The 57671-nt window shown below is 48.9% G+C and carries 48 protein-coding genes (1 of these 48 only partly in view); 8 read left to right on the forward strand and 40 right to left on the reverse strand.

All coding sequences use genetic code 11. The features are described from left to right. Positions 1-379: 379 nt before the first annotated feature. From OCV62_RS09005 to OCV62_RS09025, 5 genes are all read right to left on the reverse strand, one after another. The gene (locus tag OCV62_RS09005; RefSeq protein ID WP_262586145.1) at positions 380-622 is read right to left on the reverse strand and encodes a hypothetical protein; all 243 of its coding nucleotides are present in this window, start codon (positions 620-622) and stop codon (positions 380-382) included. 45 nt (positions 623-667) lie between these two features. Continuing rightward, positions 668-2197, reverse strand: coding sequence for an ABC transporter transmembrane domain-containing protein (locus tag OCV62_RS09010; RefSeq protein WP_262586164.1), 1530 nt, complete (start codon positions 2195-2197; stop codon positions 668-670). A gap of 19 nt (positions 2198-2216) precedes the next feature. Further along, positions 2217-3866: an ABC transporter ATP-binding protein gene (locus OCV62_RS09015; protein WP_021916160.1), complete on the reverse strand. Its 1650-nt coding sequence runs from the start codon at positions 3864-3866 to the stop codon at positions 2217-2219. Positions 3867-4338: 472 nt separating this feature from the next. Beyond that, a complete protein-coding gene (locus OCV62_RS09020) occupies positions 4339-5172 on the reverse strand; it encodes a PD-(D/E)XK nuclease family transposase (RefSeq protein ID WP_262586167.1) in 834 nt (277 codons plus the stop codon). A gap of 274 nt (positions 5173-5446) precedes the next feature. Beyond that, the gene (locus tag OCV62_RS09025; protein WP_118496951.1) at positions 5447-5770 is read right to left on the reverse strand and encodes a helix-turn-helix domain-containing protein; all 324 of its coding nucleotides are present in this window, start codon (positions 5768-5770) and stop codon (positions 5447-5449) included. Between the two features lie 250 nt (positions 5771-6020). Between OCV62_RS09025 and OCV62_RS09030 the strand changes: the two genes are divergently transcribed. Together OCV62_RS09030 and OCV62_RS09035 are read left to right on the forward strand one after the other, a co-directional pair. Further along, on the forward strand, positions 6021-6500 hold the full coding sequence (locus tag OCV62_RS09030) for an RNA polymerase sigma factor (protein WP_262586169.1): 480 nt from the start codon (positions 6021-6023) through the stop codon (positions 6498-6500). 110 nt (positions 6501-6610) lie between these two features. Next, the gene (locus OCV62_RS09035) at positions 6611-7555 is read left to right on the forward strand and encodes an RsiV family protein (protein WP_262586171.1); all 945 of its coding nucleotides are present in this window, start codon (positions 6611-6613) and stop codon (positions 7553-7555) included. A 107-nt stretch (positions 7556-7662) separates the two neighbouring features. Here OCV62_RS09035 and OCV62_RS09040 read toward each other — a convergent pair whose 3' ends face one another. Then, positions 7663-8589 (reverse strand): AraC family transcriptional regulator, encoded by a 927-nt coding sequence (locus OCV62_RS09040; protein WP_262586173.1) that lies wholly within the window; start codon positions 8587-8589, stop codon positions 7663-7665. 99 nt (positions 8590-8688) lie between these two features. After that, positions 8689-10209, reverse strand: coding sequence for an NAD(P)-dependent oxidoreductase (locus OCV62_RS18165; RefSeq protein WP_317258845.1), 1521 nt, complete (start codon positions 10207-10209; stop codon positions 8689-8691). 316 nt (positions 10210-10525) lie between these two features. On the opposite strand from OCV62_RS18165, the gene OCV62_RS09055 reads away from it, so the two are divergent. Then, the gene (locus tag OCV62_RS09055; RefSeq protein ID WP_262586175.1) at positions 10526-12550 is read left to right on the forward strand and encodes an oleate hydratase; all 2025 of its coding nucleotides are present in this window, start codon (positions 10526-10528) and stop codon (positions 12548-12550) included. Positions 12551-12651: 101 nt separating this feature from the next. Here OCV62_RS09055 and OCV62_RS09060 read toward each other — a convergent pair whose 3' ends face one another. From OCV62_RS09060 to OCV62_RS09075, 4 genes are all read right to left on the reverse strand, one after another. Continuing rightward, positions 12652-15390 (reverse strand): transglutaminase domain-containing protein, encoded by a 2739-nt coding sequence (locus OCV62_RS09060; RefSeq protein WP_262586177.1) that lies wholly within the window; start codon positions 15388-15390, stop codon positions 12652-12654. A gap of 210 nt (positions 15391-15600) precedes the next feature. Continuing rightward, on the reverse strand, positions 15601-16260 hold the full coding sequence (rpe, locus tag OCV62_RS09065) for a ribulose-phosphate 3-epimerase (RefSeq protein WP_262586179.1): 660 nt from the start codon (positions 16258-16260) through the stop codon (positions 15601-15603). Between the two features lie 12 nt (positions 16261-16272). Next, positions 16273-17217 (reverse strand): transketolase family protein, encoded by a 945-nt coding sequence (locus OCV62_RS09070; protein ID WP_118763325.1) that lies wholly within the window; start codon positions 17215-17217, stop codon positions 16273-16275. Continuing rightward, positions 17205-18044, reverse strand: coding sequence for a transketolase (locus OCV62_RS09075; protein ID WP_021916149.1), 840 nt, complete (start codon positions 18042-18044; stop codon positions 17205-17207). The genes OCV62_RS09070 and OCV62_RS09075 overlap by 13 nt, the downstream gene beginning before the upstream one ends. A 288-nt stretch (positions 18045-18332) precedes the next feature. Between OCV62_RS09075 and OCV62_RS09080 the strand changes: the two genes are divergently transcribed. After that, positions 18333-20051, forward strand: coding sequence for a DUF885 domain-containing protein (locus OCV62_RS09080; RefSeq protein ID WP_262586183.1), 1719 nt, complete (start codon positions 18333-18335; stop codon positions 20049-20051). A gap of 62 nt (positions 20052-20113) precedes the next feature. Here OCV62_RS09080 and OCV62_RS09085 read toward each other — a convergent pair whose 3' ends face one another. The 3 genes from OCV62_RS09085 to OCV62_RS09095 form a co-directional block, all read right to left on the reverse strand. Continuing rightward, on the reverse strand, positions 20114-23215 hold the full coding sequence (locus OCV62_RS09085) for an FtsX-like permease family protein (protein WP_262586185.1): 3102 nt from the start codon (positions 23213-23215) through the stop codon (positions 20114-20116). A gap of 103 nt (positions 23216-23318) precedes the next feature. Beyond that, complete coding sequence (locus OCV62_RS09090) at positions 23319-24020, reverse strand: ABC transporter ATP-binding protein (protein ID WP_021916146.1); 702 nt, start codon at positions 24018-24020, stop codon at positions 23319-23321. 135 nt (positions 24021-24155) lie between these two features. Continuing rightward, positions 24156-24620: a restriction endonuclease gene (locus tag OCV62_RS09095; protein WP_021916145.1), complete on the reverse strand. Its 465-nt coding sequence runs from the start codon at positions 24618-24620 to the stop codon at positions 24156-24158. Between the two features lie 236 nt (positions 24621-24856). Between OCV62_RS09095 and OCV62_RS09100 the strand changes: the two genes are divergently transcribed. The 3 genes from OCV62_RS09100 (at position 24857) to OCV62_RS09110 (ending at position 28435) form a co-directional block, all read left to right on the forward strand. Then, positions 24857-26227 carry a sodium-dependent transporter gene (locus OCV62_RS09100; RefSeq protein WP_262586188.1) on the forward strand — a complete coding sequence of 457 codons (1371 nt, stop codon included), beginning with the start codon at positions 24857-24859 and terminating at the stop codon, positions 26225-26227. A gap of 13 nt (positions 26228-26240) precedes the next feature. Continuing rightward, positions 26241-26822 (forward strand): xanthine phosphoribosyltransferase, encoded by a 582-nt coding sequence (locus tag OCV62_RS09105; protein ID WP_021916143.1) that lies wholly within the window; start codon positions 26241-26243, stop codon positions 26820-26822. 62 nt (positions 26823-26884) lie between these two features. Further along, on the forward strand, positions 26885-28435 hold the full coding sequence (locus tag OCV62_RS09110; protein WP_262586190.1) for a catalase: 1551 nt from the start codon (positions 26885-26887) through the stop codon (positions 28433-28435). Positions 28436-28713: 278 nt separating this feature from the next. Here the strand turns inward: OCV62_RS09110 and OCV62_RS09115 are convergent, their stop codons facing one another. The 18 genes from OCV62_RS09115 to OCV62_RS09200 all read right to left on the reverse strand — a co-directional run bounded on the left by OCV62_RS09115 (position 28714) and on the right by OCV62_RS09200 (position 47403). Beyond that, positions 28714-29673 carry an RpnC/YadD family protein gene (locus tag OCV62_RS09115; RefSeq protein WP_262586192.1) on the reverse strand — a complete coding sequence of 320 codons (960 nt, stop codon included), beginning with the start codon at positions 29671-29673 and terminating at the stop codon, positions 28714-28716. Positions 29674-29910: 237 nt separating this feature from the next. Beyond that, on the reverse strand, positions 29911-30714 hold the full coding sequence (locus OCV62_RS09120; protein WP_262586193.1) for a class I SAM-dependent methyltransferase: 804 nt from the start codon (positions 30712-30714) through the stop codon (positions 29911-29913). Between the two features lie 12 nt (positions 30715-30726). Next, the gene (locus tag OCV62_RS09125) at positions 30727-31683 is read right to left on the reverse strand and encodes an ROK family protein (protein ID WP_262586195.1); all 957 of its coding nucleotides are present in this window, start codon (positions 31681-31683) and stop codon (positions 30727-30729) included. A 216-nt stretch (positions 31684-31899) separates the two neighbouring features. Further along, positions 31900-33234 carry a C1 family peptidase gene (locus OCV62_RS09130; RefSeq protein WP_262586197.1) on the reverse strand — a complete coding sequence of 445 codons (1335 nt, stop codon included), beginning with the start codon at positions 33232-33234 and terminating at the stop codon, positions 31900-31902. Positions 33235-33272: 38 nt separating this feature from the next. Continuing rightward, positions 33273-34478 (reverse strand): MalY/PatB family protein, encoded by a 1206-nt coding sequence (locus tag OCV62_RS09135; RefSeq protein WP_262586199.1) that lies wholly within the window; start codon positions 34476-34478, stop codon positions 33273-33275. Between the two features lie 334 nt (positions 34479-34812). Further along, positions 34813-35046, reverse strand: a complete 234-nt coding sequence (acpP, locus tag OCV62_RS09140) for an acyl carrier protein (RefSeq protein ID WP_021915198.1) — start codon at positions 35044-35046, stop codon at positions 34813-34815. Positions 35047-35142: 96 nt separating this feature from the next. Beyond that, positions 35143-35979: a 16S rRNA (cytidine(1402)-2'-O)-methyltransferase gene (gene rsmI / locus OCV62_RS09145; RefSeq protein ID WP_021915199.1), complete on the reverse strand. Its 837-nt coding sequence runs from the start codon at positions 35977-35979 to the stop codon at positions 35143-35145. After that, a complete protein-coding gene (locus OCV62_RS09150) occupies positions 35976-37598 on the reverse strand; it encodes a putative glycoside hydrolase (RefSeq protein WP_262586203.1) in 1623 nt (540 codons plus the stop codon). The genes rsmI and OCV62_RS09150 overlap by 4 nt, the downstream gene beginning before the upstream one ends. Continuing rightward, the gene (locus OCV62_RS09155; RefSeq protein ID WP_262586205.1) at positions 37579-38331 is read right to left on the reverse strand and encodes a tRNA1(Val) (adenine(37)-N6)-methyltransferase; all 753 of its coding nucleotides are present in this window, start codon (positions 38329-38331) and stop codon (positions 37579-37581) included. Before OCV62_RS09155 ends, OCV62_RS09150 begins: the two co-directional genes overlap by 20 nt. Beyond that, entirely contained in the window at positions 38324-39247 is a 924-nt protein-coding gene (locus OCV62_RS09160; protein WP_118497427.1) for a PSP1 domain-containing protein, read from the reverse strand. The genes OCV62_RS09155 and OCV62_RS09160 overlap by 8 nt, the downstream gene beginning before the upstream one ends. Positions 39248-39268: 21 nt before the next feature. After that, positions 39269-40261, reverse strand: a complete 993-nt coding sequence (gene holB / locus OCV62_RS09165; protein WP_021915203.1) for a DNA polymerase III subunit delta' — start codon at positions 40259-40261, stop codon at positions 39269-39271. Between the two features lies 1 nt (position 40262). Beyond that, positions 40263-40859, reverse strand: a complete 597-nt coding sequence (locus tag OCV62_RS09170) for a nucleoside/nucleotide kinase family protein (RefSeq protein WP_021915204.1) — start codon at positions 40857-40859, stop codon at positions 40263-40265. A 15-nt stretch (positions 40860-40874) separates the two neighbouring features. After that, positions 40875-42386, reverse strand: coding sequence for a glycerol kinase GlpK (gene glpK / locus OCV62_RS09175; RefSeq protein WP_262586213.1), 1512 nt, complete (start codon positions 42384-42386; stop codon positions 40875-40877). 172 nt (positions 42387-42558) lie between these two features. After that, positions 42559-43980: a pyruvate kinase gene (pyk, locus tag OCV62_RS09180; protein WP_021915206.1), complete on the reverse strand. Its 1422-nt coding sequence runs from the start codon at positions 43978-43980 to the stop codon at positions 42559-42561. Positions 43981-43993: 13 nt separating this feature from the next. Beyond that, positions 43994-45457: an aminotransferase class I/II-fold pyridoxal phosphate-dependent enzyme gene (locus OCV62_RS09185; RefSeq protein ID WP_262586214.1), complete on the reverse strand. Its 1464-nt coding sequence runs from the start codon at positions 45455-45457 to the stop codon at positions 43994-43996. Further along, positions 45435-46013 (reverse strand): HD domain-containing protein, encoded by a 579-nt coding sequence (locus OCV62_RS09190; protein ID WP_262586216.1) that lies wholly within the window; start codon positions 46011-46013, stop codon positions 45435-45437. Before OCV62_RS09190 ends, OCV62_RS09185 begins: the two co-directional genes overlap by 23 nt. A gap of 166 nt (positions 46014-46179) precedes the next feature. Further along, complete coding sequence (locus tag OCV62_RS09195; protein ID WP_021915209.1) at positions 46180-46611, reverse strand: RrF2 family transcriptional regulator; 432 nt, start codon at positions 46609-46611, stop codon at positions 46180-46182. Positions 46612-46629: 18 nt separating this feature from the next. Then, complete coding sequence (locus OCV62_RS09200; RefSeq protein WP_262586219.1) at positions 46630-47403, reverse strand: HAD family hydrolase; 774 nt, start codon at positions 47401-47403, stop codon at positions 46630-46632. 292 nt (positions 47404-47695) lie between these two features. Between OCV62_RS09200 and OCV62_RS09205 the strand changes: the two genes are divergently transcribed. After that, a complete protein-coding gene (locus OCV62_RS09205; protein WP_021915211.1) occupies positions 47696-48325 on the forward strand; it encodes an HdeD family acid-resistance protein in 630 nt (209 codons plus the stop codon). A 237-nt stretch (positions 48326-48562) separates the two neighbouring features. Here OCV62_RS09205 and OCV62_RS09210 read toward each other — a convergent pair whose 3' ends face one another. From OCV62_RS09210 to yabQ, 8 genes are all read right to left on the reverse strand, one after another. Beyond that, positions 48563-50710, reverse strand: coding sequence for a glycoside hydrolase family 13 protein (locus tag OCV62_RS09210; RefSeq protein WP_262586222.1), 2148 nt, complete (start codon positions 50708-50710; stop codon positions 48563-48565). A gap of 295 nt (positions 50711-51005) precedes the next feature. Continuing rightward, positions 51006-52820: an ATP-dependent zinc metalloprotease FtsH gene (gene ftsH, locus OCV62_RS09215; RefSeq protein WP_117962839.1), complete on the reverse strand. Its 1815-nt coding sequence runs from the start codon at positions 52818-52820 to the stop codon at positions 51006-51008. 49 nt (positions 52821-52869) lie between these two features. After that, entirely contained in the window at positions 52870-53394 is a 525-nt protein-coding gene (gene hpt, locus OCV62_RS09220; protein WP_021915214.1) for a hypoxanthine phosphoribosyltransferase, read from the reverse strand. 27 nt (positions 53395-53421) lie between these two features. Next, entirely contained in the window at positions 53422-55080 is a 1659-nt protein-coding gene (gene tilS, locus OCV62_RS09225) for a tRNA lysidine(34) synthetase TilS (RefSeq protein WP_262586225.1), read from the reverse strand. A 177-nt stretch (positions 55081-55257) separates the two neighbouring features. Further along, positions 55258-56475, reverse strand: a complete 1218-nt coding sequence (locus OCV62_RS09230; protein ID WP_021915216.1) for a PP2C family protein-serine/threonine phosphatase — start codon at positions 56473-56475, stop codon at positions 55258-55260. A 318-nt stretch (positions 56476-56793) separates the two neighbouring features. Beyond that, on the reverse strand, positions 56794-56934 hold the full coding sequence (locus OCV62_RS09235; protein ID WP_262586227.1) for a hypothetical protein: 141 nt from the start codon (positions 56932-56934) through the stop codon (positions 56794-56796). 46 nt (positions 56935-56980) lie between these two features. Next, positions 56981-57292: a septum formation initiator family protein gene (locus OCV62_RS09240; protein ID WP_021914414.1), complete on the reverse strand. Its 312-nt coding sequence runs from the start codon at positions 57290-57292 to the stop codon at positions 56981-56983. After that, positions 57285-57671 carry the 3' portion of a spore cortex biosynthesis protein YabQ gene (gene yabQ, locus OCV62_RS09245; protein WP_262586230.1) on the reverse strand. 135 nt of this gene lie beyond the right edge of the window, so the window shows 387 of its 522 coding nt (coding positions 136-522); its start codon lies off the right edge, out of view; the stop codon is at positions 57285-57287. Before yabQ ends, OCV62_RS09240 begins: the two co-directional genes overlap by 8 nt.

Below are 57671 nucleotides of genomic sequence, written 5' to 3' on the forward strand. Positions count from 1 at the left end.
CTCCCAGCCGTTGAATATTTTCAAGAATAGACAGCCATATCGTTATCAACATTCCAAAATTCACTTTATCACTGACTTCAATTTCTACAAACGCGCCAAAATTTCTTATCAATTCCCTGTTGTGTAGTTACAAATTCCATTTCCTTTTCTCCTCGTTTGATCTATTTTACATGCAAATGTCCTTCTCGTTCCTTATGTGCACCTTTATAGAAGAAGAAAGAAAACCAGTTAATGACAAACTACAACATAATAATGGGAAGCTTATCACAATCATGTGACAGGCTCCCCATTGGTATCAATCTTTTTATTGCTATTGCTTCACTATTTTCACTCAAACCGAATGATCGCTACCGTCTCCGCATTTACCAACCTGCAAGCCCTATGGTGCTTCATCTGGCGAAGGATAGACCCTGACTTCCGGTATTGTGGTTTTTTTCGTCCGAAGAAGACCTGCAATTGTCCCATTCTCCCTCTGATACAGATCCATCTCCGAAATCACAAGAAGCTCTCTTCCATCCCGGATGATTTTCTGTGCATGAAGTGCTTCCTCTTCAGAAAGTGTGAGTATCGTGATAAGAGAAGCATCTCCGGTGCAGACCATCACGGCGGCATGAAGCCTCATGCATCATACCGGCATCCGCACATTCTCTGCTTACTTATTTAAGGCTCACACCTCAACAACCATTCCGTCCAGCTTCTGTGAAAAGCCATCCTCAAACACCATTACCACCAGTCCCTGAAATTCTTCCAAAACATGCTCCACCAGAAATCTTGCCGTTGCAGAATCCACCCGATCCGCCACACCATCCAGAAACAGCACATCCGCATCCTGATAAAGTCCCCGTGCGATCCCGACTCTTTTTCTCTGCCCACCGGACAGGTTCTCTCCCTTTTTTCCACACCGCTTGAGCAGTCCATCCTCAAAGGTTTTCACATCCTCGACCAGAGCTGTTTTTTCCAGAATGCCATTCATTTTTACATCCTCAATCCGCCCTCCCATAGAAATATTTTCCAAAAGAGAGTCATCGAATAAAACCGGCTCACTCGGTACATAGACGCATTTTTTATCCTTCAATTCTCTGTCGCATACGGAAAATAATGTGCGCAGCGCTTCGCTGCTCTTTTCGCCTTTTAAAATCACGATTTCTTTTTCCGCCGCATGGAACGTTTTCTTTCCACCGCCTGCACAGATTAAAAAATCATATCCGTCTTTTTCCCTGACAAAGCCTGCACCATCTGTCTCCTGAAGCAAAAATCCAAGGCGTTCCAGCGATGCGTTCGTCTGCTTCTTTCTTTTTACCAGATTTCCGATCGCATCCGGCAGATATGCCAGAAACGCATAGTAATAGCCAAACATGACAAATTCGCCAACCGAAAAGATTCCGTTCATCATAAACGGCAATGCAATCAGTAAAATAATGCCCAATGCCATATTCGAAGAATTGCCGGAAATACTGCCCAGCAGGCTGTCAAAAATTCTGTCCCGAATCTCGCTTTTCGATCTCTCCTGACATTTTCTCTCATACGCGGAAATTACCCGTTCCCGGTTTCCGATCATATAAAAATACTCGGTGTTTTCAAAAAAGTTATTCAGAAAACTCGTCACTTCTTTTGTGTTTTTCCGGGAATTCGTCCGGTATAAGAAAATTTTCTTGCCAAGAACTTTTACCAGAAAAACCGTCAAAGCGGTCGGGAACAGGCTTACAGCTGCAAAGATCGGGTTGATAAAAAACATCACGATTAATATCGAAACGGATAATACGATTTTGGGAACCTGATAATAAAATTCCAAAAAGAAATTTACGACGTCCTCGCATTCATTCCGGTAATAATTTAAAACTGCGCCGTCTGTCTCCCGCGCCGGATTCAGCGATTCCCTCAACACATAGTTTAACAATACACTTTTTACGTTGTATCTCGCCTTGGTTTTCCATTTTTCCACAAAAGCGGAATTGACCTGTTTTACACAATTGATGATCAGTGGAACCATCACGTTGATCAAGATTAAAATGTTCAGGGAATAGATTCCAAGTGTGACGTCTTTTCCTTCAATCACGTTAAAAATGTCTTTTTTTGCAATACCGCTCATTAAAAAACTGAACGTATAAGTGATCGTTTCGACCGCTATCACAAGTAGTCCAAAAGCCTTTATGTCTTTCGTGAAAGCCCGATATAGTTCTCTCTTTTTCATTTTCATAATTTGTCCCTCTCGATTCTCAACAGGTTTCTACCTGTATCCGACTTTCTTCCATATGTATCTTTTTGTGGAATTTCAAGGCACTCCTGTTTTTATGGGACACCATGATAATCGTAGAATCCGTAAATTCCTTTTCAAGGAGCGTATCAATCGTCGTGAGGATTTTATCGTCTATGGAAGCGTCGAATTCATCGACCAGCAAAATACGGGGCTTTGCAATTAATGCTGCCGTCCATGCCAAAATCTGCGCCTCATTTACCGTAAAATCTTCCGGTTTGATGGTATCTTCCAGACCGATTTTCGTTTCTTCCATCCACTGATCCATATGGGTGATTTTCAGCGCCAGCTCAACCGACTGCTTCTCGTAATTGTCGTAAAACCGCACCAGATTGTTCAGCAGCGTATCTTCGATAATCGGATAAAACTGGGAAATATAGAAAACATTTTCCACATATTTTCTCCGGTTAAACTCCCGGATTTCTTTTCCACCGATCAGAATTTTGCCGCAGTCCGGTACATACAGTCCTGCAATCAGATGCAAAATAGTGCTCTTTCCGCAGCCTGTCCTTCCCTCGATCAGCACATTTTCATTCGAGCCGATCGTAAACGATATATCTGACAAAACCCTCGACTGATTGTAGCCAAAAGAAACGTCCGAAAACACAATCTCATTGCCGCTAAATTCTGCAGCTTCTTCGTTTTGATCCTCCTGGGATTCCATTTCAAATATGGAATTCACTCTTTTTAGAGCAGCAAGCGACATCGGCATCTGCGCAAACTGATATTTTAAATGAAAAAACGGCATGTTCAATAAGCCGACATAACTCGTCAGCAAATACAGTTCTCCAATTGACAATCTGCCACGATTTAACAGCTGGACTCCGATCAGCAGTGCAATGCCTTCCGCAACATTTAGCAGGGAGAAAAACACCGTCGCCGGCAAATTCCCCCAGAAGGACGCCTTTACCTGTTTTTGCTCAAACTCTGCAAAATCCTTATGGAACCGCTCATGGATATAATCTTCTTTGCCAATTCCTTTTACATCTGCCGCAGCATACACATCTTCGGAAAACTCTCCAAACAGCTTTGTTTCACTCGCTCGCGCATCGTTCCATAATGCAGAAAGGCTCTTCTGGGTTCCGATAAAAATGACAAATATCAGAACCGCTATCACACAAAAAATTTCGCCGAGAATCAGCGACTTTGTCAGGAATACAACCAGGATTCCCACTATCATAAATGAGCTGCTCATGATGTCGATCAGCATATTGGAAAAGAATCCAACCATAACGTTGACGTCGCCTTCGATCTTCTCAAAAAAGTCTCCGGTTTTCGACATTTTATGCTGGGAGACAGAAAACTGGAATAATTTTTTCAACAACTCTTTCCGGATTTCATCGCAGACGCTCCTGCCCATTTTTTCGCTTAAATAAGAATTTAAAACTGTTGCAAATCCTTTTACGACCACAACTGCCAAAAAGAACAGAATAAATGCAACAAGCCATGTAATTGTCTGTTTCCCCAGACCGTCTATGATCTTGCTGAGTATGCCTGGCAGCCCCAAAGAGATCACTGTCTCCAAAATCAGCGAAATTAAAATGCCAAAAACAAACCGTTTCCTGGTTCGAAAGATCTGCAATAATGTGTCACTCAATATTTTCTTTTTCATTGTAGTTTACCCCTGTTATTACCCCGTTGATAGATTTCTCTTTTTCAAACAATAGAATGCAATACAAACTCCCGATGCTTTGATACTCACCCTTCCAATCTATAACTCGCTCTGCGCGAACGTACTGTTGTCACCAATCAACTGCCTGCGCGAATTATCTGCCTCCCCACACGCACAGTTCGTCATAAAATATATCTTATATCGATTGTACCATACTTTTCGGGGTTGCAAATAATCTCGTCGAAATTAGCAGCCTGCTCGTAGAAATTGGTAAAAATAGGGGGAAAGTTCCGCGAACATTCTATTGTTATGAAGGGAATTTTCCGCCTGCAAAACAAAAAATACCGATACATCATGCGACTTTTTTGCACGGTGTACCGGTATCTATACATTTTTCCCAGCTTCAAAATTAACTATACTTAATTTCCAATCCGCTGTTGCTCTGCGATTTTGACTGCATTCCTTTATTCTTTTACTCTTCTGTAGTTTGCAGCCATTTTTTCACTGTTTCCACGTTAAAGCCAATCAACTCCGCGATTTCTTCCGGCGAACGCCCTTTTTTGCCCATTCTGAAAGCAGTTATTTTTGCCTGTTCTTCGCGTCCTTCTTCGCGTCCTTCCGCGTAGCTCTCATTTCTCAAATCTTCCATAACCTTGCACATTTCATTCACTCCTTTCGGATTCTCTTTCAGATACCGCGTCTTTTCCGCCATTAGATCAAAATACATATCTTCCGCATCCGTACAATTAAAATCGTGCATCAGCTTGCCCAAATCCGAATCGCCGCGGTATTCGCCATTTACATATAAAATATGTGTTCCATCCTCAAACGGCTGGTTCAGCGTAAGGTTCATATTCTGAATCACATACATTGGCTTCCCTGCCTTATAATAATCTTTTTCCGTGATAAAGATCACATAAGTATCCGGCAAGTCTCTGTAATCCTGTTTTTCATCGAGATTTTCCACGTCCATCACACTGGAATGGTATCTCGCACGATGCGGATCGGCTCCATTATCCGACCGTTGAACCTCCATATCGTATTTTTTCCCTGTACTGTCCTCTGCATACGCATCCAGACAAATCGACCTTGCTCCGGTCACCCGCTTTAAATCCGCCTGTGTCTCACACTTTAACAGTGTCAGATCCTTTTTCCCGGTAATAATCCGAAGAACCATTTCTGCCAGTGGGAGATTATCTTTGAAAAGTCCCCGCATGAATGTATCGTCAATCGGTCGGAAACTGCGCAGACGCTCAAGATCTTCCTGATGCCGTTTTTCTCTTTTTTTATCTTCCGTTTCACTCATATGCTATCCTTTCCGATTCTGCGGATAGCCTAAAGCCTTTCTTTGCTTTTATCCTACCACAGAACCCTTGCTTTATCAATCCTTATTACTACCATATAATACACTATCATTATTGATAATTATAAAAGCACATCACCTCTCCTTTTCTCAGGGCCAAGCGGAGCCGACGCTTCCTATCCTATTCCGTCCGATTCAGATACCCGTCAGCTCCCGCCTGTTTCTGTCGTTTCTCCAGTCCGATGCAGTTTTTCTTTTCCATTGAAAAACGAAACTCTTATTCCGGCTTTCCGCCAGCCTGTACAATCAGAAAGTTCATGGTCTCTAAAATCCGCTTCCGATCTGCCCTCGACAACTCCTCCAGCTTTTTGGAAAGAGCGTTCGCTTCCGCGATAAAGCCGAAATCCAGTTCGTCCTGCAGAAGTTCATCTGCTGAAACGCCAAGCTGATTTGCGATCGCCACAAAATTCTGCAGTCTGGGCATTTTGATGCCCCGTTCAATACTGGAAATCGTCTCTATGCTGACTCCGATTTTTTCCGCAAGCTGCTCCTGTGTAAATCCACGCTTCTCCCTGCACCGTTTAATCTGCTCCCCAAGCATATACTTTTTCCCTTCCCCTTATCGTTATAGTCTCGTACTGATAGTATGGGTAAAGTATAGGTTTCCTATCTGTTCCGCTCCACGAGCCCTTAGTTCTACTCAAGAACCCTTAGTTCTATTTTTGGAAATTTTTCAACCAAATTTGTTAAAAATAATGGTATGGTAGAGTAAATTTAAAACTCCCTGAAACTTTTTTCCTGCCTACAACGTCTAATCCTCAGAACAACAAAAGAAGGAGGCGAATTTCTTCGTGATATCATTATCCAGAAAAACAAAAGAAAAAGCGGTAGAAGATCTGCTTTTGCAAAATTACGATCAATATTACCGGCTCGCTTACAGCTACGTCCACAACGAAGCAGACGCAGGAGATATCGTCCAGAACGGCGCATATAAAGCTATCCGAAGCAGCTCTGACTTAAAAGAGGTCCGTTATGCAGCCACCTGGCTGTATCGAATCATGCTCAACGAGATTTTTTCTTTCTGTAAGCAGAAAAAAACGGAGCCGTTGGAAGAAGGAAACGACGAGCTACACTACGAAGACGCTTACGAGAATCTCGATCTGAAACATGCGCTGGAGCTGCTGCCGCCCCGCGACCGCATGATCATAGAGCTGAAATATTTTGAAGATATGAAGCTGGAAGACATTGCAGCCATCATGGAAGAAAACACAAATACCATCAAAAGCAGACTATATCGCAGTCTCAAAAAACTCCGGTTGTCGCTGGACTGACCGCCCGACACAGCTGCCGACCACATTTGAGACCCATCAGCGTGCAGCAAGTTCAACACCATTCAAGCGGTGGCTCAGCCCCGCCATCACTCTCAGAAAGGATTTTTATTATGGAAAACCGTGAAAAACAGTTACAGGAATTGAAAAAAGAATATCAGGACATCCACATGTCCGAAGAACAGCTTTTACAGATGAAACAAAAGATCTCTCAGGCAAAGCAGGAGAACAGCCAGCAGGGTTCCAATGCTGCCCACAGCTCTGTCTCCCACAGACGCTCCATCACACGCCGCTGCGGGATCGCCGCTGCTGCAGCCGCTGCCGCTCTGGTCATCTTACCGAACACCTCTGCTTCCGTTGCCTACGCAATGAGTCAGGTTCCTGTGCTCTCCAGGCTTGTTGAAGTCGTTACCTTCCGGGACTATCACTACGAAGATGACCGAAACAGCGCAGACATTCAGGTTCCGGAGGTAACTGTCGCACCGGACACTGACACGGATACACAAAAATCCTCCGCCGTTTCCGAACAGACGAAGAAAACAGCAGAGGAAATCAATACAGAGATTCAGACCATCACAGACCGCCTGATCGCAGAATTCGAAGAAAGCAAGAAAAACGAAGAAGGCTACCAGAATATGACCGTCAAATCCGAAATTCTGGCGACCACCGATCAGTATTTCACCCTGAAACTGATCTGTTTCCAGTCTGCCGGAAGCGGTGCGGAATGGAACTACTACTACACCATTGACCTTTCCACCGGAAAACGCCTGCAGCTTGCAGATCTCTTCCAGGAGGGCAGCGATTATTTAACCACTATCAGCGACAATATCAAACAGCAGATGAAAGAACAGATGGCGGCAGATGAAAATAAAATCTACTGGCTCGATTCCGATATGCCGGAATGGGATTTTACCTCTATCACAGACAACACTTCCTTCTACTTGAATCAGAACAACGAGGTTGTGGTTTGCTTCAACGAAGGCGATGTTGCACCGATGTCCATGGGCTGCCCGGAATTTGTTATTCCTAACGAGGTGCTCGCCGGAATTCGGAAGTAAAGTCAACGAGGTATGCCGTGCCGCGTGTCACGGTGCTGCGCGATCTGTCTGCGTATCCGCAACATCCTACGTTTTATCATGCCCGACACACCCGCGCAGCGCTGCTGTCACGGCTCCCCGCCCAGCTCGAGCCTGCCGACTCTGGAGATAAACTCCTCTACCTGTTTTAAGTGCTCCCGGTTGACGCGGTTTTCATCCTGCTGAATCTGCTTCCGATACATCGTCGGGGAAACCCCCTTCATCTGCCGAAACGCCTTGCTGAACACAAGCGGATCCTGATATCCGCAGGACAATGCGATGCTTTCCACCGGCAGATGCGGCACCATCAGCATTTCCGCAGCCTTTGTCAGCCGGTACGCTGCCAGAAACTGCTGCGGGGACATACCGAGAGATTTCTGAAACAGAGTATATAAATAACTGCGGTTGACGCAGACATAATCCGCCACGTCCGTCACCCGGATCGGGTTGCAGTAGTTACGCTGAATAAATTCCACTGCCCGGCGGACATACTGGTTCGCCCGATCCGTTTCCTCCCGCCTTTCCTCCGGCATACTCTGCGCCACAACCGACAGAAAAATATGCAGCAGACCGTTTCGGCGCAGCTCGTTTGCAACGCCGACCGTATTATGATCCATCATGTCCCGGACAATGCTGTAAAGCTCATCCGACTGCTCCGAATGAAACACCGGGTGCCGCGGGGATATCCCCATGCTTTTGACATATTCTTCCGCGCGCTCACCCGCAAAGCCGACCCAGATGTACATCCACGGATCTTTTTCATCCGCCTGATAAAAGCTCATCTGCCCCGGCTCGATCAAAAATCCGCAGCCTGCTTCCAGCGGATATTCCTCGCCCTCCATTTTGAAAATCCCCCTGCCGTTTAATACATAATGAATCAGATAATGCGGCTTCATCGCCGGTCCGAAGCAGTGCAGGGGTTCTGTCCGGGAGCACCCGCAGCAAGTCATGAAAAGCTCTCCGCCGGGCTGTCCCCCAAATTCCAGTTTATATGCTTTTTCCATACTGATCTCCATTTTGCAGGCGCTTTGCGCTAAAATCCCACACAATTCACTGGGACTCTACACGCCTGCGGTACATAACTGCCAGCAATCCACAGTTGCTTTACAGGCACTTTACTCCCGATACCCCGTCTGCAGATTCACAAGATTTTCAATCGGCTGCCCTGCAAAATACCGTTCCAGATTATCTGCAAACAGTCCGACGATCTTTTCCAGCGTCTCCGGAAGGGAAAAACCTCCGGAAACATGCGGCGTAATCAAGAGATTCGGCGCATTCCAGAGCCGATGGTCTGCCGGAAGCGGCTCCGGATCTGTGACGTCCAGCGCGGCCCCCGCGATTTTTCCTGCATACAGCGCATCCGCAAGGGCATCCGTATCGATCGCCGTTCCGCGTCCGACGTTTAAAACAACCGCATTGTCCGACAACAACGCAATCCGTTCACGGCTCAGCACATGATACGTCGATGCATTGCCCGGCAGGCTCATCGCCACGATATCCGCCTTTGGAAGCAGTTCTTCCAGACTGTCCATGCCGTACATACCCTCCATCCATTCCGGGCAGTCGCTCTTTTTAGAAACTCTTCTGCGGATTCCGCTCACCCGACAGCCAAGTGCATTCATCTTTCTGCCGAACGTCATTCCGATATCACCGCAGCCGATCACCAGTACATTCGATCTTTCGATTACTTTTACATGTCCTTCCGAATGCCAGCAATGTGCTTTCTGGTTGTCCCAATACAGCAGCAATTTTTTCCGCAAGGCAAACAGACAACCGATCATATGCTCCGAAATCGCCATTCCATAAGCACCCGTCGCATTCGCAAGCTGTGCACCCTCCGGCAGAAGCCCCGGTTCACAATAGCCTTCCGTCCCGGCATTATTCAACTGAATCCATTTGAGGTTTTCACACTTTTTTAACTGCAAAGGACTCTGCAAATTGCCAAGGATAATGTCCGCGCGCCGCAGCTGTTCTTCTGTCACCTCCGGCTTTTCCGTAAAGAAAAACTTCTGTCCCGGCGCAGCCTGCAAAAGCTGTTGCTTTTCTTCCTCCGTCACTGGCGGCGTGACCAGAATACAGAGTCTTTCCCGCTTCCGCACCTCTGGAAGCAGCATCTGCAGCTCTTCCAAATAAATGCAATGCGAAATTTCGTTCTTCTCAACCAGTCTCAGACAGCTTTCAAATTCAAACCAGCGCACTTCCTCCAGTTCTTCTTTCTGAAGGACAAAATCCTCCGGCCTTCGATCCAGCCATAGCGCATAAACGTTGCTGACCTGCCTGTCATGAAATTCCTTTCCATGAAAAACGCCGTCATAGGAAAATCTGCGCTGTCCGCAATAAATCAACTCATTTTCCGAAACACTGCAGCCCAGTTCTTCCTTTAACTCCCGCAGCGCAGACGGAATGAAATCTACCCCTGCAGGAATATGTCCGGCGCTGGAAATATCGTAACAGCCCGGAAAGGAATCTTTATTCTGACTTCTTTTCTGCAGCAGTACCTCGACTTTTCCTGCCCGTTCCCGCAGGATCCAGACATGAGAGGTACGGTGCCGCAGTCCCTGCTTATGTGCAGCTGTCCGTTCTGCTATTTTCCCGGTCGGTACTCCATTTTCATCTACGATATCCAAATATTCCATACTCTACTGCCCCTGTTTTTTGTCTCTTTCTTTCTATTTTAATGAAATCTATCGCCGTGTCAATCTTATGTAAAGCTCCAGGTCCGGGATAGAAAGCCAACCCGTCCGTCTGTTTTCTCCTATTTCTTAGACACATTTCAAAAACTGGGAAATTTTGCTACACTCTTTCAATTCTGTGAATTGAGGAACCCCATTTCCTGCGATATGATACAGCTACAAAACAAACAGAGGAAAAAATTTCTCATTGTTTCCCGAAAATTCGGGCATCCTTTTACTGACAAATTTGTATTGAAAATCGAAAATGGAGGATTTTATCATGGCAAAGAAACATTCCGGTCTTTCAAAGGCAGCTATCCTCGCAGCAGGCGTCGGCGCAGCGGCATTTGCAGCAAAAAAACATACAGACCATCTTGCAGAGGAAGGTCAGACCTTATCCGGTGAGATTAAAGAAGCAGTCGCAAAGACCGCAGAAAAAACCATCAAAATGCCTGCTCCTGACCCGAGCTACCGCAACACAGAGCGGGGCAAATATGAGAAAAACAGCAAGGGCATTTACTACACCAACGGTAACTACGAAGCATTCGCCCGTCCCGAAAAACCCGAAGGCGTTGACAACAAAAATGCTTATCTGGTGGGTAGCGGACTGGCTTCTCTCGCAGCAGCGTGCTTCCTTGTAAGAGACGGTCAGATGCCCGGCTCCCACATCCACATTTTGGAAGCAATGGACGTTGCAGGCGGCGCATGTGACGGTATCTTTGATCCCTCCAGAGGCTATGTAATGCGCGGTGGACGTGAGATGGAAAATCATTTCGAGTGCCTGTGGGATCTGTTCCACAGCATTCCTTCCCTGGAAAAGCCCGGTGCATCCGTACTGGACGAGTATTACTGGTTAAATAAGCACGATCCCAACTACTCCCTGTGCCGTGCAACCGTAAACCGCGGTGAAGACGCACACACGGACGGCAAGTTCAATTTAAGCCAGAAGGGCTGCATGGAAATCATGAAGCTGTTCCTGACAAAAGATGAAGACCTGTACGACAAGACCATCGAAGACGTATTCGATGATGAGGTATTCAACTCCACCTTCTGGTTATACTGGCGCACCATGTTTGCTTTCGAGAACTGGCACAGCGCACTGGAAATGAAGCTGTACTTCCAGCGTTTCATCCACCATATCGGCGGACTCCCGGATTTCAGCGCACTGAAATTCACCAAATACAATCAGTATGAATCCCTGATCCTTCCGATGAAGAAATACCTGGAGGACGCAGGCGTACAGTTCCAGTTCAATACCGAGGTTACCAACGTTATCTTTGATTTCCATGACGGCAAAAAGGTTGCAAAGACCATCGAATGCAAGGTAAAGGGGAAAGAGCAGAAGATTGCCTTAACCGAAAACGATCTGGTATTCGTAACAAACGGCAGCTGCACAGAGGGAACGATCTACGGAGATCAGAATCACGCTCCGGTGGGCGATGCAGAAGTTCGCAACAGCGGCGTATGGGATCTGTGGAAAAATATCGCCCGTCAGGATCCTTCCTTTGGTCATCCCGAGAAGTTCTGCTCTGATATTAAAAAGACCAACTGGGAATCTGCAACTGTTACCACTCTGGATGACAAAATCATTCCTTATATTGAGAAAATCTGCCAGAGAGATCCCAGAAGCGGCAAAGTCGTTACCGGCGGTATCGTAAGCTGTCAGGATTCCAGCTGGCTGTTAAGCTGGACCATCAACCGTCAGGGTCAGTTCAAAGAACAGGATAAGAAGCAGGTTTGTGTATGGGTATACAGCCTGTTCACCGACGTTCCCGGCGATTATATCAAGAAGCCCATGAAAGAATGCACCGGTAAGGAAATTACAGAAGAATGGCTGTATCATCTCGGCGTTCCGGTAGACGAAATTTCGGAGCTGGCAGAGCACAGTGCAGTCTGCGTTCCTACCATGATGCCTTATATTACCGCATTCTTCATGCCCAGAGCAAAGGGTGACCGCCCTGACGTTATCCCGGACGGCTGCGTAAACTTCGCATTCCTGGGTCAGTTTGCGGAAACCCCCAGAGACACTATCTTCACGACAGAATATTCTGTTCGTACTGCTATGGAAGCCGTTTACGGACTGCTTGGCGTAGACCGTGGTGTTCCGGAGGTATGGGGCAGCGTTTATGATATCCGTGAACTTCTCGATAGCTCCGTAAAGCTGATGGATGGCGTATCTCCGCTGGAGATCGAACTTCCCGGACCGCTCAATAAGCTCAAGAAGCCTCTGTTAAAAGCAATTTCCGGTACAGTGATCGAAAAGCTTCTGCGCGACCATAATATTCTCAAAGAAGGCATGATGTAATTCCATTTCCAAAAGGGGGCAGCGCCTGGAGATTTTCCCGGACGCTGCCCCTTATTCATGACAATAGAATGCTCGCAGAGCGTGCATTCTATTATTTTTTATCAATCTGCTTCTGTCCGAACTGCTTCCTTCAGAATCCGCACCATCAGTTCTACACTTCCGACGTGGTATCCGCAGCTTCCGTAAATGCCAGTGCCATCCGGTCTGACAGCTGCCAGAACCGGGAGCTTTTCGGCAAGCCTCATTCTCTTCGCAGTTTCCTGCCAGCCACAGAGGGTACCGGACGCTGTGTCACCAGTCGCGGTGTGCAGTGCGGCATTAGCATCCGAAGCACCGCCAGATATATCGTATAAAATTTCTATCTCAGATCCCGCATCCAGCGCCAGCACTTCCTGCAGCGTTTTATGCTGCAGGTCTTTTTCCTGCCGCAGAACGAAAAGCAGCTGACAGCCAATTCCTTTGGAATTTCCTTTTGCGCTCTTTTCCAGTGCCAGAACCTCATTCAGCACATGCTCTGTCGGCTCTGCCCCAATTTCCAGAAATGCCAGAATACTGCGTTTTCCGCTTACCAGCTTTTCCAGACTGCAACGCGTTCCATCTGCTCTCTGTAAGAGGATGTCCCGAAGCAGGCAGCTTTGTATTTCCTCCCGGAGACTGTTGTTTTTGTTTTGCAGCTTCCGGCAGCTCTGGCTCTCATCCGGCACACTGGCTTTTTCCCACGGCATCACACCATCTGCTTTTTCAAAATCCGGCATATAAAGCTCGGTCTGTTTCTCCTTTTCGATCGCAAACAAAAGCTCTGCTGCCTCCTGATCCCCGTTCAATAGCCGTTTTACTGCAATCAGGCGATAAATTCCCACCGGAAGTAAAAGCTCTAACGTTTCCTTTTCAAATACCAGTCCGGCATGATTCATTGTCACGAAATGATCCTTTTCCAGACGCCCCAGCGTCCAGTGCTGCGCATAAATCCATTCTTTTCCCAAAATATTTCGCAGCAGAAGCGTTCCTTTCGAGGCCTGCGCCCTGCTGACCGGTACACGGAATGCGCCGTCCGCCCAGTATTCCGAAAGCATCAGGCTTTTATCCAGTCTCGCCGGGATATTCAGGCTTCTGCAAATCGCAATAAACAAAATCGTCCTGGAAACTGCACTGCCCATTTTCAGCTTCAGACAGCCGATCGGCGACGCGCAAAGGGTATCATATTCTTCTTCCGGGATATCGGTAATGTTTTGGTTTACATAATTCCATATCAGCTCTGGATTGGAGGCAAATGCTTCCTGCTCCTGAGCAGTCAGCACACTGCAAATGTAACTTCTGTAAGCGCCGATTTCTTCCAGCCAGATTCTGGGACACAGCAGATCCTGTACATGTATATCTTCCGACCAGCTGCCGCGCTTTGCTGACAAGTGGTCTTCCAGCACTTCTGCCCGCAGATCTTTATTATCTTTTTTCGTCAGACTGTCCAGCAGCTTTTTGCGATCCGGGTTATCATCCTTTTCCAGAAAAGCTGTCAGCTCCTCTGCATTCTCTCCCGCAACGCGCATCCTCTCTTCCTCCTCCGGATGCACTGCAATCGCGTGCCGGGTCAGCTGATCGAAGCGTTCTTCCCGCAGCTTCACTGCATCTGCCAGTCTCCGCGTGCCGCGCGACACTTCTTCCTCACTCAATACACTTTCCCGGACAACGACTTCTTTCGGAGCGCAGAGCTTCGCCAAATGCCATTCGCAGGCAGAGACGCCAGAAAGCGCATCTTTCATTCCCGCTTCCGAATCCTTCAGCACAAGCGTAACAGCGCAATCCGCATCTGCCGCCCCGGCGCCGTCCTCTGCCAGATTACAATAACGCTCTACAAACTTCCCTTCTGACCGCGCCTGCAGCCGGATGTCGCCCAGCCCAAGCCTGATCGAAGTCTCGCCCTGTTCGTCGGTTTCCAGCACTGCTGCCGGGAAATATTCCGCCATGTTCAGAATTTCCACCGAAACTTGTGCGTGCGCTGCCGGGGTGTTGTCCTGTTTTCGCACCTGAATCCGGAGCTCGCGTGTCTTTGTATACGAAGCGGTGACATTGTGGCAGACAACCGCGCCGTCCCTGCCGATTACCTCTTCCCGCTTTCCCGCCGCATAATCGCCGAATGTGCGGCTGTGAATCAAAAGCGCCTGTCCGGCAGGTCCTGTAAACCAGCCGCGATCCAGTTTTTCTTCCGGCTCGCAGGCCCCCAGAAAGTGCCATTCTCCATTTACCCAAACCTCGACCCAGGCATGGTTATCGTCGCAGTGCGCCCAACGCGGCGTGTATACCTGACGTGCTGCAAGCCCGACACTGCGCAATGCCGTCACCGTAAAGGTGGATTCTTCTCCGCAGCGTCCTTTTCCGCTCCGGTACATCGTCATCGGCCCCGCCGTTCGGTCATCTGCCATTTCATACGTTGCATGCTCTACGCACCAGTAGTTGATCTCTACCGCTGCCTGATATTCGTCCAGTCCTACAATTCGGTCTTTTAACTGCTCGTAAAAAAAACTGCGGCAATCGCTGATGTCCTCCGAGTTGATCCGATAATACAGTACGTCGTGGACAAACAGATCCTCCGGCAGCTTCTTGCACCAGTCTATCGTTTTCCGCAGCCAGAGGGCATGGCGCACATAACTCAGAAATATTTCAAACGGATATTCCCCGGCATCCCGCAGCGGCATTGTCCCGTAAAAAAATTTTATCAGCAGGGCCTCTTCCTCGCTGCACAAAGACAAGCCTGCCTCGATTTCGGATAAAATCGGCGCAAAATATTTTTTTCTGTTTTCAAAGTGTGTTTCCGCATATATTTTTAATTGTTCTGAAAATTCCATGTTTCCTCTGATTTCCGCGCACGCTTTTTGCGCATACCGAGTTTGTGTCAAGTGCACGCAGACACAAATCTCGCGATTGAAAAATTTTATTTTTCAATTTTCCTCTGATTTCCATGCACGCTGCACGATCGGATGACCGCCGTATGGTGTCCTTTAAGCCCTAAAAAACGCCCCACAGGTTTTCCTGCGGAGCGCTTCTGTGTAACGTATTCAATCCCACTTTTTGAGGATCGACATCATTTCTGCTGCATTTTTTGCCGGATCCTTAAAAACAGCGGAGCCTGCCACAATCACATTCGCGCCGGCCTCCAGCACCAGCTCGACATTTCCTGCACCAACGCCGCCGTCTACCTCCAGCTCAATCTCACGACCGCTTTTCCGGATCAGCTCTGCGGTCTGGCGGATGCGTTCCGTTGACTCCGGAATATATTTCTGACCGCCAAAGCCAGGCTCGACACTCATAATCAGAATCAGCTCGACTTCATCCAGATATTCCTCCAGCACCTCTACCGGCGTACCGGGCTTGATGCTGATACCAGCCTTACAGCCGCAGCTGTGAATCTGTCGGATAACCTCATGCGCGTCTGCACAGGCTTCCAGATGGATCGTAATAATATCTGCGCCTGCTTTTGCAAACGCTTCCACATGCCGTCCCGGTTCTACGATCATCAGGTGCACGTCCAGAACCATATCGCAGGACTTGCGGATCGACTCCACAACACACATGCCATAGGACAGCGCCGGAACGAACATACCGTCCATCACATCGATATGAAGATATTTCGCGCCAGCATTTTTTACCGCTTCAATCTGCTCCCCAAGCCGCATAATATCGGCTGCCAGAATTGACGGAGCCAGAATTTTTTCCATACTTTCCTCCACTTAACGGGTCACAAAATTCTTTACGGTATTGTATACACCGTTCCCGTCAAGACCATATTTTACAAGAAGCTCGCCCGCAGAACCGGACTCGCCGAATACATCCTGAATGCCGATTCTGCATACCTTTGTCGGGCACTCTTCAGACAATGCCTCGCAAACGGCAGAACCAAGGCCGCCGATCACGGAATGCTCTTCCGCCGTCACGACTTTTCCGGTCTTCTTTGCGCTGTTGATGATCAGCTCTTTGTCCAGAGGCTTGATCGTATGAATATTGATAACCTCTGCGCTGATGCCCTCTGCTGCCAGCTTTTCAGCCGCTTCCAGCGCAGAGCTTACCAAAATACCGGTTGCAACGATCGTCACATCCGTACCCTCACGCAGCACGATACCTTTTCCCATCTCGAAATGATAACCGGGACGGTCATTGATTACCGGCACTGCAGAACGTCCGAAACGCATATATACAGGGCCAACATATTCGATTGCAGCACGGACACACTCTGCCGCCTCAACCGCATCGGAGGGGTTCATGACAACCATACCCGGAATGGAGCGCATCAGAGCGATATCTTCGTTACACTGATGGCTCGCACCATCCTCGCCGACGGTGATGCCGGCATGGCTTGCGCCGATTTTTACGTTCAAATGAGGATAGCCGATAGAGTTACGGATCTGTTCGTAAGCACGGCCTGTTGCAAACATGGCAAAGGAGCTCGCCACCGGAATTTTCCCAACGAGGGAAAGTCCTGCTGCCACGCCCATCATATTTGCCTCTGCGATACCGCAGTCAAAATGACGGTCAGGAAAGCTCTTTTTAAATACAGCGGTCTTTGTCGCTGCGGCCAGATCTGCGTCCAGCACTACCAGCTCAGGATGTTTCTTTCCCAACTCTACCAGAGTTTCCCCGAAGGCTTCTCTGGTCGCAATCTTCTTTACTTCTGACATAATGCTTCACCGATCCTTTCCAGATCCGCCATTGCGATCTGATACTCTTCATCGTTGGGCGCCTTACCATGCCAGCCAGCCTGATCTTCCATAAAGGAAACACCCTTGCCCTTTACCGTATGGGCAATAATTGCAGTCGGCATGCCCTTTGTGCTGCGCGCTTCTGCAAACGCCTGACGCAGCTGTTCCATATCGTTGCCGTCTGCAACGTCAATTACATGGAAATTGAAAGCGCGGAACTTCTCGTCGATCGGATACGGGGAGCATACGTCCTCGATCTTTCCATCGATCTGCAGACCGTTGTTATCTACAATAAGCACGAGATTATCCAGCTTATGGAAGCCAGCAAACATCGCAGCTTCCCAAACCTGACCTTCCTGAATCTCGCCATCGCCCAGAAGCGAATATACGCGGAACTTTTCGTCTGTCATTTTTCCGCCCAGTGCCATGCCGACAGCGGCAGAAACACCCTGTCCAAGGGAGCCTGTGGACATATCTACGCCCGGGATCTTATCCAGACAGGGATGTCCCTGCAAATAAGAACCGAGATGACGCAGTGTCTCCAGATCCTCTACCGGGAAAAAGCCTCTATGTGCCAGGGCAGAATACAGACCGGGTGCCGTATGTCCCTTGGAAAGAACAAAACGATCCCGGTCTTCCTTCTTCGGATCTGCCGGATCAATATTCATCTCTTCAAAATACAGGTAGGTAAAGATATCTGCTGCAGAAAGCGATCCTCCCGGATGACCGGATTTTGCGCCATGTACAGCAGTCAAAACGCCCTTGCGGACTTCATTCGCCACTTTGGCAAGTTCCAAATTATCCATAATTCCTCTCATTCCGCCGCGAAAACGGCCCAAAAATTAACCACTTACTTTACTTTGTATCACATTTTACTATAGACAGTCAACCCATTTACAGGGGGTTTTCTCATATCTTTTCCCAAAACCACATATAAATATGAAAAAATCTGGTGGCGCTTTTTGAAAAATATTTTCCGCAAACGGACTCCTCTGTTTCTATGCACGCTTTTTCTGTGTATTTTTCTGCCCGCAATTTTGCTGTGTTCCCACTGCTTTGACCGGGCTCTTTTCCATAAAATAACAAGTGCATATGTGCAGTCCAGCCTTGAACACGATGCCCTCAGCCTGCACTTTGTCATGGCGTATCCGAATCTGCAAGGGATTCATCTAAAAGACGCTGCGCTTCCGGTTTATTCTAAGGAAGCTTCCGAGGCTTCTGCCGCCTCCCGGCAGAAATTTTTATCCGTGCTCTCCTTTCTCGATTCGAAAAAATTAAATGAGGAGGAACGCTATACCTACGATCTGCTCTGCGACAGGCTGGCTCTCGACCTCGAAGAATCCGATTTTTCCTATTATGAGGAACCCCTTTCCCCGACCTCCGGCATGCAGAGCGAGCTGCTTTTATTATTTGCAGAATATCCGTTTTATACCGCTGACGACGTGGAAACCTATCTTTCCCTCCTGCAGTCCGTTCCCGATTACGTGCAGGGTCTGCTTTCTTATGAATCCGAAAAAAGTGCAGCCGGGCTTTTTATGGAAAAAGAGGACGCTAAAAAAAGTGCACAGCAGTGCCGCGAAATCCTCACAAAGGAGGCGCTTTCCTCCGGCACGCACTTTTTACAGACGACGTTTTCTTCCAGACTTGCATCTCTTTTACAAAAAGGACTTCTGACCGCCAAGCAGCAGTCACAATACGAAGCACAAAACCAGTCGCTTTTGTCAAAATCCGTCCTGCCCGCCTGGCAGTCCCTCGCAGACGGGCTGGAACAGCTTTCCGACACCGGACGCACGAGGGGAGGACTTTCCCAGAAGCCCGACGGGCGGCAATATTATGCCTGGCTCGTCAAGGAATCCACCGGTTCCTCCCTTTCCATGGATCAGCTCTATTTGCTCCTTCAAAAACAGTTTCAGAAAACCTACAAAGAGATGAAGCAGACGCTGACCACTTATCAGGAGCTGACCGGCGGTACGCCTGACCTTGCCCCGGTTAACGATGGATTTCCACTTTCTGATCCAACCGCCATTCTGGAAGATCTGCAAAACCGGATGCAGCAGGACTTTCCGGCTCTGGCCGATCTAACCGCCCAGACGGTTCAATGCGACATTCAGGATGTGGACGCCGGGCTCGAGGCATATTCCAGTCCCGCCTTTTATATGATCCCGCCTATCGATGCTCTGATGCAGAATACGATCCGCATCAACCGTTCCTCGACCGCAGACGGAATTGAGCTTTACACCACACTCGCTCACGAGGGTTATCCGGGGCATCTCTACCAGACCGTCTATTCCTCCCTTGTCTGCGACACGCAGACGCTGCCAATTCGCAAGCTGTTCTCCTACGGCGGATATGTGGAGGGCTGGGCGTACTATACCGAACGGATTTCCTATGAATATGCCGCACAGGTCCTTGCGGAAGCGGAAGGCAGCTTGGGCAGCTCCTATCCCGCTGCGCTGCTCTGTACGCTTCTGGCACAGCAGCGCGATCTGCAAATCAACCTGTTTTGCTTACTCGACCTTTCTCTGCACTATTACGGCGCGGAAGAGTCAGAGCTTCTGCGCTCCCTCGAATCCTTCGGTCTTTCGGAAGAGCAGTCGGAACGTGTTTACGATTATCTGCGCACTGCCCCTGCGGTCTATTTGAAGTATTACGTTGGTTATCTCGAAATGAATGCTCTCAAAAAAAGAGCCGAACTTCAGTGGAGCGACAGCTTTTCCCTGCTGCGCTTCCATCGCTTTGTCCTGGAGGCTGGTCCGTCTGATTTCGAAAACCTTACAAAACGGCTGAAACAGACTGCAGCAAAAACGGGCTGACCACGCGCCAGCCCGTTTGGTTCATGCCCATAGATCGCTCACAGAGCATGCATTTTATTGTTTTATTCCACGCTTTTCAACGATTCCGCCATATTGATCCGTTCCAGCTTCAGATACATCACAACATCTACAATGACCATAAATACAAAGGTCAGCAGGATACTCTTTACAAAGCTAAAGGGAAGCACCCGCGGCTGAAATGTAACCATATCGACATCAATATTTGCAATAACAAACCGGTGCAGGCAAATTCCGGCTCCCAGCCCGACAATTGTTCCGAGCGCTGTCAGCACGACATTTTCCCGGAACACATAGGATGCTGTCTCCTTTGGTCGGAAACCAAGTACCTTGATCGTTGCAATCTCCCGGATTCGCTCGGTGATGTTGATGTTCGTCAGGTTATAAATTACGATAAATGCCAACGCACCGGCGCAGAGGATGACCAAAAGCACCACTGCATCCAGACTGCCCATCATTTTGTTGATCTGGCTGAGCATATCCGCATTGACCGCAACCGCAGAAACGACGTCGCATGTCAGCAGCTTTTCCGACAGTTCCCGGTTCTCCTGTGCACCCTCCGATGCATGGATATAAATGCTCTTGTAAACCGGATCACTTCCGTTATCGAGTTTCCATGTTTCCGGTGAAATATAAACGTAATTATAAATATAGTTTCGAGATAGAGCAGCCACCTTCACTTTTAGCTTTTCGCCATCCTCTGTCCGCAGTGTAACGGTATCCCCAACGCGGATCCCGCATTTTCGCGCAAGCTTTGCACTGATAACAGCCTCTTCCTCACCAGGCCATGGAATATCCTCACCCTCTTCTGTCCGCAGCCGGATATACTCCTGCGCTGCCCCGGTATCCTGCGGAATGACGACATTGGCGGTCTTGACACCACTGCGCCCTGTCAGATCCATTGCAATCTCACAGAAGGGCATCCAATCCTCAGAGGATTCGGAAAGCACCTCGGTAAGTTCAGAAAAGTCTGCCGCATCCGCGGCCGGATACCCCTCTTTCAGTGTCGCGCTCATATCATACAGCTGCACTTCCTCATACTGCATATCCGCAATGTCCGCAATCGTATCCTTTATACCATAGCCGGTTACAAGAAGGGCTGTACAGCCGCCGATACCGATTACCATCATAAAAAATCTCTGCTTATACCGGAAAACATTCCGCACGGAAACCTTTGCCAGAAAGCTCATATGGTTCCAGACAAACGGGATGTGCTCCAGCCATACCCTTCTGCCGCTCTTTGGCGACTTGGGACGGATCAGATTTGCAGCCGTGCTCATCAGCTCGTACCGACAGGTCAGCCACGTTACGCCAACCGAGCATAAAAGTGCCACTGCAAGCGAGGCAGCCGCCAGCCCCGGATCAAACATCAGCTCATAATCCCCCATATGGTACATGATCTTATATGCATTCCAGATGACGGTCGGGAAAATCGTCGAACCGATCAGGAAACCGATAACTGAACCGATCCATGCCGCACTTCCCGCATAAAACAGATATTTCCCCATAATCCGGGCTTCCGAATAACCGAGTGCCTTGAGTACACCGATCTGTGTCCGCTGCTCCTCTACCATCCGGTTCATTGTCGTCATACACACCAGCGCCGCTACCAGGAAAAAGAAAAACGGCAATACCTTCGCAATTCCGGCGACGATCGTAGAATCATTTTCATAACTGGCATAACCGATATTGGTATCCCTGCCCAGCACATAGACATCCGGCTCCTGGATCTCGTCGATCTGCTTCTGCGCATTTACAATCTCTTCCTTTGCATCTGCGGTCTTTTCATCCAGTGTCTGTAAGCCGTCTTCATATTCTTTCTGACCGTCGGCAAGCTCCTTCTCTGCATCCGCCAGCTTCTGTTCCTGCTCGTTTAGCTGTTTTTCCTGCGAGGAAAGCTCCTGCTTTGCAGCCGCAAGCTGCTTTTCTCCAGCTGTAAGCTCTGCCTCGCTGCTTTCCAGCTGATTGCGCTGCGCATCCAGAGCTGCCTGCTGCGCATCGAGCTGGGCCAGCTGCTGCCAAAGCTGCGCAGGGCTGACGGCGGCACTGCCGGACATGCCGGATTCTGCGCCCGCCTGGCTTCCCGCACTCTGCGCAGCCGCAATCGCTGCATTCAACTGTGCCCGCGCGCTGTCAAGCTGCACCTGCCCGGCTTCCAGCTGGCTGCGTCCATCCACAAGCTGCGCGCGTCCGTTGTTAAGTTCCGTCTGCTTCTGCGCAAGCGTCTGTTTTGCCTGCTGCAGCTGCTTTCTTGCGTCCGCGATCTGCTCTTTGCCGTCTGCAAGCTCTTTTTGCCCGTCTGTCAGCTTCTGCTTCGCCTCTTCCAGATCGGTACGCGCATCCGCCGTCTGATCCCGCAGCTCCTTCTGCGCATCGTCCACCTTCTGCTGCGCATCTGCTTTCAGGCTGTCGTAGCGGTTCTGCGCCTCCTGCTCTGCAATCGGCTCTGCCCAGGTCTTGAGTTCTTCGATTTTTTTCTTGTAAACGTCACTGTAAATCCGGTCATTCTGATCGAGCCGGACAAAAATTTCCGTATAATAATTCGTATCAAATCCATCCGGAAGCATGTATACAAAGCCGGAAACCCGCCCCGTTCCAAGTGTGGTCGAGCCACGCTGATAGTTAATATAATAGGAAGCATCTGCTATGCCGACGATTGTATACACGTCATATGCGAACAAATCTGCCGTCTCTTCGGGATTTTCATCCGAAACCTGAATCGTTTTTCCGATATCGTCTTTCGAAAACAGACTGGAATCCATGACGATTTCATCCGCCGCCTCCGGCAGCCGTCCCGCTTTTAATTCGACCTGATTCTGTACTTCCAAAAGTGTCTGCGCCACAAGCACCCGGCTTTTGCCGCTCTCATCCACCGCCAGGAAATCCGAAGAAACCGCGCCCTCCACTGCTTTGACATCCTCTCGGCCTGTAAAAGCGTCCACCGAATCCTTTTCAAAGCCGAGCGTCGATAACAGCCGCAGATCATACAGGTCATGGTTGTTCAAATACCGCCCGCCGTTTCGCACCATTGCAGGTGTCACCACCATCAGCCCGACGAAAAATCCCACACCCAGCGCTACAATCGCCAAAATTGCAGCATATCTGCCGAAGCTCTGCCGGATTTCCCGATATGTTGTTTTCCACATCGCCGATTTTCTTCTTTTCACGTCTCCTCACCTTCTGCCGCGCCGCGGCACAAGCCTATATTTCCAACAAACAAAATGCTTGCCGAGCATCCCATTCTATCCTTTACCACTCGATCTGCTCTACCGGAACAATATGTTCGTTTTTACGCATATCTGTGACTGTTCCATTCTTCACGGTGATAATCCGATCCGCCATCGCCGTAATCGCCTGGTTGTGTGTGATGACAACGACGGTAACGCCCTTTTTGCGGCAGGTATCCTGCAGCAGCTTCAGCACTGCCTTACCTGTATTGTAATCCAGCGCGCCGGTTGGTTCATCGCACAGCAAAAGCTTTGGATTTTTGGCAAGGGCACGGGCGATCGCCACACGCTGCTGTTCCCCGCCGGAAAGCTGCGCAGGGAAGTTCGATGCTCGGTCTGCAAGCCCCACGTCTGCAAGCACCTGCCCTGCATCCAGCGGATCGCTGCAGATCTGGGATGCCAGCTCCACATTTTCCAGCGCTGTCAGGTTTCCGACCAGATTATAAAACTGGAACACAAAGCCAATATCATATCTGCGGTAGTCTGTCAGCTGCTTCTTTCCGTAAGAGGAAATTTCTTTTCCATCCAGCAGGACCTTTCCCTCCGTCAGCGTATCCATTCCGCCAAGGATATTCAGGATCGTTGTCTTGCCAGCGCCGCTGGCTCCGACGATCACGCAGAATTCGCCTTTTTCGATTTCGAAATTGACGCCCTGCAGTGCCGGGATCTCCACCTCGCCCATGTGATAAATTTTTTTCACGTCATGAAATTCCACAAAACTCATACTTTCCACTCATTTCTGCGCACGCTTTTTGCGCATGCCGAGTTTGTGTCAAGTGCGCGCAGACACAAATCCCGCGATTGAAAAATTTTATTTTTCGTAACTGTTCAGTACCTCCACAGTTACCATTTTTCAATCTTATTCCTCTTCTTCCATCATGCTTTCCAGATATCCCCTGTCCCACAGGAGAATCTTCAGCTTCTTTGCCGCCTTGACCGCAGGCTCCGTAAAATACTGGTTCGTCATCACAGCGCCCACCATCCGGTCGTAATAATCCCGCCCCGCATAGGCTTCCTGAACTGCCTTGACACCAACAGGCCCATCGTAGCGCTTACACTGTACCGCATAGGTCACGCCCTCCTTTTCCGCCAGGACATCAACACCGTAATCACCGCTCCCGCGGGTCACTTCTACACTTTTAAAACCATGGTCTTCCAGAAGGTCCGCACAAAAATATTCGAAATCGTGTCCCTCCATTGCATCCAGCTCACGTCCCTTTAAATGCTCCCGTATCCGGCGTGCGCAGAAAAAAATCAGCCATATGACAAAAACAACCGCCGCCACAATGCCTGCTGCACCGGCAAGCAGCTTCCAATCCAACATGCTCTTTCATTTCCTCCGGTTTCTGACTGCAGCCCTCCTGCTAAAACGAACTACAGTTCTTCTCTTTAAGGGTACAATATTCTCCACTTCTTTACAATCCTGCCGCCGAAAATTTCATTTAGTTTTTATAATTTCTCGCTCCGTTCGTTGCGTAAAATACCGTTTTATGCTATGCTTTTCTACAGATTGTCCGATACCGTTCAATCGTATTTTTTAAGATTCCAGGAGAGCTACAAATGAACAATAGAGAACGTTTTTCCTCCAGGCTTGGATTTATCCTGATTTCTGCCGGCTGTGCGGTAGGATTGGGTAATGTCTGGCGTTTTCCTTATATTACGGGACAATACGGCGGCGCCGCGTTTGTCCTTGTTTACCTTATTTTCCTTGTCCTGCTCGGTCTTCCGATCATGGTCATGGAATTTGCGGTGGGCCGCGCCAGCCAGAAATCCGCGGCGCGCTCTTTCCATGTGCTTGAGCCTGCCGGTACAAAATGGCATCTGCAGGGCTATGCCTGTATGGCAGGCAACTATCTTCTGATGATGTTTTACACCACGGTCGGCGGCTGGATGGCAGCCTATATCTTCAAGACGCTGACCGGCGAATTCAAAGGTCTGGATTCTGACGGCGTTGCAGCAGTTTTTAATGACATGCTCGCCCGCCCCGGTTACATGACATTCTGGATGGTTCTTGTGGTTCTGCTGAGCTTTTTTATCTGCAGTCTCGGTCTGCAAAAAGGTGTGGAGCGTATTACCAAGGCAATGATGAGCTGTCTTTTCCTCATCCTGCTCATTCTGTGTATCCGCAGTGTGACACTGCCCGGCGCTTCCGAGGGACTGCGCTTTTATCTGATTCCCGATTTTACCAGATTTACAGAAAACGGCGTCGGCAACACGATTTTCGCCGCAATGGGACAGGCGTTCTTTACCCTGAGCCTCGGCATCGGTGCGATGGCGATTTTCGGCAGCTACATCGGTAAAGACCACACCCTGACAGGGGAAACAATCAATATCTGCCTTCTGGACACACTGGTTGCTTTTCTCGCAGGACTGATTATTTTCCCGTCCTGCTTTGCATTCGGCGTCGATCCCGGACAGGGACCCGGTCTGGTGTTCATCACTCTGCCCAACATCTTCAACCAGATGGTCGGCGGACGGATTTTCGGTGTTTTGTTCTTCGTCTTCATGACGTTTGCCGCCCAGTCCACGATTATTGCCGTATTTGAAAATATCATCAGCTTTTCCATGGATCTGTTCGGCACATCCCGTAAAAAAACCGTCCTGATCAATGGAATTGCGATTATCCTCCTGTCCCTGCCCTGCGTATTCGGCTTCAACATCTGGTCCGGTTTCCAGCCGATGGGCGCTGGCTCCACGATTCAGGATCTCGAGGACTTCATTGTTTCCAACAACCTCCTGCCCCTGGGCAGCATGGTCTATCTGCTGTTCTGTACCAGCAGATACGGCTGGGGCTGGAAAAACTTCCTGGCAGAAGCCGACACCGGCAAGGGCGTAAAATTCCCCGCCTGGGCGCGCGTTTACGTTTCCTATATTCTGCCGCTGATCGTCCTGTTCATTTTTATTATGGGCTATTATCAGAAATTTAAATAAGGAGTAAAAAACTATGCAGCTTTTGGAAGAAAGAATTCGCAAAGACGGAATCATTAAAGAAGGAAATGTCCTCAAAGTAGACCGCTTCCTGAATCATCAGATGGATATCCACCTGTTTGAAGAAATCGGCAAAGAGTTTTACCGCCGTTTCTCGGATGCCGGCGTCAACAAGATCCTGACCATCGAAGCCTCCGGTATCGGCATCGCCTGCATCACGGCGCAGTATTTTGATGTTCCTGTCGTTTTTGCGAAGAAAAATCAGACCAAAAATATTGCCGGAGACGTTTTCACCACACAGGTGGAATCCTACACCCACGGCAGAATCTATGACATCATCGTATCAAAAGAATTCCTTTCTCCCAACGACAGAGTCCTGCTGATCGATGATTTCTTAGCAAACGGAAGAGCTCTCGAGGGTCTTGCTGCCCTGGTAGAATCCTCCGGTGCAACCCTGGTCGGTGCGGGCATCGTAATTGAAAAAGGATTCCAGCCCGGCGGCGATGAGCTGCGCAAAAAAGGCATCCATCTGGAATCTCTCGCTATCGTTGAAAGCATGGACGAAAAGACTGGCACAATCACGTTCCGCGAGCAGTAATGCGGTACTTTTTTCCCAAAGTCCCATATCATAAATAGTAAAAAGGACTCTGAGGAAATTTTATGACAAAGGAATCTTTAAACAGCAGCCGGACGCCGTCTGACGGACATCTGGCTGACACCAATCCAAACTCAGCACAGACTCTCGCTGCTTCCTGCAGCCAGCCTGTGCTGACTCTTTCTCAAGGCGCTCCCGTTTCGGACACCGCCAGCTCCCAGACCCTCGGGCAAAACGGTCCCGTCCTCTTACAGGACGTGGATTTTATTGAAAAACTTGCACATTTCGACCGGGAACGCATCCCGGAGCGCGTTGTGCACGCCAAAGGAAGCGGCGCATTCGGCACATTCCGCCCTTACCGTTCCATGCGGGATTATACGAGCGCTGCGTTTTTACAGGATCCGTCCGTATCCACCCGTTTTCTGATCCGTTTCTCCACCGTCATCGGCTCCAAGGGCTCTCCTGACACTGACCGCGACCCGCGCGGCTTTGCTGTTAAATTTTACACCTCTCAGGGTAATTATGACGTCGTCGGCTTAAGCCTTCCAGTCTTTTTTATCCGCGATGCCATGCAGTTTCCCGATTTCATCCATTCCCAGAAGCCTGATCCCTGCACAAATATCAAAAACTACGCGCATGTCTGGGACTTTTTCTCCCTCACACCGGAAAGCCTTCATCAACTGATGTGGCTCTACAGTGACCGCGGCATCGTTAAGGATTTTGCCAAAATGGACGGTTTTGGTGTCAATACCTTTGTCTGGGTCAATGGAAAAGGGGAACGTTTTTACGTCAAATATCGTTTTACCGCGCAGGAACCCTTCGACATCATCGACCGAAAAGAAGGAAAACGCCTTGCCGGTCAGGATCCGGACATCGCTGTGCGCACGCTGCACAGGCGGCTCGCTTTGGGCAACCCGATCCGATATGAATTTCAGGTACAGATCATGAAGCCCGAAATGGCTGACCAACTGTCCTTCGATCCACTCGACGATACCAAAATCTGGCCGGAGGATCAGTTCCCGTTCCAGAAGGTCGGCATGATGGTTTTAAACGAAAATCCCAAAAACTTCTTTACCGACATCGAGCAGGCAGCGTTCTGTCCCGCAAACATCGTTCCCGGCATCGAATTTTCCGCCGATAAAATGCTACAGGGACGCACATTTTCCTACACCGACACACAGCGTTACCGCATCGGCGCAAACTTCGCCCAGCTTCCGGTCAACCGCCCGGTTTCTCCTGTCGCCAACGACCAGCAGGACGGCTATATGGCATACAAAAATCCGCCCGGATGCGTCAACTACAAGCCAAACTCCTTAGACCGCAACAATCCGCAGGAAGCCCCCATGCCCTGCTATCCGGGCATGCGCTATCCCGGTGGGACTGTGCAGCGCTCCGTCCTTGAGAAAACCGACGACTATTCCCAGGCGCGCACCCGTTACCGCTCTTTGCCGGATGCGGAAAAAGCCCGCCTCGCGGACGCCATCGGCTGGGAGCTCGCCCAGGCGCCGATGGAAATTCGCAAACGACAGCTCGATCTGTTCGCCAAAGTAAGCGCCGACCTCGCCAACCGCGTCAGCCGTGAAATCTATCTGTTCGAGACGGGAAGGAAAGGATAAAATGTAAAAAAGAATGTGCCTTGGCACATTCTCGCGCCGAGACGCGGTTGCTTCGGCAACCATCTAACCCTGCGCCGAGTGCGCATCCCCGTAGCGCGTTTTTATTTCATAGGACGCATTTTCCTATGAAACAATAGAATGCACGCTCTGCGAGCATTCTATTGTCATGAATAAAAAAACAGCCACAGGCGCTTCTGAATTTGCGGCGCGCCTGCGGTTGTTCTTATTTTCTTTGAGATAGAACAGCATACGCACTCTTCTAAATATTGGAAGCCTGTTTATTGCTGACTTCCTGTCGTTTTCCCCAGGATTTCTTCTACTTCTTCCTCACTCATCAAGAGATCCTTGGCGATCTTTTCGGGACTGTCTCCAAGCTGATATTTTCTGGTTACCAATTGCACAATACTTTCCTTTTGTCCTTCTTCTCTTCCAAATGCGCAACCTTCCAGATAAATCTCCTTCGACCGATAATTCAGCACTTTTCCGCCCATAACTTCTGTGACCTCCTTTTCTACATTGCTATACTTCGACACCAGTTTTTCCACCACATTATTGGACAATTCACACAGTGCGCCAAAGGTGAACGGCTTCATATGACCGCTTTGGCACTCCTGATCCAGCATTTCCGCAATTTTTTCGTATTCCAGTCTCAGTCCGCTTAACTGTTTCTGATTTCCATCAATTTTTCGAAATTCTTTTTCATATCGAAAAATATAAAATGGGATCAACATCCACAGTTGTTTTTCAAAAAGTTCTTCCAGTGTATAGTCCTTTACCTTCAAAATCGGAATCCCGTACTGCAATTGCTTCTGCCGTACATGGATACAGATTTTCAGTTCGTCCGACGTTGTCTTGCCGCTTCTTAAATAGATGACTGCAGAATCCGGGAATTTTACATGCAGTACTCCATTCCGATATTCTTTCTCCATCAAAGCAATCTGCGCATCATATTCCCACATCCGAATTTCCATCGTCCCATCCGCTGTGCTCTGACATTCCAGATGATATCGTTTGGAAATTCCCTTTAAAGAAATCAATGTCAGGTTGGAATCCGTAACCCGCTTCTCCTTTTTCCCCTCCGGGTTCCTAAAAAAAATCTCGTTCTCATTCGATACCACTACTTCCCGCCCGGTATAATTCGTGCCGAACAGCTCGTTAATCAGCGGAACCACCAGCTCTGGGCAGTCCTGCAGCAGCGTGCGGAAAGTGTCATCATAAGGTGTATTGATTGTCTCCATCTTTTGCCTTTCTGATACATTCATCTTATACCAGGAAGGCTCCTTCCTGCAAGGTCTTCCTGGTATCTACATCTGTTCCTTATTCAGTTTTTGTCTGATAGAAATCTCTGGTCGATCCGACCTTGAAAAAGTAGAAAAGATTTCAGATTCTACGGCATAGGCGACTTTCCCTCTGCAAAAGCCGCCTGCCATAATAGAAATAGAATGTATTTAATATAAACAATATATCAGGAAAAATCAACAGCAACCGCTAGACAATACACGGTGAACCGCCGATTTATAGAGATACCAGCTATACCCTGTAAAATATAACGTCTTTTTCCTGTTTTCAAAAACAGGCGATAGCGAGTTTTTAAACCAATTTCTTGCTTCTACCTCACTTACTTCCCCGTTTTCTATCTTTGTATTTACATTCGACTGAATCATCATAAAATCAATAAACTGCTCCATAGAAAAATCATAGAATAATTCATATGTGATCTGATTTTTAATGTGAAAATAATCCGGCAGTTCACTTTGTTTCCACGTGTTTTCGTTTCTGGGCGGTTTGGGAAAGCGCTTTAAATATTCTTCATGATACCAGTTTGTATAAGCATCATTTTCCTGCATTTTATCTATAATCCAGAAATCATAAATCAGCAAAATACCCTGATCCTGCAGAGCATGTCCCATATTCTCTAAAAACAAATCTCTGTCAACCCAATTTACCATTCCAGCTGCAGTTACGATATCATATTTTTCTGCTGGTTCTTTTGTTTCCTCCGCTTTTGCCCTGTAAAATGTATATGCTTTATTATCCTTATATTCCTCTTTACACACTTGAATCATTTGTTCTGATATATCAGTTCCTGTAACCCTGTCGCAAATCAAGTGGAGTGCTTTTGTCGATAATCCAGCCCCACATCCTACATCCAATCCATTCCGAAAATTGGAAGTAACTTCACAATCGCTTACAAATCGTTCTATTACTTTTTTATGAAGCCATGGACGGTTCACATATCCTTCTGCGATTCTCTTTTCATCAAATGTAATTTTATCCATTTCCCCTCCAAATTAAATAATTGCCTGTAAAAGATGAATTCCCCTGCTGAGCAAACTATATTGATAATCTTTGTCATATGTTTTTTTTAGGATTATTTGCGGCATCGCTTCTTGAGGTACATATCTTAAACAATAATTCTGCAATTCCTCTATATTTATATCTGTCAGGGGATATAAATATAGCTTATACGGATTTATTACTGTAATAATTTGAAGTAACAATCTCCCTGTATATTCTATCATATCAATATTTTGATATCCTTCTAAAGCAATCTCTCTAAACGTCCTATGTTCATCATAAAAATTAAATCCAACTTCTCCCTGAAATCCAAATGCACCGCTTACTGGCTTTCCATTAACAATATAACTGCTTCCAGGTCCATTTTTACCAATATGAATACATGAAATATCTCCCAATTCCTTCTGAAAACCGGAAACAAGAATATTCATATTATTTGCTACTTCTGTTTCTATATTAAATTTTTGAAAAATTTCAGTTTTTAAATTACATCCGTTTAGCGCTTCTATTCCATCCGCCATACCTATTATTCCGTCATGTATAAACCCGGGTATTCCAACTACAATAGATTTAATTTTATTGTTCAATATCTTTGTTTCGATAACTTTAAGTATTTTTTCAACAGATATTGATTTTTCTTCAATTTTGTCATAACTGATATTCTGTTTATATAGATCAACTATAAAAACTTCTATATATTCTCTTTCTACCTTTAAGCAAAGACTATACGCATATTCCTGATTCAGAATATATTCATTCGCTTTTCTCCCCCCAGTTTCACCGCGTTTGTCTGATAACATATGTATAATATCCTGCTCATTCAATTCATCTACCAGCTTACTTACTGTTGGAAAACTCAGTTCTGTTTTTTTTGTAATATCTTGTTTCGTATTTCTACTAAAATCCCAAAAAGATTCAAGAATGATTTTTCTGTTGATATCTTTTACCATGCTCGAAAACGCCATATCCATCTCCTTTTTCAATCTATTATTAAAACTATTTTAATAATAGATTGAAAACTTTCTTATGTCAAGAATTAAAAAGAACGTCTTCCAGCTACAAAAAAGCGCCCCGGAGATTTCTCTCCGAAGACGCTTTTCTCTCGCACCGACGTTTTTGCGCCGGTAATATCTTTTCCTGGAAGAAACGCGACTTGCGTTTTCTCCTTATGCCAGAGATCCCATCGGGTCCCAGGGCTTTAATACGATCGGCTCCTGCTCGTAAGCTTCCAGAACCTCTTTCGGCAGGTACTTACGGTTTACAACGATCTGATAGGTATACTCGTCAAACCATCTGTCTGTCATAGTGTAGTAGCCATCTCTTCCGGCATCAGGTCCCCAGCTGTTCTCCACTCTCCAGCGATTAGGCTGTCCGTTTTCGTCAATGTTCACGCCCTGGAATACCATTGCGTGGGTCATCAGGCTCTGTCCGTAATCCAGACGCTGTGCCTTGGTCATAGGGAAGTCGGTCTGGAACAGATCTTCCAGTGCAAAGATCTTGGTATCCATAACGCCGCTCTCTCTGGTGGAGCGCTTGCCGACGTCACAGCCGAACCATACCGGCTCGCCATCCTTCATCTGTGCAATTGCAGCCTTTTTCAGCTCTTCGATCGGCAGATTGACATATCTTACCTGACGGCCTTCTGCAACGTTGCCCAGGTACTGTACAGTGTAGCTTCTGTAGTACGGCTTGTCCGCAGTCGGCGCATTGATCAGGCTGATGTAATCATTTAAGTTCAGACCGATATATTTTGCATAGAATTCCTTCGGGGTCAGGCCACATTCCCGATGGAACTGCTTGTCTTTGTCACGGTATTCGAAATCAAAGGTCTTGGGCGGATTGCCAAGGCAGATGCAAAGCATGTTGTAAACAATCTGCATCATTTCTTCCTTCTTTGCAAGCAGCTCTTCTTTGGTGCTGCCGGCACGGTATGCTTCCCGCAGAGTGCATGCGAACTCCCGCAGCTTTTCTGTCATGTAAGATACCATTTCGTTTGTGTTGGAGGAAATTTCGCTTTCCGGCATCGCTTCCTTCGGAACCAGTCCGTATTTGTCTACGATTGCACAGAGCATATCCCACTGTCCGCCGTCATTTAACGGTGCGGAAAGCAAATGTGCGATCAACCGGCTGTCTGTATCCTCTTCCAGAGTATCCAGAATTGTATTCAGGAAATAGTTGGATTTCTCCAGCTTGTCATAAAACAGGGTATAGTTCTGGGACAACTCAAAAGTTTCCAGATTGCAGTGCTTCATTACCTGAAAACGCATGCAGTTTAAGGCTGCGAACATCCAGCAGCGGCCGCTCTTTTTCTGGTTGGTAATCTTGCCCTGCTCCAGGCTGATAGAAAATGTATTCGCAATCTCTCTTTCTACGCTGCTGTCTGTTGCAGCTGCATTTACGCCCTTGCCCACAACTGCGTTCTGAGCAACGCGGTTTGCACGATCCTGTACAAATTCCTTTCCGTACTTTTCCAGAAGTTCCATTGTCACTTCTCTGTTCATCTTACGGTTCTCCTTTCGTTATGCCTTACTTTGTTCCTTTATGCTTCTGCCCTAAAAACATATTTATCCAAACGATGAAAGGCCTCCTGCACTCTCGAAAATGGCAGCGCCAGATTCATCCGGATGCTGTCCGGGTAGAAAAATGCTCTGCCGTCCTGCCAGATAACACCGACTTTAACACCTGCCTGCAGTAGCTCATCCATTGTCTTATGATGTGCTTCACACCATTTATGACAATCCAGATACAGCATATAAGTGCCCTCCGGCTTTGCAAGCTCTACACCATCCCAGTTTTTCGTGATAAAATCATATGCCCATTCCATATTTTCTGTCAGTACAGCTTTCAGCTCATCCGCCCATTCCTGACCATCCTTACTGTAGGCACCGATCAGTCCGTGCATGGAAAAAATGTTCATATTGTTATAATGAGACAGTGAGGTCTGCTTGTTCATCCGATCTCGAAGATACGGGTTGTATACAATATGATAGGAACCGATCAGTCCGGCAAGATTAAAGGTTTTCGTCGGCGCATACATTGCAATCGTTCTGTTTTTTGCATCCTCGGAAACCGTCTGTGTCGGAATATGCTGACGATTGCCCAGTGTCAGGTCTGACCAGATCTCATCCGAAATAACGATACAGTCGTTTTTACGATAAACCTCCATCGCAGCTTCAATTTCTTCCCGTTCCCAGACACGTCCGCTCGGATTGTGGGGAGAACAGAAAATTGCCAGATGAATATGGTTTTCTTTGATCTTTTTATCCATATCCTCATAATCCATCCGCCAGATACCCTCTGCATCCCGTTTCAGCTCGGTATGTACTGCCCGGCGTCCATTATTGTTCAGGACGCTGGTAAATCCGGTATACGTCGGAGAATGAACCAGGATTGCCTCGCCCGGTGCAGAAAATGCCTGCAGCGCGGCGACAACACCGCCCAGCACGCCATTTTCATAACCGATCGCTTCTTTTGTCAGCCCTTCAACGCCGTTGCGGACCTTCTGCCAATTGATGATGCTGTTGTAATATTCCTCGGACGGATTGAAATATCCGAACACCTGATGCTCCAGACGCTTCGTAATCGCTTCGCAGACAGACGGCGCTGTCTGGAAATTCATGTCCGCCACCCACATCGGAATCCGGTCAAAACCCTCTGCAATCTCTGCATTCGGCACCGGAATGTTTTCCCATGCGCTGGAATCCTTTCCCGTTCTGTCGATCACTGATGTAAAATCGTACTTCATGTTTCTTCTTCTCTCCTGAATGAATTGTAAAATTCTGTCCGGCCTCTGCCTGTCTCAGGCTGCGTCGACTTTTTGCATCCCTTGAATTCCATAATCGGCTCCTCCTTTTTATCTGCAAAAAATCGCACTTCCCCTGTTTGCCTTTCCCAGTGGTTTAAGCATATTCCTTTTGCAGTGCCATGTCAAGCGAGCGCAAAACGTACGCAAAAGCTCTACTGTAGTCCACGCCTGCGCTGACATTTTCCATGCCACGTATTTTTCTGCCATGCTAAAACGGGCTGCCTGTCTTTCGACAAAACAGCCCGTTTTCCCTGTTCATAATCTCTATCGTAAATTAAGCGTCGATTTCTTTATCTCTGATATAATCCATAACATCGCCGACGGTTTCCAGCTTCTCAAGGTCTTCGGAAGGGATCTCAACATTGTAAGCTTCTTCAAATGCCATAACCAGTTCAAACAGATCCAGGGAATCTGCATCCAGATCATCTTTAAAAGAGGTTTCCTCTGTAATTTCAACATTGTCCAGATTCAGCTGCTCGCGAATAATGCCTGCGATTCTCTCTAACATAATACTATCTCCTTTAATTCCAAATCATATTTCAGTGAATTGACATTCAAAGTATATTATCCATCCTATCAGTTGTCAACTGTTTTCCGGTATTTTTTAAAGCAGGCTCTGATAGATGTCGCGCTTGCTCACGCCCCTGTCTTTTGCCGCTTTTTTCATGGCTTCCTTCCGGTCAAAGCCCTGGCTTTCATACAGTGCAACATGTTCCTCCACCGGCATTTCCAGCCAGTTTTTCTGTGCCTCCTGCTTCTTTTCCTCGTAGCTTTTTCCCTCGATCACAAGGACATATTCTCCCCGCGGATCGTTCGTTTCGAAATAGTCCGTCGCGGCAAAAATCGTCGTCGGCATCACCGTTTCAAACCGCTTTGTCAGTTCACGGCATAACGTAATTTTCCGGTCGCCCAGCACCGCCGCAAGCTCCTGCAGCGTTTTTTTCAGATGATGGGGCGCTTCATAAAAAATCATCGTCCGGCTCTCCTCCCGGCAATCCTCCAGGATTTCGGTGCGCTCTTTTTTATCCGGCGGCAAAAAACCTTCAAAGCAAAACCGTCTGGTCGAAAGCCCCGACATCGTGAGCGCCGTGATGCATGCAGCCGCACCCGGCAGGCTCGTCACCCGGATTCCTGCTTCCAGACACATCCGCACGAGCACCTCGCCCGGATCGGAGATCGCTGGCGTCCCCGCATCCGTAATCAGCGCAATATTTTGTCCCTCCTGTAGCTTTGCAATCAGCGTATATGCTTTTTCCACTTTATTATATTCGTGATAACTTGTCATAGGAGTATGAATTTCAAAATGCGTCATCAGCTTCAGGCTGTTTCGCGTATCTTCCGCCGCAATCAGATCCACGCTGCGCAGCGTTTCCACCACGCGGGGTGTCATATCGCCCAGATTGCCGATCGGTGTCGCACACAAATATAAAATTCCCGTCATTGTTCCTCTTCCTCCTGTGTCAGCAGTCCGCCCTCCGTGTAGCGGTTGGCTGCATTCCAGAGAATCCACTCCTCATATCCGGCATCGTAGACCGCCTGAATCTGCGCGCGGATTTCCTCCGGGCCATAGGAAATATGCCCCTTTACCCATGTCGCGGTAAAATCCTGCAGCCATGGACGAACCGTCGCCTGCACGCCGGTCGTAGGGTCCAGCTGGGCGATCTCTTCTTTGCTGAGAGCAAAGGTTTTCGCAGCCGCGTCCTCTGCGGCTTGCGCACCATCTGCAGCTTGCGCGTTCTCTGCATTCTGCACAGCGTCGTTACCGCTAACTGCGGTTGTGCCGGACGTGCTCTGGCTGTCTGCTGCCGCGTCCGCCGCATTGTTGCCGCTGACCGCTTCCCCGCCTACAATCGCTGCGTCCACCGCATCATTCCCACTCACATCCGCCGAAACCGGCTTCTTCCCGGTCTTCGGATCAAGCCCGGCCAGCACCATTTTGGATGCCTGCATCGCTGCGAGCACCGTGTCGTATGGCTGTGCATCCGGAACCGGAATCTGATAATTATACGGTCCATAATGCGACGGATAAATCATCGGGCTGATCGCATCCAGTGACCTGGACATTTCCACATAGTTCTGTCCTACGATCTGCTGATCCTCTTCACTGTCGATCACAACACCATAAACATCTGCAGAAATCCGTCCGCCTGCCGCGTGGATTCTCTCCGAGGCATACAGCGTAAATCCGCTGATCGCCTCGGTTTTCGTTCTTCCCTTCGTACTGTCGCCAAAATCTACCTGCTTCATCCGGCTGTCTGTCGAAAAACGCACATAATCATACTGTACTTCATCAAATCCGGCTTTTATCGCCGCTTCCCCGACAGATGCCAGATATTCCCAGACTTCTTTGCGGTAAGGATTGACCCATGCCAGCCCGCTTTTATCCCGGAAAATGCTTCCGTCGCTGTTATGTAAGCTCCACTCCGGCATTTTTTCCGCCAGAATCGGATCTTTAAACGCAACCACGCGCGCAATCAAATAAATGTTCTTTTCTTTGCAGGTCTGCACGAGCGCCGGAAGGTCTTTGATATAGTGCTTCTCAGAGCCGATCTGCTCTGCCAGCGGCACATCCAGCTCACAGGTCAGATACCCGTCGTCATTTTTGACGTCGATGACGAGCGCGTTTAACTCTGTACGATCGACCAGCGCAATCAGATTGTCCATTCCCGCCGTGCCCGCCATCGGGCCACTGACATAAATGCCCTTTACCTTGACGCGATTCAGCTCTTTAACGGTGGCTGCATCCTCTACACTGTCTGTACTCGCGCCGGGATTTGCAGCTGTGTCGCCGTCCACAGTGGTTTCAGCCCCAGACTCGTTCGACATCCCGAACTCGCCGTCTACGCTGTCTGCGGCTCCAGTGCCGTCCTCTGCTCCTTCCTTTTTCGCAAACGCTGCCATCGTTTCCACATTTTTTCCCTGGCATCCGCTCAGGCAAAGCCCTGCCGCAAGCACTGCTGCCAGAACACCGCAGCGCAATCGACGGCACTTGCGCCTGGTACAAAACTGTCCGTCCGCTGCACCCTCCGGGCGGTCTCCCTTAATACCCATAAATTCCATAGATCTCCTCTGTATACACACCTGGCTCTTTATAGATCACCAGCGGCTTTTCCACCGTCATCCGCGGTTTCCCGCCGCGCACCGCCTGCAGCAGCACCATGTTCGGCTCGCGGTCGGCATACGGATACACCAGCTGCATCCTTTTAGGCTCGAGCTTATATTTCGACAGGGTGACGATCAGCTCTGCCAGCCGAAACGGGCGATGCACCAGATAAAAGCTTCCTCCCGGTGCAAGCAGCCGCGCCGTCTGCGCTGCGATATCCTCAAAGGTACATAAAACCTCATGTCTCGCAATCGCCTTCGGCGCTTCGGGATTGGTCAGACCATGCTGCCCGATCATATATGGCGGATTGGACGTTACAACGTCAAAAGAAGCAGCCGCAAAAAGCTTATCTGCTTCTTTGATATCTCCCTGTATGACAGAAATCCGATCCTCCAGATGGTTCATGGCAATGCTGCGCCTCGCCATATCCGCACTGTCTGCCTGAATCTCCAGACCGCACAGGGACTCCGCCTGCGTCTTTGCGGACAGCAGCAGCGGAATAATCCCCGTCCCGGTTCCCAGATCCAGTACACGCATACCCTGCCGGATGCCTGCAGAAGCGAAACCCGAAAGGAGCACCGCGTCCATTCCGAAGCAAAATCTCCCCGGGTCCTGAATGATTTTCAGCCCGTTTCTCTGCAGATCGTCAATCCGTTCGCCTGATTTTAACAAATTTGTCCGGTCAGTCATCCAGCTTTGATTTTCCTTCCTTCTTCTCCTGGCGTTCGAGCTTTTCGAGTTCTTTCATCTCTTTCTCGTCGCCCTCACCGTTTTTGCGTCCGCGTCCATGCTGTCTGCGGCGGAATTTCAGCTGCTCTACCTTATATTCGCGCAGTTCCTTTTCGTCGTTGACCTCAACCAGCACCTTGACCAGCTGGCGCAGGACGTTGACAGAGGAAACCTCGCCCTTTAAGCCGTCGTCCGTTGTCACATAATCGCCGGTATTGGGCAGACGGCGGTTCAATTCCTCATAGGTTTCCTCCTCATGCTTCAGACAGCACATCAGTCTTCCGCACACGCCGGAAATTTTGCCCGGATTCAGGGAAAGGTTCTGCTCCTTCGCCATCTTGATGGAAACCGGAATAAACTCGGACAGATGGCTGTGACAGCAAAGCACTCTGCCGCAGATGCCGATTCCGCCCAAAATCTTCGTCTCGTCGCGCACGCCGATCTGGCGCAGCTCGATTCTCGTTTTAAAAACGCCTGCAAGGTCTTTTACCAGCTCGCGGAAATCCACACGTCCGTCCGCCGTAAAATAGAACAGAACCTTATTGTTGTCAAAGGTATATTCCGCATCGATCAGCTTCATTTCCAGACCGTGCTTGCGGATTTTTTCCTGACAGATCTTAAACGCTTCTTTTTCTTTTGCCTTATTTCCGGCTTCCTGCTCGTCGTCGCGCTCTGTCGCCACGCGCAGCACTGGCTTTAAGGGCTGTACAACCTTGTCGTCCTCAACTTCCCTGGGGGAACCGACTACCGTACCGTACTCTACCCCTCTGGCAGTCTCTACAATGACATGGTCGCCTCTTTTTACCTGAAAGTTCAGCGGATCAAAATAATAGATCTTGCCCGCTGTCCGAAATCTTACGCCAATTACCTTTACCATCTAATCTATCTACCTCCATGTTCAGGTATTCTCCTGAATCGTCAAAAACAAAAGCTCCATCGTCAGTTCGAAGCTGACATTTGCACGCAGTCTCGCCTTTGCCTTTTCAAGGGCGTCCAGAATTTTTTCCAATCCTTCATAGGAGCTTCTGTCAGCCACCCTTTTAATATACTGTATTTCTTCCCGGAAAATCAAGTGATTTGCGTCATTCATCGCCTTGAACATCAGTACATCGCGGTACCAGACGGAAATGATATCCAGATAATCCGTCATGTCGAGCTGATACTCCGTAATCTTGCGGACTGCTGCTGCCAGCTCCGTGATTTCCATCTCGTTAATATATTTGAGCAGCGTCACCGCCTCTTCCCGCACCCGGTCAAAGTCCTCGCTCGATGCAAGCAGCTTTGCCTGTCCGATATTCCCGCGCGCAAACGCCGTACACAGCTTCGCCCGGTAATCCGGCACCTGCAGCTGCTCCATCAGGTATTTCTGCACCAGCTCATCACGTACCGGACGCATATTCAATAGCACGCACCGGCTCTGGATCGTTGGAAGCAGTGCTTCGAGACTCGACGTCATCAGAATAATCACGCCGTATTCCGGCGGCTCCTCCAGCGTCTTTAACAGCGCGTTCTGCGCCTGAACCGTCATTTTTTCCGCCTCTTCAATCAAATAAACCTTATAAGGTCCCTGATAGGGCTTGATTCCCATATCGTTATTGACCTGCGTGCGGATATCCTCTACACCGATGCTGTTCGGTTTTTCATGCGTAATCCGGATAATATCCGGATGGTTTTCCGAAAGTGCCTGTCTGCACGAACGGCAAACCTGACAGGGCTTTTCCCCCTCTCCGGTACATTGCAGCGCCATGGCGAAAATCCGCGCGATAAATTTTTTACCGGAATTGCGTTCTCCGTTGATAATATAGGCATGCGATACTTTCTGAAGTTTCAGCGCAGTTTGCAGATGCTCGCAGATCTGTTCCTGCCCGATAATATCCTGAAATCCCGCCATGTCACTCATCTCCTTCCAATTTCGTAATTTCCCTGAAAATCTCCTGCAGGCAACGTTCCAGATCGTCGTTTTGGAATCTTTTCACAATTCCCGCTTCGGAAAGCTTTTCTTCGGAAAAATCCGCTTCATCCGCCAGGAACCGTCGGCACAGCTCTGCATACTTCGGCTCCCTCTGCGCCCGTTCCCGTTCAACGGCACGGGACAGTCTCAGTCCGTCCTCGACCTCCACATAAATCGGAATTACCTGTTCCAAACCGTAGTAAGCCTGGACTTTCCGGTAGGATTCCAGCGTTCCCACCAACAGATAGCTATCGTTTGCCAGATCCACCTGCCCGTCGTCTACCGTAAAATAATTCCAGATTCCATGCACTGTCTGATACGAACGCAGCTCGATTACCCTGCCCGCTTCCTGCAGCCGGGACAGTCCTGCTTCGTCTGTAAAAAAATAATCTCTGCCGTTTACTTCCGTACTCCGCATCGGTCTTGTCGTATACGGCACCAGCGTGTGAAACGCAAACGTTTTATCTTCCATCAATCTCCGGTAAATCGTATCTTTTCCGGAGGCGCTTTTTCCCATAATATAATAGATTTTTCCCATAACAGCTTACTTCTTTTACTCTTCCTCGTCATTGGCGAAATACAGCGCCGCACGGACTGCCTTTTTCCAGCCCTTTAAACGTCTGTCGCGGTCTTTGGGCTCCATTACCGGTGCAAAGGTACGCTCCAGTGCCCAGTTGCTTCGGATATCGTCCTTATCTTTCCAGAAGCCGACCGCAAGTCCCGCCAGATAAGCGGCTCCCAGTGCGGTCGTCTCGATACATTCCGGGCGCAGCACATGCTTCTGCAGCATATCCGCCTGAAACTGCATCAAAAAGTTGTTAGCGCTCGCACCGCCGTCCACACGCAGGGCCCTCAGCTCGATTCCAGAGTCCTTTTCCATCGCTTCGATGACTTCCTCCGCCTGATAGGCAAGCGATTCCAAAACGGCGCGGATAAAATGCTCCTTCGAAGTTCCTCTCGTCAGCCCGGTCACTATCCCGCGCGCATACGGATTCCAGTAAGGCGCACCTAATCCGGTAAATGCAGGCACAACATATACGCCCTGGGTATCCTCCACTGCCGACGCATATTCCTCCGACTGCGGCGCACTCTTTAACATCCGCATCTCATCCCTCAGCCACTGCAGCGCAGCGCCTGCCACGAAAACGCTTCCTTCCAGCGCATAACGCACCTCGTCTTTGCCGCTCGCTGCGATCGTCGTCAGCAGTCCGTTTTGGGATTCAATCGGCTTTTCGCCCGTATTCATCAAAAGGAAGCAGCCGGTTCCATATGTATTTTTGGCTTCGCCCGCATCAAAACAGCACTGTCCGAACAGCGCCGCCTGCTGGTCACCCGCAGCTCCTGCAATCGGAATTTCCCCGCCGATCACGGATTCCTCCGTCACGCCAAACATCCCGCTCGACGGCAGAACCTCCGGAAGCATGCTTTTCGGAATCTGAAAATAATCCAGAATTTCCGGATCCCACTGCCGTTTGTGGATATCAAACAGCATCGTCCGGGATGCGTTGGTATAATCCGTCGCAAACACCTGTCCCTTGGTCAGGTTCCACATCAGCCAGGTGTCCACAGTGCCGAACAAAAGCTCTCCGTCCTCTGCCATCTGGCGCGCGCCCTCCACGTGCTCCAGAATCCAGCAGATTTTCGTTGCGGAAAAATAAGCGTCCGGAATCAGTCCCGTCCGTTCCCGGATCACTTTGTCAAAACCGTCCTTTTTGAGCGCGTCGATCTTATCCGCTGTCCGCCTGCACTGCCATACAATCGCCGGATAAACCGGTTTTCCGGTCTTTTTCGAAAAACAGATCGTCGTCTCACGCTGATTCGTAATGCCAATTGCCGCAATATCGTCCGCCTCCGCGCCGATCTGTCCCATCGCCTCGACCGCTACGGAAAGCTGGGACGACCAGATTTCCATCGGATTGTGCTCTACCCAGCCCGGCTGGGGATAATACTGTGCAAACTCTTTCTGCGCAACAGAGCATACCTTTCCGCTCCTGTCAAACAAAATACAACGGGAACTCGTCGTTCCCTGATCCAGTGCCATGACGTACTTCTTCGCTTTCTGCATACCCGTACCCCCTGTATCGTATTTTTGCATCTGTCTTGTCTGTACCTTTGGACCTGTAAGCTGCAGCAGTCCTGCTTTTACAGAAAGAAAACCCCTCCTCCGAAATTTTTCTTCCTGTAAAAACAGAACTGCCGCGCTGAACCTCTTCAGTGCGGCAGTATGTTATTGTCTATTAAACCTCTACAACACGCAGCATGTTAGTTCTGCCGGGGATACCCAGAGGCATACCTGCAGTCAGGACAACCTTGTCGCCCTTCTTGATCAGACCTGCGTTCTCTGCAGCCTTAACTGCTTCACGGAACAGATCCTCTGCAGTGTTCTCTTCTGCGATCAGCAGAGGAGTTACGCCCCACTGCAGGTTCATCTGACGCCATACCAGACGGCTGGTTGTGCATGCGATGATCGGGCAGTTAGGTTTGAAACGTGCTACCATGCCGGAAGTAAAGCCAGACATGGATACCGGGATGATTGCTGCTGCATTCAGGTCAGTAGCAACGGTGCAGGTTGCGTGGCAGATAGAAGTGGTTGTATCCTGCTCCTGAGGAAGTCTTGCACCAGTCTTCTGCAGACGGCCTACATAGTCGATATCCTTTTCTGCGCGCTCTGCGATACGAACCATAGTCTGAACAGCTTCCAGCGGGTAATCGCCGTTTGCTGTCTCACCGGAAAGCATGATACCGGTTGTGCCATCGTAGATAGCGTTTGCAACGTCGGTTGCCTCTGCACGGGTCGGACGGGGATGCTTCATCATGGAATCCAGCATCTGTGTAGCAGTGATAACGTTCTTACCAGCTGCAGTTGTCAGCTTGATGATTCTCTTCTGGATGATCGGAACCTCTTCCATCGGGATCTCAACACCCATATCGCCACGGGCTACCATGATACCGTCGGAAACTTCGATGATCTCTTCCAGGTTCTGAATACCCTGCAGGCTCTCGATCTTGGAGATGATCTGGATCTTGGAGTTGTGCTCCTTTAAGATCTCACGGATCTGCAGTACGTCTTCTTTGCTTCTTACGAAGGAAGCTGCGATGAAATCGAAGCCCTTTTCGCAAGCATAAACGATATCTGCGTGATCCTTCTCATCGATGAAGGGCAGGTTTAATTTTACGCCGGGAACGTTAACGCCCTTGTGGTTGGAGATAGGGCCGTCGTTCATAACGGTGCAGACGATTTCTGTGTCGCCCTGCACTTCTTCAACCTTCAGACCGATCAGACCGTCATCCAGCAGGATGGAATCGCCAGGCTTAACATCCTGAGGCAGGTTCTTATAGGTAATGGTTGCGCGCTCTGCGGTACCCATGATCTCTTCGGTGGTCAGAGTGAACTTCTGGCCTGCCTTTAATTCTACTTTGCCTTCTGCAAAGTCGCGCAGACGGATTTCAGGACCTCTTGTATCAAGCAGTACTGCAACAGGAAGGTTCAGCTCACGGCTGATCTTTCTGGTTCTTTCAAGCTTCAGTCCATGCTCTTCATAGTCGCCGTGGGAAAAGTTGAATCTCGCCACGTTCATGCCGGCCAGAATGATCTTACGAAGCATGTCTTCATCCTGAGACGACGGACCAATTGTGCAGATAATTTTGGTTCTTCTCATTGTAAATCTCCTTTTAGCATAATTTGAGTATTGTTATGGCATCATGATCAACTCCCTGAACCGGGAGATTCATTTGCCTGTAACGCGTAATCACATCGACAGCTTCCTGCGTGATCTGTTCCCCGGGCGCCACAATTGGAATTCCGGGCGGATACAGATTGATAAACGCACCAGCTGTCTGTCCTGCCACTTCTGTAAGCGGCATCTGCGCTTTTGGCGCATCCAGCGCATCCGTCAGACTGATCTGCTGTTTTAAAACCGGATACGCAAGCAGCTTACGGTTTTCCTGTACCGGCTCGTCCGCGGCGACACAGAAATCATCGATCTCTTTCAGGGCGTCCCACAGACGCTGCCAACCGTCTGCTGTATCACAACAGGTCATAATCGCGGTCACATAATTTCCGGCCGCCATTTCCATCTGCAAATGATATTGCTTTAAAAGAATATCGTAAAAACGCTTTCCGGTCAAACATGTTTTTGAAGTTTCTGATAAAATTTTGCCGGAATCCATCAAAAAACCGGTTTCTGACGTCATTTTCCGGCTCCATTTCGTGCCGTCCGTCAAAACCTGCAGCCGTTTCAGACTGCTGCAGCGTTCCAGAAAACGTTCTCTTTCCGTAAAAAAGCTGTCCCACAGTCCTGCGCCATGTTTTTTCACCATGTCCATACAGGAATCCATCGCCGCCATCATCAGATAGGAGGGCGAGCTCGTCTGATAAATTCCTTCAAACAGCCGGAGCCGTTCCGTACTGACCCGGCTGCCTTTTTGCAACAGGAGTGCGGTCTGTGTCAGGCACGGCATCGTCTTATGAAGGCTTACGATCGTCAGATCTGCCCCCAGTGCGACCGGACTTTTGGGAAATCCCGGATGAAATCCGAAATGTGCTCCGTGGGCGGCATCTACGATTAAAGTCTTCCCGAACCGGTGAACGGTCTCTGCAATCGACGCAATATCTGCCGTGATTCCGTCATAGGTCGGAGAGGTCAAAAGCACTGCAGATGCGTCCGGATTCTGAATCAGCGCAGCTTCGATCTGTTCCTTTGTCAGCGTGCCTGCCAGGGATGTCCCCGGCACGATATCCGGATACAGATAAACCGGCGTCAGCCGCCGCAGATAAATGCTGTGGTAAACCGCCTTGTGGCAGTTGCGCGCCAGAATCAGCTTTCCACCCTCCGGCACTGCTGCTGAAATTGCGGTCAGAAGCCCTGCCGTGCTTCCGTTGACACTGTAGTAACAGCTGTCCGCACCATACAGCGCCGCCGCCTTTTCCTCCGCGTCTTTCAAAATTCCTTCGGGATCGTGCAGATTGTCAAATCCGTCGATCTCTGTAATGTCCAGCCTCGCCGCCCTTTGCAGCGCCTCCGGAAAATCCGGCAGCGTCTCTGTAAGCCGCCGTTTATGTCCCGGCATATGAAAGGGATAGTAATCGCTGTCTGCATAAGCCGCCAGACTCTCAGCCAGTGTCCTCTGCGTCATTGTTTTCTGATTTCTTTCTGTTCTTATTACGCCCCTTGCGCTCCAGAAGCGTCTCCTTCAAGGAGCAGTATTTATCCGCAGTCGTCACGACCCATGCCTCCCGACAGCGCGGGATGTGGAACAGAGTCAGCGGCCACATATGCTTCCGGATAATATCCCGTTCCCGCGGCGTCAGCTGATACTCCCGACTCGCATTTTCCAGCGCAACATGCGGATGGTGAAAGCCGTGCAGCTTTTCGTGGGAATACTTGTCATGCCAATCATAGAGGAAGTAGTCGTGAAGCAGCGCCCCCCGGACCAAATCCCGTTCGTGACAGTGGATGCCAAGTTTTTCAAGAAATTTTTCCAGCTTTAAGCTGCATTCCGCTACGCGGATCGAATGGCTGTGCACGGACACGCTTCCGTGCTGGATAAAGCTATTGGTGCTTTTAAAGTTGCCGGACTGCAGAATGTCCCCACCATGCTTTCTCAGATTCCTGCGCAGCTTTGCATGCTGCCGTGCCCATTTCCGGAAAGCTTCTTTGCGCTTCTGCTCTTTGCGCTCGTCCTTCGTCATATTCCGGCCTTCCTGTGCCGATACACGAATCTATGCCGTTCTTTTGTCGGCACTTGCTCTTTTTCATAAAACAGCGCTTTTTTACAGTTTTATAGTATACCACATTTTGCCTTTACTTACTACGTACAAACCGTGAAATATTTGCAAAATAAAGCAGTTTTGTCATTCAAATTACATAATTATCTCCGGGCTGCCATTGCTTGGTCAGCTCCTGAATGGTGATACCCGACAAATATTCCCGAACAACCTTTTCCAGCCCCTCCCAGACCGGAAGCGTCGCACACATTCCTCTTCGCTCACATTCCCTTGCAGTGTCCTCTAAACAGGACACCGGAGCCATACTGCCCTCCGTGAGCTTCAGGATCTCATATACATTGTATTCCTCCGCCGGTCTGGTCAGCCGGTACCCTCCGCCTTTGCCGCGCAGACCCTCCAGCACGTCTGCCTTCGTTAAGGATTTCACGATGCTTTCCAGATATTTTTCTGAAATTTCCTGCCGCTCCGCGATATCCTTCAGCGGAATAAATTTTCCATTATTATGCTCTGCCAGATCGATCATCACGCGCAGCGCATATCGTCCTCTCGTTGAAACCATCATATCCTGTTACCCTTCCTTTCAAAGCTTTTTCAAAATTTCTTCTACACTTTCCGCCCGTAAAAATTCATGGCTTTGCCCAAAGCCCGCCTGATCGAGTGCCGAATTTTTCATAATCCACGGATGCCCGACCTCTGCCAGCATCGGCAAATCGTTATAGTTATCCCCAATCGCGATCACATCTTCCGGAGAAATCCCCAGCACACCGCAAAGATCCCGCATCCCGGTTCCTTTGTCCGACAGCATAAAATCCAGCCATTTTTCCCCTGCAACCGCCGCTGAGAACTCTCCTCTCCACGGATCACCGAACGGCTTGTCATATTTTGCCGCGCCGCTTCTGCAATAAGCTGATACCTTTATCATGTCCTCTTTAATTTCGTCCAGGCTGTGAACAATTTCTACACGATTTCCCAAAAAATACTGAATATGATAAATATAATCGTCATGCTTTGGCATCAGATAACTGGTATTGGCTCCGGAAATCAGAACTTCCATATCGTCATTGGCAAGAATCTGCTTTGCAAGCGCTTCTGCTCGGCTGCGCGGCATCGGCCGTTTCTTTAAAATCTGATCCTTTCGATAAAGAATCGCACCGTTTTCGCACAGAAACGTCATCTCTTCCGCCTTCGGAGCAAACAGATTTTTCAGATTGCTGTACTGTCTGCCGCTCGCTGCCGCAAATAATATTCCTTTTTTCAAAAGTCTGTCGATCTGAACAAAAACTGCTTCCGGTACTTCCCTTTCTCCACTCTGAAGCAATGTTCCATCAATATCTGTCGCCACCAGTTTGATCATGTGTTCTCCATTCTCAGTTCACCCGTGCCATTCGCGAAATACCCATTTCCCCTATTACCTACTATGATAACCTCTTTTTACTGTATTTGTAAAGCACCAAACGCTTCCAATTCCTCTGTACAGTCTCCGAACCTGTATGCTTCCATGCTTTCTTCTGCCTGGCAGCTCATTTTTTCCTCATTTTTCCAAATCTGACCGGTGTTTTTTTCCTGCTGCCGTTCTATACTGAGCTTATACGGAACGGAAAACAGTGTCCGCATCCGCAAATATGCAGGAATCGAGGACTTTTACCATGAGATATTCCAATCATATTGTTGATGAAACCACGCATGCTTTCAAATGTGCCAAATGGTTCGCATTGGTCAGCTCCCTGCTGCTTGGCATTTTCGGTACGGTGCTGCTGATCTGGCCCAATACTTCCATGAACGTTATCTGCACCCTGCTCGGTGTTTTGATGGTTGTTTTCGGCGTCAGCAAAATAGTCGGCTACTTCTTTAACGTCAGCTACCACATCGGCTTCCAGTTCGATCTTGCACTCGGACTTTTCGCCCTGCTGTTTGGTATTTTGTTTCTGACCCATCCCGGTGCTATACTTTCCATTACCTGGGTGCTTGTCGGTATCTATGAAATCGTAGAGAGTGTATTTAAAATCCAGACCGCGATGGATGCCCGCCACTATCAGCTCTCCGGCTGGGGACTGCTTTTATTCTCCGCCATCGTCTATTTGCTGTTTGGTATTTTCCTGACCTTCAACCCTGCAAAGGGCGGCAGCCTGTTCGTTCAGGTCATGGGCATTTCGCTGATCTTCGCTGGAATTGAAAATATTATCTTCACGTTCTATACCTCCAAACGTTTAAAAGACATCCGCAACCGTCTGCACGACGAGTGGATCGCGTTGGATGAGGACAATATTATCGACTGATCGACGTTACATACACGTACACACCGGTATCCACATTCCATGTACGCACGCAAAAAGCCCGTCGTTTCGCAGCTTCGCCTGAAAGTTTTCTTTCGGGCAACCGCGAATCATCGGGCTTTTTTTATATAGCATTTTCTAACTGATATTTCATTCCGGGTGCTTATCCTTACACCAGCATGATCATCTGGCGTCTTGCGCCGTCTTTACTAAATACTGTTTTAACATAATATTCCCTTTTTAGCCAAATTCCCAGAAGCTGCGCCGGTTTTTGGGCTTCACCGGCTTTTCTTCCTCTTCTGTCCGATACTGCAAAATCATGGAGGATGTCTTCGGCATCGTCACCGTAATTCGTCCTGCTGAAACTTCTATCTCCATCGGATTGATGTCATAGCCCCTTTCCCCGGTCAGGATCAGCCGCTGCAGCGTGCAGTCCCGCGGGATCCCCAGCTCCCAGACAGAAAGCTCTTTTGTAATCTCATTTTCATTATTATTGATCAAAACAACCGAATGATTATTTTTTGTAAATCGCCCATATGCCAGGAAATTATAGTCCAGGGTCAGACATTTTAAGGAGCCTGTCTTAAATTCCTTATTCTGACGATGAATCCGGATGATCTCCCGATGAAAGTTGATCAGCTCTTTATCTTCCCTGCCCCACGGATAGGTACGGCGGTTATCCGGATCGGTAAAGCCACAGACGCCCGCTTCGTCGCCATAATAAACCGTAGGCGCGCCAGGCCATGTCATCTGCATGACAACAGCCTCCAGAAGCACTGCTTTTTTTACATCATGATTTGCCGCCTCAGCGCCGAGACTGTTCGTTCTGCCGACACGACGGTTTGTTCTGGTCAAAAATCTGGAATGGTCATGGTTGGAGAGCTCATTCATGGCAGTCAACCAGGATGGCATCGCCATATTTGCTCCGTGATATGCCATTGCGCCCACAAAGCTGTCCGCGTTTCCCAGAAGATCCTGCCGATAATCATCGCTGTGCTTCTCCATGCCTGTTAAAAACCAGCTGACCGGCTCCATAAATGCGTCATAGTTCATAACCGTATCCCACTGATCTCCCTGCAGCCAGGAAGACGGATCTCCGTAATGCTCCGCAACAATCAATGCATGGGGATTGGCCTCCTTGACCGTATCCCGGAATTTTGCCCAGAACCGGTGGTTATACTCCGGGGAATGTCCAAGATCTGCCGCAACGTCCAATCTCCAGCCATCTGCATGAAAGGGCGCAGATACCCATTTTCTCGCGACCTGCAAAATATAGTCCTCAAGCTGTCTGGATCCCTCATAATTCAGCTTGGGAAGTGTATCGTGGCCCCACCATCCATCATAGGTCGGATTATAGGGGAACCGGTTATTGTCATGGAAACTGAAGTAATCATGATACGGACTGTCTTCTGAAATATACGCGCCCTTCTCATAGCCGGGCTTGTTTTCATAAATCCGCTCCCGATCAAGCCACTTATTGAAGGAACCGCAATGATTGAATACACCGTCCAGGATCACCCGTATTCCACGTTTATGAGCTTCCTCAATGACCCGGATCAGTAATCTGTCACTTGCTTCCAGATTTTCGCTGTCTGTGGTTCTGAGGATATAACGGTCTGCGTGGGTATTATCTGTTTCCCAGTCCTCCAGAAGCCGTCCGCCATCCTTTACGATCTTTCCGCAGTGCGGATCCACATGGTCATAATCCTGGCTGTCATATTTATGGTTGGAAGGCGAAACGAACAGCGGATTGAAATAAATAACCTCCACGTCGAGCTGTTCCAGGTAATCCATTTTATCCAACACGCCCTGTAAATCTCCGCCATAAAAATCACGTACATCCATTGAGGACGGATACCGGTACCAGTCCTCTACATGCTGTGATTTTGCGCCGATATAATGATATTCATTTGTCAGGACATCATTTGTCGGATCCCCGTTGCAGAAGCGATCCACATAAATCTGATACATCACGGCACCCTTCGCCCAGTCCGGCGTATCAAAGCCAGGAATCAGGACGAAATTGTAGTGCTCATCCGGCCGTTTTACCACACCACGAAAATCGTAATAGCAGGTGATCGCACCTGCCTGAATTTCAAAATACCAGCTGATCTTTTCATTATCCAGCTGCAGCTTTACTTCATAATAATCAAACTGCGCGTCTGATGATGCCTTAAACATCAGATTTTTCTGCCCTTTACAGACTAAAAAAACGCGATCAACATTGCTGCGCTTGGTGCGGAATGCGATCTTTACCCTGCTGTAGGGTGCAGGCTCCGGCGGTGTCACATAATTTTCTGTCGTATCACTATAAAGCGCCCTTTTACTGAAAACAGGGCGCATTTCATTCATATATTTCTGATCACTGAAAAAACGATTAAATTCCATGATTTTCTTTACCTATCCTTTACAGACCCATTTTATACTACCGTTTTCGGAATGGCAAGCCAAAATCCTGCTCCAGCACTATATCGCAGCATAAGGATATTCTGCCGCATGATAAAAGGACAGCCGTTAAGCTGTCCTTTTCAGAGAAGGTATTTCTTCTTATGGGGTATAGCAAAAATATATAATGTATTGGGGGGGTACAAAGAGTATAATAGCAGACCCGACCCTTTTTGTATATTCTCCGTTTTCACAAATATCACAAATTTTCGTTTTTGTTTTTGTGACTATTTACCATTTACGCGAAGAAATCTTCCGGTTGCTTTTCAAACAGCGCTTCAAATTCTGCGCGGCTGATCTTTTCTTTTTTCAGAAGCAGCTGTGCGCTCTTATGCAGCACATCACTGTTTTCCAGAATCAATGCCTTTGCCTTTGCATAACACTCGTCGATAATCCGGTGGATTTCCCTGTCGATCTCCCCGCTCACCAGCTCGCTGTGGGCCTTTGCATGCGCCAGATCCCGTCCGATGAACACTTCATCATCGTCATCATCATAGCAGATCACACCTACGTTTTCAGACATTCCGTACCGTGTTACCATCTTTTTCGCAATCTGTGTCGCCTTTTTGATATCACTGGATGCGCCGGTGGTAATATCATCAAAAATAATTTCTTCCGCGATTCTTCCGCCCAGGGATACCATAATCTCCTGCAGCATGCGACCCTTTGTCATAAACATATCGTCACGCTCCGGCAGCGGCATCGTATAACCTGCTGCACCTGCGCCGGTCGGAATGATCGACACCGAATAAACCGGTCCGACATCCGGCAGCACATGGAACAAAATCGCATGTCCGGATTCGTGATACGCTGTGATCTTACGCTCTTTATCAGAAATAATACGGCTCTTTCGTTCTGTTCCGATTCCTACTTTTACAAAAGCAGTCTTGATATCCTCCTGACTGATAAAGCACCGGTTATCCTTTGCTGCTACAATTGCCGCCTCGTTTAACAGATTTTCCAGATCGGCTCCGGTAAATCCTGCCGTTGTCTGAGCGATCTGTTTTAAATCCACGTTATCACCCAAGGGTTTATTTTTCGCGTGAACCTGCAGGATCGCCTCTCTTCCTCCAACATCCGGCAGTCCGACTGCGATCTTTCGATCAAATCGTCCGGGACGCAGGATCGCCGGATCCAGGATATCTACGCGGTTTGTCGCTGCCATTACGATGATTCCTGCATTTGCAGCGAAACCGTCCATCTCTACCAGCATCTGATTCAGCGTCTGCTCTCTTTCATCATGACCGCCGCCCATACCGGTTCCACGTCGTCTCGCCACCGCGTCTATTTCATCAATGAACACGATACATGGTGCATTTTTTTTCGCTTCTTCGAACAAATCCCGAACGCGGGAAGCACCGACACCGACGAACATTTCCACGAAATCAGAACCGGAAATGGAGAAAAACGGAACGTTTGCTTCGCCCGCAATCGCCTTTGCCAGAAGGGTTTTACCGGTTCCGGGAGGTCCCTCCAGCAAAACACCCTTGGGGATTCTCGCCCCGACCTTTGTAAACTTGCCCGGATCTCTTAAAAAATCAACGATCTCCTGCAGGTCTTCCTTCTCTTCCTTCAGTCCGGCAACATCCTTTAATGTAACCTTGCTGTCGCCTGCCAGGCTCAGCCGCGCACGGCTTTTGCCGAAATTCATCATCTTATTGCCGCCATTCATCTGGGCATTCTGTGCATTCATCATCATGAAGATCAGAAGCACACCGCCCACAGTGATCAGCGCAGGCAGGATGGATGTTAAAAATATATTATCGCCGGGCACATCCCTCACGATCGTCTTGACTCCTGCCGTTTCCAGCTCCTCCAGCACCGGATTGACATCCGATACCACCAGCACCTTTTCGTCTCCCGAGGTAAGATGTACCTCCACGGAACCGGTCGGCACTTCCCGGTTCTGCACTACTACAGCTCCCGATATTTCTCCGGCATCCAGCATCTGATTGAATTCCGCCTGTGTACAGGTATCCTCCATGCTGCGCAGTATTCCCGAAAACCAGAAAACCAGGAGCACAATAAGCAAAAGGGAAATGACGAGATTCATTCCTCTGCCGTTTTTGTTCACTGCATCCTCCTTCGGCTAAAAGCCTGCATCAATCAAATTTTACCACTCCGATGTACGGAAGGTTGCGGTAACGCTGGTCGTAATCCAAACCATAGCCTACCACAAATTCGTCCGGAATCTGGAATCCGGTATAATCTACCTTTACATCGATCACACGGCGATCCGGCTTATCCAGAAGCGTGCAGAGTGCCATGGACTTCGGTCCGCGTGCCTTTAACATATCCAGCAGATAGCTCAGGGTACGTCCGGAATCCACGATATCCTCCACAACAATAACATTCTTGTCGCGCAGAGGCTCATCCAGATCCTTTACGATCTTAATAACTCCGCTTGATTTGGTATCACCGCCGTAGCTGGATACCGACATGAAATCCAGGGATACCGGAACGGTAATCCGCTTTGCCAGTTCACATAAGAAAAAGCTGCCGCCCTTTAATACGCATACCAGATGAACCTGTTTTCCGGCATAATCTTTACTGATCTGCTCACCAATCTCCTGAATCCTTCTGTCTACCTCTTCTTCCGACAACATCACTTCAACTCTTTCTGCCATGCCCAAATCCTCCTTGGTTTTTCTGTTCTATTCTTGCTTCTCCATACAGGTAACTTCCAAAATCACCCTCGTCTGCTCCGTTACCCGATAGTATGTGCTGATTCTTCCGCCCGGTACCCAGATAATGTGATTCCCGTCTGCCAGCACCATCATACTGTTCCGCTCATTTGCAGGAATTTTTTCTTCGATCATATATTTCTTTAAGCTTTTTTTTGAAAAATTATCATCGATTGTCAGATAATCTCCGCTCCTGCGCGTTCGAAATACGACAGATTGTATTATTTTATCATAATCCAACCATTTCGTATACTTTTTTTGAGGGATATTTTTTAAAAAAGCACCAACAGCAGCGCCGCTTTCCTCGCCTGCCGCAGTATTTTTTTCGCCTGCTGCGGTATTTTTTTCACCTGCTGTCGGCTCGTCCCGCTGCAGGTATCGCACTGACACCACACCCATCCCCGGAACATGCAGCTCGCTAGAATGCTCTGGGAGCGGAAGCTCTGCGGTCTGAAGCCCAACCTGCCTGCCTCGGTCAAACCGCAGCTCCGACGATGCGTCCTGCTGCTCCGGCAATGCGTCCTGCTGCCGCTCCAACCTTCGAAATACCAGCAGCCTAAACTGCCGCTCCACCTCGAGCTGACACGCTGGAATCCGCAGCTTCCTACCGCTCTGGCAGTCCGTCCCTACAAAGTGCCACACCGCTTCGATATGCGCTGACGTCAGATCGCGCCCCGTGCCGATCTCCAGCATACATTCCCGCACGCACTGCTTCTGCAGGAAAATATCTTCCTGTTGCAGAAGTTCGATATTTAATTTTATTATAGTCTGTTTATCGTATCTCGTATGTTCCGCAATTACTTTTTTTCGCCCCACATGCTCTACTCTCTCTCTGCCGCACACATTCGTTTTCAAAGCACCTGCTTCCACCCTGCAGCGTTCCAGCGCCTGTCGGGTGCAGCTGCGCACAAAATCCGCCGTCTCTGCCAGGAGCTGTGCCTCTTTCGCCAGATGTGCTCCGGCTCCGCTGCAAATTTCCTTTTCCGCATACGGCAGAACCCGATTTCTGATTCGGTTCCTTGTATAATCTTCTCCGGTGTTCGTAGAATCTATCCGCCAGGAAATCCCTTTTTCCTGGAGAAAGCTTTCTATTTCTGTCTTTCCAGTTTCCAAAAGCGGACGGATAATCATGCTTTCCCGTTCCGTCTTTCGCACCGGGCGAATCCCTGCCATTCCGTCCAGACCAGTGCCGCGGAACATGTGAAACAAAAGCGTCTCCGCGCAGTCATCCCGATGATGCGCCACCGCAATCGCACCGCGACAACCGCCCATCTCCTGTAAGCACTCTTCAAAAATTTCATAACGCGCCCGGCGTCCGGCTTCTTCGCAGCCGATTCCCCACTGTTTCGCCAGCAGCGCCGCCTCAATCCGCATTGACTTTAACGGCACATCCCACGCCCGGCAAATATCGCGCACATACGCCTCATCCGCATCAGCCTCTACCCCACGCAGGCCATGATGAACATGTACCGCGCACAGCTGCAGTCCCAGCTTCTTGCGCAGCGCAACCAACACATACAGCAGGCAGACGGAATCTGCTCCCCCGGAAAGTCCGACTACAATATTTTTATTTTCCGGGATCATATGATACCGCTTCATATAGAAAAGAATTTTTTCCGTCAGATCCATCCTGCAGTCTCCTTTTTTCCTTTGTGCCTTCGGCAGCAATTGCTTTTCCTTTGTGCTGATAAACTCGAGTGCCCGCGCTGACGCGCTCTTTGCACTCTCGTTAGGGGCACACGAAAACCAATTGCTTTTCCTTTGTGCCCCTATATTATACCTCAGATGTTTGTCCAGCGAAACTTCTTATTCTATATCCTCTATCTCCCGTTCTTCGTTTTTCCAGATTCCCGTAACTAAAACCGTCATATCATCTCGGATTTTGCCGCCGCACTGGCGGATTGCATAACGCAAAATCAGGTTTGCCAGGTCGACCGGTGAGCTGACGTTCAACGAAGCGATTTTCTGCTCCAACAGATATTCCCCGTCCCCGCACGGCCAGTTCTGCACTACACCATCCGAAACCAAAATGACCAGATCGCCGCTGTTTAACTGCCACTTTTTTTCACTGATGTCCTCTGACGCCGACATGCCGAGCGGCAGCTGTCTGCTCTGAATTTTCTCCACACGGTCGCTGCGCTTGATAAACCCTGCTGCCCCGCCAGCTTTCACCGTCTCGCACTCCCCCCGGTAAAGATCAATCCGGCACAGATCAAGCGTCGCCATCCGGTTTTCGTCCCCCTCCGCGCCTGCCATCCCATTTAAAAAAAGCATCGCCATATCCGGTCCAAGCCCCGCATCCAATATCCGCTCCGTCAAGTCTACAATCCTGCCGCTGTCCCGCGCCGCGCTCTCCCCGGAACCAACTCCATCCGACAAAATCATGGCAACGCTGTCGTCCGTTTCCAGAAAAGAATAGCTGTCCCCGGAGACGCTCTCCGTTTCTTCCGTCGCGCATGCCGCCGCTGTCAAACAGCTGAAAATCGGCTCTTCCTCAAAATACAGACTCACGGATTCTTCTCCGACAAAATATGGATTCCTCTTCTGAGGCACCAGCCGGATATCCATCAGCACCGACAAATACCCGGCAATTTCCTCTACCGTCATGCTTTTGTTCTTTGTCAGGCGGACAGATATCGTGATCTGCAGCCTGTCCTCTTTTCCCCGAAGCAGATAAATATCCTCTACTACAATGCCTTCTCCCGCCAGGGCGCGCACAATCTGCTTTTCCTGCCGACCGCCCAGCCGGATCAGCTGAACGGACGTATCCGCTACCGACTGCAGCATTCCCGCCATCTGACGCATATGCGCCGCATATTGTTTCCGGCTCTCCATCGCCTGTCTGCGCCGAAGCAGCTCTTCCCGATCGTCCGGCGTTTTTTCCTGCTCCAGCTCCCAGTTCATCTCACCCATAACCGCAGCAAGATTTTGAAACGTATCCGCACAGTCCAGCATACATCTTCGGTCATAATCCAGCAGCCATGCCGACTGCTGCACTTCGTCATTCCAATATTGAGATTCCATGGCATGTCCTTTCCTGCGACCTTTTTTCTCCAGTATAACTGCTGACATGCGCGCCTTTTGTCAAAGCAGGCAAACCGTAGATTCTTTTTTTCAGGAAAAGAGGTATCCGCAGAACTGTACAAAAAAGAATGTGCCCTGGCACATTCTCGCGCCGAGGCGCGGTTGCTTTAGCAACCATCTACCCTTGCGCCGAGTGCACATCCTCGCGGAGCGTTTTTATTTCATAGGACGCATTTTCCTATGAAATAAAAAAACGCGGATCCCATCCGGAATCCGCAATCCTTTTTCTTCTTATATTATATCGTGAGCACAGCTCACTCAATAATTTCGCCGTTCGCGATGAGCAGGCTTCGCCTGTTCCCGCTCTCTTGCGCTCATTATATCATGAACTTCGTTCATGATCGACATTCGCCGTTCGCGATGAGCAAGCTTCGCCTGTTCCCGCTCTCTTGCGCTCATTATATTACATTCGTCCTGCCGATACGAACGTTTTCACAGCCGTCTCTCAATTCTCCGGTTTAAAAATAATTTCGCCGTCATACACCAGTCCGAGCTTATCCTTTGCAACCTCTTCGACATATTTGCGCGTCTTGGTGTATTTTTCGTATTCTTCGATTTCCGCCGTCCGCTGTGTCTCTTCTTCAATCTGTTGCGTAAGCTGTTTAATTTGATCCTGATATCCCTGCTGCTTCTGTCGCAGCTCCATGCTCCGGATCGATACTACCGCCAGCACCATCAGAACTACCATCGTTACCAGAAGCATGCTCAAACGGTTCTCCCGTTTCTTCCGGCGAAAAACAATCTTTCTTTTAACCATTTTTCCTGCCTCGCAATGCTTTTCTGTTCTGTTTACATAAAGCTATTTTAGCCAGTTTTAAACGGCTAGTCAACCGCTTTTTCAAAATTCTTGCACTCCGTCTGGCACCTCTGAAAATTTTCGAAAAACCGTTTTTTCCTATTCGAAGGGTATACTTTACGGGACGCATCAGCCATCCTGCAACATAGGAAATCACCTTTTTTATCCAGAGACCGAACCGCGCTCCAGCTTTTACCAGAAAAGGACTCGCCGTGCTTTTTACAACGAGCATCCCAACTGCTGCCCCGAATACGCAGAACCACCGAAATGTCCCATTATTTTCCAGATATAACAGGGAAAAAAAGCTGCCTGCCACAACACACCAGTAAATAAGATCCTC

The organism is Gallintestinimicrobium propionicum (assembly GCF_025567525.1).
Lineage (GTDB): Bacteria > Bacillota > Clostridia > Lachnospirales > Lachnospiraceae > Gallintestinimicrobium > Gallintestinimicrobium propionicum.

Coding starts and splice junctions, on each gene's coding strand:
- OCV62_RS09005 (WP_262586145.1), bottom strand. CDS start 622: ATGAGGCTTCATGCCGCCGTGATGGTCTGCACCGGAGATGCTTCTCTT.
- OCV62_RS09010 (WP_262586164.1), bottom strand. CDS start 2,197: ATGAAAATGAAAAAGAGAGAACTATATCGGGCTTTCACGAAAGACATA.
- OCV62_RS09015 (WP_021916160.1), bottom strand. CDS start 3,866: ATGAAAAAGAAAATATTGAGTGACACATTATTGCAGATCTTTCGAACC.
- OCV62_RS09020 (WP_262586167.1), bottom strand. CDS start 5,172: ATGAGTGAAACGGAAGATAAAAAAAGAGAAAAACGGCATCAGGAAGAT.
- OCV62_RS09025 (WP_118496951.1), bottom strand. CDS start 5,770: ATGCTTGGGGAGCAGATTAAACGGTGCAGGGAGAAGCGTGGATTTACA.
- OCV62_RS09035 (WP_262586171.1), top strand. CDS start 6,611: ATGGAAAACCGTGAAAAACAGTTACAGGAATTGAAAAAAGAATATCAG.
- OCV62_RS09040 (WP_262586173.1), bottom strand. CDS start 8,589: ATGGAGATCAGTATGGAAAAAGCATATAAACTGGAATTTGGGGGACAG.
- OCV62_RS18165 (WP_317258845.1), bottom strand. CDS start 10,209: ATGGAATATTTGGATATCGTAGATGAAAATGGAGTACCGACCGGGAAA.
- OCV62_RS09055 (WP_262586175.1), top strand. CDS start 10,526: ATGGCAAAGAAACATTCCGGTCTTTCAAAGGCAGCTATCCTCGCAGCA.
- OCV62_RS09060 (WP_262586177.1), bottom strand. CDS start 15,390: ATGGAATTTTCAGAACAATTAAAAATATATGCGGAAACACACTTTGAA.
- rpe (WP_262586179.1), bottom strand. CDS start 16,260: ATGGAAAAAATTCTGGCTCCGTCAATTCTGGCAGCCGATATTATGCGG.
- OCV62_RS09070 (WP_118763325.1), bottom strand. CDS start 17,217: ATGTCAGAAGTAAAGAAGATTGCGACCAGAGAAGCCTTCGGGGAAACT.
- OCV62_RS09075 (WP_021916149.1), bottom strand. CDS start 18,044: ATGGATAATTTGGAACTTGCCAAAGTGGCGAATGAAGTCCGCAAGGGC.
- OCV62_RS09085 (WP_262586185.1), bottom strand. CDS start 23,215: ATGTGGAAAACAACATATCGGGAAATCCGGCAGAGCTTCGGCAGATAT.
- OCV62_RS09090 (WP_021916146.1), bottom strand. CDS start 24,020: ATGAGTTTTGTGGAATTTCATGACGTGAAAAAAATTTATCACATGGGC.
- OCV62_RS09095 (WP_021916145.1), bottom strand. CDS start 24,620: ATGTTGGATTGGAAGCTGCTTGCCGGTGCAGCAGGCATTGTGGCGGCG.
- OCV62_RS09100 (WP_262586188.1), top strand. CDS start 24,857: ATGAACAATAGAGAACGTTTTTCCTCCAGGCTTGGATTTATCCTGATT.
- OCV62_RS09105 (WP_021916143.1), top strand. CDS start 26,241: ATGCAGCTTTTGGAAGAAAGAATTCGCAAAGACGGAATCATTAAAGAA.
- OCV62_RS09110 (WP_262586190.1), top strand. CDS start 26,885: ATGACAAAGGAATCTTTAAACAGCAGCCGGACGCCGTCTGACGGACAT.
- OCV62_RS09115 (WP_262586192.1), bottom strand. CDS start 29,673: ATGGAGACAATCAATACACCTTATGATGACACTTTCCGCACGCTGCTG.
- OCV62_RS09120 (WP_262586193.1), bottom strand. CDS start 30,714: ATGGATAAAATTACATTTGATGAAAAGAGAATCGCAGAAGGATATGTG.
- OCV62_RS09125 (WP_262586195.1), bottom strand. CDS start 31,683: ATGGTAAAAGATATCAACAGAAAAATCATTCTTGAATCTTTTTGGGAT.
- OCV62_RS09130 (WP_262586197.1), bottom strand. CDS start 33,234: ATGAACAGAGAAGTGACAATGGAACTTCTGGAAAAGTACGGAAAGGAA.
- OCV62_RS09135 (WP_262586199.1), bottom strand. CDS start 34,478: ATGAAGTACGATTTTACATCAGTGATCGACAGAACGGGAAAGGATTCC.
- acpP (WP_021915198.1), bottom strand. CDS start 35,046: ATGTTAGAGAGAATCGCAGGCATTATTCGCGAGCAGCTGAATCTGGAC.
- rsmI (WP_021915199.1), bottom strand. CDS start 35,979: ATGACGGGAATTTTATATTTGTGTGCGACACCGATCGGCAATCTGGGC.
- OCV62_RS09150 (WP_262586203.1), bottom strand. CDS start 37,598: ATGGAATTTATGGGTATTAAGGGAGACCGCCCGGAGGGTGCAGCGGAC.
- OCV62_RS09155 (WP_262586205.1), bottom strand. CDS start 38,331: ATGACTGACCGGACAAATTTGTTAAAATCAGGCGAACGGATTGACGAT.
- OCV62_RS09160 (WP_118497427.1), bottom strand. CDS start 39,247: ATGGTAAAGGTAATTGGCGTAAGATTTCGGACAGCGGGCAAGATCTAT.
- holB (WP_021915203.1), bottom strand. CDS start 40,261: ATGGCGGGATTTCAGGATATTATCGGGCAGGAACAGATCTGCGAGCAT.
- OCV62_RS09170 (WP_021915204.1), bottom strand. CDS start 40,859: ATGGGAAAAATCTATTATATTATGGGAAAAAGCGCCTCCGGAAAAGAT.
- glpK (WP_262586213.1), bottom strand. CDS start 42,386: ATGCAGAAAGCGAAGAAGTACGTCATGGCACTGGATCAGGGAACGACG.
- pyk (WP_021915206.1), bottom strand. CDS start 43,980: ATGAGAAGAACCAAAATTATCTGCACAATTGGTCCGTCGTCTCAGGAT.
- OCV62_RS09185 (WP_262586214.1), bottom strand. CDS start 45,457: ATGACGCAGAGGACACTGGCTGAGAGTCTGGCGGCTTATGCAGACAGC.
- OCV62_RS09190 (WP_262586216.1), bottom strand. CDS start 46,013: ATGACGAAGGACGAGCGCAAAGAGCAGAAGCGCAAAGAAGCTTTCCGG.
- OCV62_RS09195 (WP_021915209.1), bottom strand. CDS start 46,611: ATGATGGTTTCAACGAGAGGACGATATGCGCTGCGCGTGATGATCGAT.
- OCV62_RS09200 (WP_262586219.1), bottom strand. CDS start 47,403: ATGATCAAACTGGTGGCGACAGATATTGATGGAACATTGCTTCAGAGT.
- OCV62_RS09205 (WP_021915211.1), top strand. CDS start 47,696: ATGAGATATTCCAATCATATTGTTGATGAAACCACGCATGCTTTCAAA.
- OCV62_RS09210 (WP_262586222.1), bottom strand. CDS start 50,710: ATGGAATTTAATCGTTTTTTCAGTGATCAGAAATATATGAATGAAATG.
- ftsH (WP_117962839.1), bottom strand. CDS start 52,820: ATGAATCTCGTCATTTCCCTTTTGCTTATTGTGCTCCTGGTTTTCTGG.
- hpt (WP_021915214.1), bottom strand. CDS start 53,394: ATGGCAGAAAGAGTTGAAGTGATGTTGTCGGAAGAAGAGGTAGACAGA.
- tilS (WP_262586225.1), bottom strand. CDS start 55,080: ATGGATCTGACGGAAAAAATTCTTTTCTATATGAAGCGGTATCATATG.
- OCV62_RS09230 (WP_021915216.1), bottom strand. CDS start 56,475: ATGGAATCTCAATATTGGAATGACGAAGTGCAGCAGTCGGCATGGCTG.
- OCV62_RS09235 (WP_262586227.1), bottom strand. CDS start 56,934: ATGAGCGCAAGAGAGCGGGAACAGGCGAAGCTTGCTCATCGCGAACGG.
- OCV62_RS09240 (WP_021914414.1), bottom strand. CDS start 57,292: ATGGTTAAAAGAAAGATTGTTTTTCGCCGGAAGAAACGGGAGAACCGT.